The sequence below is a fragment of the Devosia aquimaris genome (assembly GCF_020169335.1).
Lineage (GTDB): Bacteria > Pseudomonadota > Alphaproteobacteria > Rhizobiales > Devosiaceae > Devosia > Devosia aquimaris.
Genome location: NZ_JAIEZN010000001.1, coordinates 1,958,520 through 2,013,296, shown reverse-complemented (window position 1 = coordinate 2,013,296; position 54,777 = coordinate 1,958,520). Strand labels below are relative to the sequence as shown.

At 64.6% G+C, this 54,777-nt stretch carries 56 protein-coding genes, 1 pseudogene and 1 other annotated feature (2 of these 58 running past the window's edge); of the genes and pseudogenes, 19 read left to right on the top strand and 38 right to left on the bottom strand.

What is annotated here, in order from left to right; all coding sequences use genetic code 11:
• The 4 genes from K1177_RS09705 to K1177_RS09690 form a co-directional block, all read right to left on the bottom strand.
• Positions 1 to 201: the 5' portion of a YgaP family membrane protein gene (locus tag K1177_RS09705; protein ID WP_224703102.1), read on the bottom strand. Its footprint begins 3 nt before the window's first position; 201 of the gene's 204 nt are visible here — the first part of the coding sequence; its start codon is at positions 199 to 201; its stop codon lies beyond the left edge, outside the window.
• Between the two features lie 166 nt (positions 202 to 367).
• Positions 368 to 679 carry a YdeI/OmpD-associated family protein gene (locus K1177_RS09700; protein ID WP_224703101.1) on the bottom strand — a complete coding sequence of 104 codons (312 nt, stop codon included), beginning with the start codon at positions 677 to 679 and terminating at the stop codon, positions 368 to 370.
• Positions 680 to 765: 86 nt separating this feature from the next.
• On the bottom strand, positions 766 to 2,652 hold the full coding sequence (gene uvrC, locus K1177_RS09695; protein ID WP_224703100.1) for an excinuclease ABC subunit UvrC: 1,887 nt from the start codon (positions 2,650 to 2,652) through the stop codon (positions 766 to 768).
• On the bottom strand, positions 2,649 to 3,431 hold the full coding sequence (locus tag K1177_RS09690; RefSeq protein WP_224703099.1) for an SDR family oxidoreductase: 783 nt from the start codon (positions 3,429 to 3,431) through the stop codon (positions 2,649 to 2,651). Before K1177_RS09690 ends, uvrC begins: the two co-directional genes overlap by 4 nt.
• A gap of 244 nt (positions 3,432 to 3,675) precedes the next feature.
• Here K1177_RS09690 and K1177_RS09685 point away from each other — a divergent pair, with 244 nt between their 5' ends.
• Entirely contained in the window at positions 3,676 to 4,599 is a 924-nt protein-coding gene (locus K1177_RS09685) for a DMT family transporter (RefSeq protein WP_224703098.1), read from the top strand.
• Here K1177_RS09685 and K1177_RS09680 read toward each other — a convergent pair whose 3' ends face one another.
• From K1177_RS09680 to K1177_RS09670, 3 genes are all read right to left on the bottom strand, one after another.
• Complete coding sequence (locus tag K1177_RS09680) at positions 4,600 to 4,995, bottom strand: DUF2177 family protein (RefSeq protein WP_224703097.1); 396 nt, start codon at positions 4,993 to 4,995, stop codon at positions 4,600 to 4,602.
• A gap of 132 nt (positions 4,996 to 5,127) precedes the next feature.
• Positions 5,128 to 5,580 carry an SH3 domain-containing protein gene (locus K1177_RS09675; protein WP_224703096.1) on the bottom strand — a complete coding sequence of 151 codons (453 nt, stop codon included), beginning with the start codon at positions 5,578 to 5,580 and terminating at the stop codon, positions 5,128 to 5,130.
• Between the two features lie 95 nt (positions 5,581 to 5,675).
• Positions 5,676 to 6,098 (bottom strand): MarR family winged helix-turn-helix transcriptional regulator, encoded by a 423-nt coding sequence (locus K1177_RS09670; RefSeq protein ID WP_224703095.1) that lies wholly within the window; start codon positions 6,096 to 6,098, stop codon positions 5,676 to 5,678.
• A gap of 144 nt (positions 6,099 to 6,242) precedes the next feature.
• On the opposite strand from K1177_RS09670, the gene K1177_RS09665 reads away from it, so the two are divergent.
• The 3 genes from K1177_RS09665 (at position 6,243) to hemH (ending at position 9,958) form a co-directional block, all read left to right on the top strand.
• On the top strand, positions 6,243 to 7,142 hold the full coding sequence (locus tag K1177_RS09665) for a LysR family transcriptional regulator (protein ID WP_224703094.1): 900 nt from the start codon (positions 6,243 to 6,245) through the stop codon (positions 7,140 to 7,142).
• Between the two features lie 56 nt (positions 7,143 to 7,198).
• Positions 7,199 to 8,836 carry a HoxN/HupN/NixA family nickel/cobalt transporter gene (locus K1177_RS09660; RefSeq protein ID WP_224703093.1) on the top strand — a complete coding sequence of 546 codons (1,638 nt, stop codon included), beginning with the start codon at positions 7,199 to 7,201 and terminating at the stop codon, positions 8,834 to 8,836.
• 96 nt (positions 8,837 to 8,932) lie between these two features.
• Positions 8,933 to 9,958 (top strand): ferrochelatase, encoded by a 1,026-nt coding sequence (gene hemH / locus K1177_RS09655; protein ID WP_224703092.1) that lies wholly within the window; start codon positions 8,933 to 8,935, stop codon positions 9,956 to 9,958.
• A 37-nt stretch (positions 9,959 to 9,995) separates the two neighbouring features.
• Here the strand turns inward: hemH and K1177_RS09650 are convergent, their stop codons facing one another.
• The 7 genes from K1177_RS09650 to K1177_RS09620 form a co-directional block, all read right to left on the bottom strand.
• Positions 9,996 to 10,724: a FadR/GntR family transcriptional regulator gene (locus tag K1177_RS09650; protein ID WP_224703091.1), complete on the bottom strand. Its 729-nt coding sequence runs from the start codon at positions 10,722 to 10,724 to the stop codon at positions 9,996 to 9,998.
• Between the two features lie 69 nt (positions 10,725 to 10,793).
• Positions 10,794 to 11,993, bottom strand: a complete 1,200-nt coding sequence (locus tag K1177_RS09645) for an aminotransferase class V-fold PLP-dependent enzyme (protein ID WP_224703090.1) — start codon at positions 11,991 to 11,993, stop codon at positions 10,794 to 10,796.
• Between the two features lies 1 nt (position 11,994).
• Positions 11,995 to 12,897: an ABC transporter permease gene (locus K1177_RS09640; protein ID WP_224703089.1), complete on the bottom strand. Its 903-nt coding sequence runs from the start codon at positions 12,895 to 12,897 to the stop codon at positions 11,995 to 11,997.
• The gene (locus tag K1177_RS09635) at positions 12,894 to 13,823 is read right to left on the bottom strand and encodes an ABC transporter permease (RefSeq protein WP_224703088.1); all 930 of its coding nucleotides are present in this window, start codon (positions 13,821 to 13,823) and stop codon (positions 12,894 to 12,896) included. Before K1177_RS09635 ends, K1177_RS09640 begins: the two co-directional genes overlap by 4 nt.
• A gap of 73 nt (positions 13,824 to 13,896) precedes the next feature.
• Complete coding sequence (locus K1177_RS09630) at positions 13,897 to 15,654, bottom strand: ABC transporter ATP-binding protein (protein WP_224703087.1); 1,758 nt, start codon at positions 15,652 to 15,654, stop codon at positions 13,897 to 13,899.
• Between the two features lie 70 nt (positions 15,655 to 15,724).
• Positions 15,725 to 17,329, bottom strand: coding sequence for a peptide ABC transporter substrate-binding protein (locus K1177_RS09625; RefSeq protein ID WP_224703086.1), 1,605 nt, complete (start codon positions 17,327 to 17,329; stop codon positions 15,725 to 15,727).
• 214 nt (positions 17,330 to 17,543) lie between these two features.
• Positions 17,544 to 19,925, bottom strand: a complete 2,382-nt coding sequence (locus K1177_RS09620; RefSeq protein WP_224703085.1) for a transketolase — start codon at positions 19,923 to 19,925, stop codon at positions 17,544 to 17,546.
• An 85-nt stretch (positions 19,926 to 20,010) separates the two neighbouring features.
• On the opposite strand from K1177_RS09620, the gene K1177_RS09615 reads away from it, so the two are divergent.
• A complete protein-coding gene (locus tag K1177_RS09615) occupies positions 20,011 to 20,514 on the top strand; it encodes an Lrp/AsnC family transcriptional regulator (protein WP_224703084.1) in 504 nt (167 codons plus the stop codon).
• Positions 20,515 to 20,517: 3 nt separating this feature from the next.
• On the opposite strand, the gene K1177_RS09610 is transcribed toward K1177_RS09615, so the two are convergent.
• The 4 genes from K1177_RS09610 to K1177_RS09595 all read right to left on the bottom strand — a co-directional run bounded on the left by K1177_RS09610 (position 20,518) and on the right by K1177_RS09595 (position 22,379).
• Positions 20,518 to 20,814, bottom strand: a complete 297-nt coding sequence (locus tag K1177_RS09610) for an SH3 domain-containing protein (RefSeq protein WP_224703083.1) — start codon at positions 20,812 to 20,814, stop codon at positions 20,518 to 20,520.
• An 89-nt stretch (positions 20,815 to 20,903) separates the two neighbouring features.
• Positions 20,904 to 21,410, bottom strand: coding sequence for a pyridoxamine 5'-phosphate oxidase family protein (locus K1177_RS09605; protein ID WP_224703082.1), 507 nt, complete (start codon positions 21,408 to 21,410; stop codon positions 20,904 to 20,906).
• A gap of 170 nt (positions 21,411 to 21,580) precedes the next feature.
• On the bottom strand, positions 21,581 to 22,003 hold the full coding sequence (locus K1177_RS09600; RefSeq protein ID WP_224703081.1) for an SH3 domain-containing protein: 423 nt from the start codon (positions 22,001 to 22,003) through the stop codon (positions 21,581 to 21,583).
• Between the two features lie 64 nt (positions 22,004 to 22,067).
• Entirely contained in the window at positions 22,068 to 22,379 is a 312-nt protein-coding gene (locus K1177_RS09595) for a hypothetical protein (RefSeq protein WP_224703080.1), read from the bottom strand.
• Between the two features lie 148 nt (positions 22,380 to 22,527).
• Between K1177_RS09595 and K1177_RS09590 the strand changes: the two genes are divergently transcribed.
• Positions 22,528 to 23,007 carry a hypothetical protein gene (locus K1177_RS09590; protein ID WP_224703079.1) on the top strand — a complete coding sequence of 160 codons (480 nt, stop codon included), beginning with the start codon at positions 22,528 to 22,530 and terminating at the stop codon, positions 23,005 to 23,007.
• A 497-nt stretch (positions 23,008 to 23,504) separates the two neighbouring features.
• Here K1177_RS09590 and K1177_RS09585 read toward each other — a convergent pair whose 3' ends face one another.
• On the bottom strand, positions 23,505 to 23,894 hold the full coding sequence (locus K1177_RS09585; RefSeq protein WP_224703078.1) for a hypothetical protein: 390 nt from the start codon (positions 23,892 to 23,894) through the stop codon (positions 23,505 to 23,507).
• A 402-nt stretch (positions 23,895 to 24,296) separates the two neighbouring features.
• Here K1177_RS09585 and K1177_RS09580 point away from each other — a divergent pair, with 402 nt between their 5' ends.
• From K1177_RS09580 to K1177_RS09560, 5 genes are all read left to right on the top strand, one after another.
• Complete coding sequence (locus K1177_RS09580; RefSeq protein WP_224703077.1) at positions 24,297 to 24,506, top strand: hypothetical protein; 210 nt, start codon at positions 24,297 to 24,299, stop codon at positions 24,504 to 24,506.
• 158 nt (positions 24,507 to 24,664) lie between these two features.
• Positions 24,665 to 25,243, top strand: coding sequence for an SH3 domain-containing protein (locus K1177_RS09575; RefSeq protein WP_224703076.1), 579 nt, complete (start codon positions 24,665 to 24,667; stop codon positions 25,241 to 25,243).
• 77 nt (positions 25,244 to 25,320) lie between these two features.
• The gene (locus tag K1177_RS09570; protein ID WP_224703075.1) at positions 25,321 to 25,974 is read left to right on the top strand and encodes a hypothetical protein; all 654 of its coding nucleotides are present in this window, start codon (positions 25,321 to 25,323) and stop codon (positions 25,972 to 25,974) included.
• A complete protein-coding gene (locus K1177_RS09565) occupies positions 25,949 to 26,680 on the top strand; it encodes a class I SAM-dependent methyltransferase (RefSeq protein WP_224703074.1) in 732 nt (243 codons plus the stop codon). The genes K1177_RS09570 and K1177_RS09565 overlap by 26 nt, the downstream gene beginning before the upstream one ends.
• A gap of 665 nt (positions 26,681 to 27,345) precedes the next feature.
• Positions 27,346 to 27,552: a hypothetical protein gene (locus K1177_RS09560; protein WP_224703073.1), complete on the top strand. Its 207-nt coding sequence runs from the start codon at positions 27,346 to 27,348 to the stop codon at positions 27,550 to 27,552.
• A gap of 371 nt (positions 27,553 to 27,923) precedes the next feature.
• On the opposite strand, the pseudogene uvrB reads toward K1177_RS09560, so the two are convergent.
• Positions 27,924 to 30,455, bottom strand: a pseudogene (gene uvrB, locus K1177_RS09555) (excinuclease ABC subunit UvrB); the annotation flags it as partial.
• Between the two features lie 333 nt (positions 30,456 to 30,788).
• Here uvrB and K1177_RS09550 point away from each other — a divergent pair.
• Complete coding sequence (locus K1177_RS09550) at positions 30,789 to 31,331, top strand: GFA family protein (protein WP_224703072.1); 543 nt, start codon at positions 30,789 to 30,791, stop codon at positions 31,329 to 31,331.
• A 126-nt stretch (positions 31,332 to 31,457) separates the two neighbouring features.
• Here the strand turns inward: K1177_RS09550 and K1177_RS09545 are convergent, their stop codons facing one another.
• Together K1177_RS09545 and K1177_RS09540 are read right to left on the bottom strand one after the other, a co-directional pair.
• Positions 31,458 to 32,021 (bottom strand): GNAT family N-acetyltransferase, encoded by a 564-nt coding sequence (locus K1177_RS09545; RefSeq protein ID WP_224703071.1) that lies wholly within the window; start codon positions 32,019 to 32,021, stop codon positions 31,458 to 31,460.
• A 52-nt stretch (positions 32,022 to 32,073) separates the two neighbouring features.
• Positions 32,074 to 32,448 (bottom strand): hypothetical protein, encoded by a 375-nt coding sequence (locus K1177_RS09540; protein ID WP_224703070.1) that lies wholly within the window; start codon positions 32,446 to 32,448, stop codon positions 32,074 to 32,076.
• A gap of 558 nt (positions 32,449 to 33,006) precedes the next feature.
• Between K1177_RS09540 and K1177_RS09535 the strand changes: the two genes are divergently transcribed.
• Positions 33,007 to 33,219 carry a cold-shock protein gene (locus tag K1177_RS09535; protein WP_137152574.1) on the top strand — a complete coding sequence of 71 codons (213 nt, stop codon included), beginning with the start codon at positions 33,007 to 33,009 and terminating at the stop codon, positions 33,217 to 33,219.
• Between the two features lie 533 nt (positions 33,220 to 33,752).
• Here K1177_RS09535 and K1177_RS09530 read toward each other — a convergent pair.
• The 3 genes from K1177_RS09530 to K1177_RS09520 form a co-directional block, all read right to left on the bottom strand.
• The gene (locus K1177_RS09530) at positions 33,753 to 34,406 is read right to left on the bottom strand and encodes an SH3 domain-containing protein (RefSeq protein WP_224703069.1); all 654 of its coding nucleotides are present in this window, start codon (positions 34,404 to 34,406) and stop codon (positions 33,753 to 33,755) included.
• A gap of 174 nt (positions 34,407 to 34,580) precedes the next feature.
• On the bottom strand, positions 34,581 to 34,976 hold the full coding sequence (locus K1177_RS09525) for an acyl-CoA thioesterase (protein WP_224703068.1): 396 nt from the start codon (positions 34,974 to 34,976) through the stop codon (positions 34,581 to 34,583).
• Positions 34,973 to 35,572 carry a thymidine kinase gene (locus tag K1177_RS09520; RefSeq protein ID WP_224703067.1) on the bottom strand — a complete coding sequence of 200 codons (600 nt, stop codon included), beginning with the start codon at positions 35,570 to 35,572 and terminating at the stop codon, positions 34,973 to 34,975. Before K1177_RS09520 ends, K1177_RS09525 begins: the two co-directional genes overlap by 4 nt.
• A 111-nt stretch (positions 35,573 to 35,683) precedes the next feature.
• On the opposite strand from K1177_RS09520, the gene K1177_RS09515 reads away from it, so the two are divergent.
• The 3 genes from K1177_RS09515 to K1177_RS09505 all read left to right on the top strand — a co-directional run bounded on the left by K1177_RS09515 (position 35,684) and on the right by K1177_RS09505 (position 37,186).
• Positions 35,684 to 36,133, top strand: a complete 450-nt coding sequence (locus tag K1177_RS09515; protein WP_224703066.1) for a GNAT family N-acetyltransferase — start codon at positions 35,684 to 35,686, stop codon at positions 36,131 to 36,133.
• Between the two features lie 271 nt (positions 36,134 to 36,404).
• Entirely contained in the window at positions 36,405 to 36,797 is a 393-nt protein-coding gene (locus K1177_RS09510; RefSeq protein ID WP_224703065.1) for a DUF2147 domain-containing protein, read from the top strand.
• On the top strand, positions 36,794 to 37,186 hold the full coding sequence (locus tag K1177_RS09505; protein WP_224703064.1) for a DUF2147 domain-containing protein: 393 nt from the start codon (positions 36,794 to 36,796) through the stop codon (positions 37,184 to 37,186). The genes K1177_RS09510 and K1177_RS09505 overlap by 4 nt, the downstream gene beginning before the upstream one ends.
• Positions 37,187 to 37,402: 216 nt before the next feature.
• Here the strand turns inward: K1177_RS09505 and K1177_RS09500 are convergent, their stop codons facing one another.
• The 3 genes from K1177_RS09500 to K1177_RS09490 form a co-directional block, all read right to left on the bottom strand.
• Positions 37,403 to 38,308 (bottom strand): DMT family transporter, encoded by a 906-nt coding sequence (locus K1177_RS09500; RefSeq protein ID WP_224703063.1) that lies wholly within the window; start codon positions 38,306 to 38,308, stop codon positions 37,403 to 37,405.
• 108 nt (positions 38,309 to 38,416) lie between these two features.
• Positions 38,417 to 39,649: an aminotransferase class V-fold PLP-dependent enzyme gene (locus K1177_RS09495; RefSeq protein ID WP_224703062.1), complete on the bottom strand. Its 1,233-nt coding sequence runs from the start codon at positions 39,647 to 39,649 to the stop codon at positions 38,417 to 38,419.
• A 177-nt stretch (positions 39,650 to 39,826) separates the two neighbouring features.
• On the bottom strand, positions 39,827 to 40,492 hold the full coding sequence (locus K1177_RS09490) for a Spy/CpxP family protein refolding chaperone (protein ID WP_224703061.1): 666 nt from the start codon (positions 40,490 to 40,492) through the stop codon (positions 39,827 to 39,829).
• Positions 40,493 to 40,656: 164 nt separating this feature from the next.
• On the opposite strand from K1177_RS09490, the gene K1177_RS09485 reads away from it, so the two are divergent.
• The gene (locus K1177_RS09485; RefSeq protein WP_224703727.1) at positions 40,657 to 40,998 is read left to right on the top strand and encodes a GNAT family N-acetyltransferase; all 342 of its coding nucleotides are present in this window, start codon (positions 40,657 to 40,659) and stop codon (positions 40,996 to 40,998) included.
• 137 nt (positions 40,999 to 41,135) lie between these two features.
• On the opposite strand, the gene K1177_RS09480 is transcribed toward K1177_RS09485, so the two are convergent.
• Positions 41,136 to 43,355: a heavy metal translocating P-type ATPase gene (locus tag K1177_RS09480; protein ID WP_224703060.1), complete on the bottom strand. Its 2,220-nt coding sequence runs from the start codon at positions 43,353 to 43,355 to the stop codon at positions 41,136 to 41,138.
• A gap of 71 nt (positions 43,356 to 43,426) precedes the next feature.
• On the opposite strand from K1177_RS09480, the gene K1177_RS09475 reads away from it, so the two are divergent.
• On the top strand, positions 43,427 to 43,843 hold the full coding sequence (locus tag K1177_RS09475) for a MerR family transcriptional regulator (RefSeq protein WP_224703059.1): 417 nt from the start codon (positions 43,427 to 43,429) through the stop codon (positions 43,841 to 43,843).
• Positions 43,844 to 43,897: 54 nt separating this feature from the next.
• Here the strand turns inward: K1177_RS09475 and K1177_RS09470 are convergent, their stop codons facing one another.
• From K1177_RS09470 to K1177_RS09455, 4 genes are all read right to left on the bottom strand, one after another.
• Complete coding sequence (locus K1177_RS09470) at positions 43,898 to 44,581, bottom strand: class I SAM-dependent methyltransferase (RefSeq protein ID WP_224703058.1); 684 nt, start codon at positions 44,579 to 44,581, stop codon at positions 43,898 to 43,900.
• Between the two features lie 82 nt (positions 44,582 to 44,663).
• Complete coding sequence (locus K1177_RS09465; protein ID WP_396119859.1) at positions 44,664 to 45,782, bottom strand: glycine betaine/L-proline ABC transporter ATP-binding protein; 1,119 nt, start codon at positions 45,780 to 45,782, stop codon at positions 44,664 to 44,666.
• Positions 45,783 to 46,652, bottom strand: coding sequence for an ABC transporter permease (locus tag K1177_RS09460; protein WP_224703057.1), 870 nt, complete (start codon positions 46,650 to 46,652; stop codon positions 45,783 to 45,785).
• 135 nt (positions 46,653 to 46,787) lie between these two features.
• Positions 46,788 to 47,819, bottom strand: coding sequence for a glycine betaine ABC transporter substrate-binding protein (locus K1177_RS09455; RefSeq protein WP_224703056.1), 1,032 nt, complete (start codon positions 47,817 to 47,819; stop codon positions 46,788 to 46,790).
• Between the two features lie 413 nt (positions 47,820 to 48,232).
• Positions 48,233 to 48,288 (top strand) — a sequence feature (sul1 is cis-regulatory element that is thought to sense ions involved in sulfur or methionine metabolism; They are found in Alphaproteobacteria).
• 70 nt (positions 48,289 to 48,358) lie between these two features.
• Here K1177_RS09455 and K1177_RS09450 point away from each other — a divergent pair.
• Positions 48,359 to 49,843 (top strand): SulP family inorganic anion transporter, encoded by a 1,485-nt coding sequence (locus K1177_RS09450; protein ID WP_224703055.1) that lies wholly within the window; start codon positions 48,359 to 48,361, stop codon positions 49,841 to 49,843.
• 181 nt (positions 49,844 to 50,024) lie between these two features.
• Here the strand turns inward: K1177_RS09450 and K1177_RS09445 are convergent, their stop codons facing one another.
• From K1177_RS09445 to ytfQ, 5 genes are all read right to left on the bottom strand, one after another.
• Positions 50,025 to 50,771 (bottom strand): FadR/GntR family transcriptional regulator, encoded by a 747-nt coding sequence (locus tag K1177_RS09445; protein WP_224703054.1) that lies wholly within the window; start codon positions 50,769 to 50,771, stop codon positions 50,025 to 50,027.
• A 1-nt stretch (position 50,772) separates the two neighbouring features.
• On the bottom strand, positions 50,773 to 51,750 hold the full coding sequence (gene yjfF / locus K1177_RS09440; protein WP_224703053.1) for a galactofuranose ABC transporter, permease protein YjfF: 978 nt from the start codon (positions 51,748 to 51,750) through the stop codon (positions 50,773 to 50,775).
• Positions 51,747 to 52,751, bottom strand: coding sequence for an ABC transporter permease (locus K1177_RS09435; RefSeq protein ID WP_224703052.1), 1,005 nt, complete (start codon positions 52,749 to 52,751; stop codon positions 51,747 to 51,749). The genes yjfF and K1177_RS09435 overlap by 4 nt, the downstream gene beginning before the upstream one ends.
• Positions 52,748 to 54,265, bottom strand: coding sequence for a sugar ABC transporter ATP-binding protein (locus K1177_RS09430; protein ID WP_224703051.1), 1,518 nt, complete (start codon positions 54,263 to 54,265; stop codon positions 52,748 to 52,750). Before K1177_RS09430 ends, K1177_RS09435 begins: the two co-directional genes overlap by 4 nt.
• A 167-nt stretch (positions 54,266 to 54,432) precedes the next feature.
• A protein-coding gene (gene ytfQ, locus K1177_RS09425; RefSeq protein ID WP_318153295.1) for a galactofuranose ABC transporter, galactofuranose-binding protein YtfQ crosses the window boundary here: on the bottom strand, positions 54,433 to 54,777 show its final stretch. The gene runs 606 nt beyond the window's last position; only the last 345 of its 951 coding nucleotides appear in the window; its start codon lies off the right edge, out of view — the gene reads right to left on this strand; its stop codon occupies positions 54,433 to 54,435.

Sequence of the window (54,777 nt, the reverse complement as noted above, 5' to 3'; positions counted from 1 at the left end):
ATCCTTTGTGCGGCGCCCGACCATGGCGCAAGCGGGGCACCAGCCCAGCAGGCCGGTCAGCGCGAGGCCAAATCCTGCGGCAGCGGTGATGTAGCCTACGACGGGGATAGGCGCGAAGGCAAAGCCCCACACCACCATGACGGCGCCGGCAACGATGCGGGACCACTGTTCCCACTGATAGATGTTCTTGCGATAAAGCATCGCTCTCTCCTGCTTCATGCGGCCCCAAAGTGGGGCTGCTGAATGTTAAGAGGCGCGGGCGACGCAAAACGGTTCGCGGGTCGCTAAAGAAATGTGGGGCTGTCGCGAGTGGCAAGCCGGGGCGAGGTCCATCTGGCGCAGGTCCCCATCGCTGCCCCATTGCCGGTCAGGCCTGTTTTGCCTTCTTGTCGATCAGGACTGCCTGTTGCCATGGGCTTGGTGCCTTGTCGGTGCGGTGAATGCAGCCCACCCAGCAACAGGGGCGTTTGTTGCCCTCGACCAGTTCTTCAACGGTTCGGCGGATGCGCCGCTGCCGCGTGGTGGCCTGCTTGGCATCCTCCACCCAGCAGATGAACTCATTGCGGCCGAGCGGCGTCAGGTTTTCCCAGAGGGCCAGGATCGCCGGATCTGCCGTAATGGCGGCTTGAAGGTCATCAGCCGCCTGATGGACGGTGCCATGGGAAAATGCGCTGGTCATGGTGCCTCTCAGGCGGTCGGCGTTGTCGCGTGCAATAGGGTGGCAGAATGTGACGGTGCCGTCCAATCCTGGCAGGCGGCGCGATCTCATCCCGCCCGGTTGAAGTGATCGTAGATCAGCTGGGCCATGGCGCTGGAAATGCCGGGCACAGCCTGCAGGTCGGTGAGGCTGGCGCGGCCGACGGCCTTGGCGGAGCCGAAGTGGTTGAGAAGGGCCCGCTTGCGCGTAGGGCCGATGCCCTCGATTTCGTCGAGCGGGTTCCTCACCTGCTCCTTCTTGCGCTTGGCGCGATGGGTGCCGATGGCAAAGCGATGCGCTTCGTCGCGCAGGCGCTGGACATAATAGAGCACCGGATCGCGATGGGGCAGCATGAAGGCCTCTCGGCCCTCCATGAAGAATTTCTCGCGGCCCGCGTCGCGCTCCTCGCCCTTGGCAATGCCGATGAAGGTGACCTGCTTGGGCAGGTTGAGCTCGGCAATGACGCCGCGCACCGCGCTCATCTGGCCGGCGCCGCCATCGATGAAGACGACATCGGGCCAGTCGGGCATGCCGGTATTCTCGTCCTCGGCGTCGTTTTCGCTCTCGTTGGCCAGGCGGGTGAAGCGACGGGTCAGCACCTCGCGCATCATGCCGAAGTCGTCGCCGGCGACGATGTCGGATTTGATGTTGAAGGTGCGGTAGTGCTTTTTTGAGAAGCCTTCTTCGCCGGCTACCACCATGGCGCCGACCATATTGGTGCCCGAGATGTGCGAGTTGTCGTAGGTCTCGACACGGCGGGGCACTTCGTCGAGGCCAAAGGTCTCGGCCAGGCCCTCGAGCAGGCTGCGATTGGTGGCGCCTTCGGCGAGCTGACGGCCCAGCGCTTCCCGGGCGTTGTTGAGGGCGTGATTGACCAGGTCGCGCTTCTCCCCGCGTTTGGGCACTTCGATGTTGACCTTGCGGCCGGCGCGCGTCGAAAGGGCCTCTTCCATCAGGGCTGGTTCGGCGAGGTCATGGCTGACCAGAACCAGCCGGGCCGGCGTGCGGTTCTCATAGAACTGGCCGATGAAGGCCTCGAGCACCTCGGCATCGCTGAGGCTGGCGTCGGCGCGCGGGCGATAGGGGTAATTGCCCCAGTTCTGGAAGGCGCGGAAGAAGAAGACCTGGACGCAGAACTGGCCGCCTTCGTGGTGGATGGCAAAGACATCGGCCTCTTCGACCGATTTGGCGGTGGCATCGCCCTGCGACTGAATGAGGGCCAGGGCGGAGAGGCGGTCGCGAATGAGCGCGGCGCGCTCGAAATCGAGGGCCTCGGCAGCCTGGTTCATGTCGGCCTGCAGGTGATCCTGCACGCTGCGCGACTTGCCGGAGAGGAACTGGCGTGCGTCCTCGACCAGTTCGGCATAGCCCTCAAGGCTGATCTCGCGGGTGCAGGGGGCGGCGCAGCGCTTGATCTGGTGCTGCAGGCACGGGCGGGTGCGGGCGGCATAGAAGCTGTCACTGCAATTGCGCAGCAGGAAAGCCTTCTGCAGGCTCGCTATGGTGCGGCCAACGGCGGTGGCTGAAGCAAATGGGCCGAAGTAATGGCCCGGGCGACGCCGGGTGCCGCGATGCTTGGTCAGCTCGGGCGCCTCATGATCGGTGGCGATCAGGATATAGGGGAAGCTCTTGTCGTCGCGCAGCAGCACGTTGAAGCGCGGCTTGAGCCGCTTGATCATATTGGCTTCAAGCAGCAGTGCTTCGGACTCGGTCTCGGTGCGCACGAATTCCATGCTGACCGTGGCTGCGATCATGCGCTGCAGGCGGATCTCAAGGCCGTCGGGGCGCGTGTAATTGGTGACGCGGGCCTTGAGGTTCCTTGCCTTGCCCACATACATGACGGCGCCTTCGGCATCGAGCATGCGATAGACGCCCGGGGCGGCCGGGAGGGTGCGCACAAAGGCGCGAATAACCTCGGGACCGCTGGGCGGGGGCGATGGTGTCTGGTCAGTCATGAGCGCGGGGTTGGACCACGACGGGCGGGATAGTCAAGATGCTGGCCGCCGTCGAGCGCGAGCATCTGGCCGGTCATGGCGCCGGTCGAGAGCAGCATGAGCACGCCACGGGCTATATCGTCGGGGTCGGCATGGCGTTCAAGAGGCAGGCTGCGGACCTGGGCATCAAAGGCGGCCTGGTCTTGCCGGGCATGCGGCAGCACCGGCCCGGGCCCTATGGCATTGACGCGAATGCGCGGCGCCAGCGATTGCGCCAGGGTGCGGGTGGCGGTCCACAGCACGGATTTGGACAGCGTGTAACTGAAATAGGCCGGGGAGAGATGGAGAACGCGCTCGTCGATGATGTTGACGATATTGCCGCGAGCGTCATCTGGCAGCTGGGCCGCGAAGTCGCGCGCCAGGAAAAGCGGCGCCTCGGCATGGATGGCGAAATGCTCGTCCCAGAGTGTCTCGTCGAGGTCGCGGGCACTGTCCGGATTGAATAGGGAAGCATTGTTGATGAGCGTTGTGAGCGGCCCGAAAGGCGCAGCGGCGCGGGCGATGAGCGTGCGGCGTTGGGCGCGATTGGCCAGATCGGCCTGCACGATGTCGGCTGAGCCGCCCGCCTCGACAATGCCGTCGCAGACGGCCCGGGCTCCCTGCTCGTCGGAGCGATAATGCACCAGCACGGCATGGCCGCTCGCCGCCAGATGGCGGGCGATGGCGGCGCCGATGCGATTGCCGGCGCCGGTGACCAGCGCGACAGAGTGGGAGGGCTGGGGATCGGAATGATTCGTCATGAACGGACTGTGCACCTGATGGGCGGACCTTAGGCCGCTTTGGCGGGAGGTTTCAATGTGTGGCGGCCGCATCGGCCTTGCCCGGGCGGAGAGAGACTGGCCCAGCCCTGCTGCCAGGGATCGTCAGCATGTGGTGGAGGCCGCTACGGGGCACATGGTCAAGCCGCGCGGATTGCGCTAGCGCTAGCAGGCCCGGACCTGATGACAGGTCGTGGCGCCAGTAGGGTGGGGTCTTCGTCCTGTCATGTCGCTTTCCGCCGTTTCCAGCCGTGCCGACAATGTGGCGCGCGCCATTGCCTTGACGCTGTTCACTATTGCCGTATTCGGCGTCCAGGACGCCATCTCCAAGACGCTGGTGCAGACCTATTCGCCGTTCCAGGTGACGATGATGCGGTATTGGGGCTTCGGACTGTTCGCACTGTGGCTGGTGCGGCGACAGGCGCCCCTGCGGCAGGCCCTGAAATCGCGGGTGCCGATGCTGCAGTTGACGCGTGGCGCGCTGCTGATCATCGAGATCTGGTTCTTTGCCATGGCGCTCAAGAGCGTGCCGCTGGGGGAACTGCAGGCCATTTCGCTGGTCTATCCACTGCTGGTGACGCTGTTTGCCATTCCTCTGCTTGGGGAGAAGGTCGGCGTGTTCCGCTTCGTCGCGGTTGGCGCGGGCTTTGCCGGGGCGCTGATCATCGTGCGACCGGGCGGGTTGCCGCTCGACTGGGGCGTGGGTTTCGCCATGGCGTCGGCGACGCTTTATGCGCTCTATATCGTGATCACCCGCAAGGTGACCGAATATGACAGTGCCGCCACCAGCATGGCCTATAGCGGCATCATCGGCGTGCTGCTGTCGAGCGCGGTGGGCGTGTTCTTCTGGCAGAACATGGGTTGGACCGAACTGCTGATGGTGACGGCGATGATGGTGACCACGTGCCTGGGGCATGGTGTGATGATCTTCGCATTGTCCATGGCGCCGGCCAGCACCGTGCAGCCGTTCAACTATTTCTCGCTGCCCTGGGCAATCTTTCTCAGCGCGGCGATCTTTGGCGAATGGATCGACCCGGTGTCGCTGCTGGGTGCGGGCGTGGTGGTGGCGGCCGGGCTGGTGGTGATGGCCCGCGAACGCATCAAGCGCGTGCGCGTGGTGGAGGACCCTCTGTTGCCCGGCCGCGAATGATCAGGCGAAGTGGCGCGCGATCCAGACACCGCCCGCGGCGCTGACGCCGGTTAGCACCGTGCCCCAGGCCATGTCGACCGCGGCCACCAAGGGGGTGAAGCCCTTGACGGTTGAGAGATTGGTCAGGTCGTACGTCCCGTACGCAACAAAGCCCAGGATCGCGCCGAAGATCAGCGCCTTGACCACGTCGCCCTCGGCAGGGGCGGCGACCAGGAGCACCACGCCCACCAGATAGGCCAGGTAGAACAGGCCCGCGATGACGAGGTTTGGATTGGGCAGCAGCAGATCGCCGATCTCGCGCTGGTAGAAGGTCTTGCCCATGGTGGACAGCCAGACGAAGTCGAGCGGAAAGAAGATCAGCGCGCAGGCGCCGTAGAGAATGAGATATTTGGTCATGGCGGCGGCTCCCGTGTGTGCGACTGGTGCTGCTACGCGTGGGAGCGGCCACAGGATCACAATGCAGACACCGGGCCAGGACGCAAGACGCCGCCCCTTTTGAGGGCGGCGCACAAGCTCGAGACGGCCGCTTTAGTTGCCGACGCAGAAGTAGCCGTTGGGGCCGTTCACGCAGACACTGCCACCGGGACGGGTGGGATAGGTGGGATAGACCGGGTAGGGCCGCGGGTTCCAGTGGGGACGGCTCGGGCCGGGATTCCAGTGCGGACGGCTGGGGCCATGGTTCCAGCTCGGACGATCCCAATCATCGTCCCAATCATTGTGGCCACTGCGGCCGAGGTAGTTGGCCGACACCCAGCCATCGGGGCCGCGCTTTTCGACATAGCACCAGCTGCCGCGGCACTGCTGAACATCGACGCGTTCGCCACGACGGAGCGTGTCGACGACGCCATAGCCGGTACCGGGGCCGGAGCGGACATTGACGTTGCTGGTGGCATAGGCGGTGGCGGCAAAGGCGGAGCCGGCCGTTGCCAGAAGGGCCAGGGCTGCCAGGCCGCCTGCGGCGAGAGTCTTACTCAAAGCCATTTTCGATCTCCTGTAGCTGTTTGGCATCGCTGCCAGTGACCGCAGAAGACACCCCGGCGCCTGAACCCAAGCTGAATGGGAAAAAGGGCCAGAATTCAGAAGCTGAGCAGGTCCACAAAGCGCTTGAGGCGTTCGCCCAGCTTCTTGCGCTGCTTGGGCTTGAGTTCGCCCATCAGGGCTTCCTCAAGCTGGGTCCAGTGATCGGCCAGGCCATTGCGGATGCGCACGCCGCGCTCACTGAGGGCAACACCGTCGGCCAGCTCGGGACCCACGGCCTGGCGGGTGACCAGGCCCCTGTCGATCAGGCGGGAGAGGCGGGTGGTCAAGGCGACCTCGGAGAGGCCCAGCTCGGCGGCCAGTTCCATCTCGGTGGTGCCGGAGCGGCCCAGCTCGAACAGGATGGCGTCATCGCCCGGCTCCAGACCACGCTCGGCCAGGGGCAGGAGCAAGGCGCGATGCGCCAGCTGTCCCGCTTCGATCAGCCGGTAAAGTGTGGAGCGGGATGAGGGTCTGGACATGGGCGGGAAAATAGTCCGAACTCCGGGTGCGCGTCGATCAGGCATCCAGTCTATCGTTAATCGTGGAACGGCCAAGGCCTGTTATTGTTCGGCGATCACAGATGAGTTATGCGTGCATTACATTGATCCAGCGAACAGGACGCCATGACGCAGGACCTCGCACGCATAAGGGCATTCGTCCAAGTCTTTGATTCTGGCGGGTTTTCTGCTGCGGCGCGACAGCATGGACGATCCAAGGCGCTGCTGAGCAAATATGTGACGGACCTGGAAGACTACCTCGGCGTCCGGCTGATGAACCGGACAACGCGCAAGCTGAGCCTGACCGAGGCGGGCGAGGGCTACTACCGCGAGGCCAGCGCGCTGCTGCAGCAGCTGGACGATCTGGACGCCACCATCACTGACCAGACGGCCGAGCCGCGTGGCCTGCTGCGCGTGTCGGCGCCGCGCAATTTTGGCGAGCGCACACTGGCGCCAGCGATCTTCCAATACCTGATCAAGCATCCCAAGGTGGTACTCGATCTGCGTCTGGAGGATCGCTATGTCGACCTCGTCGACGAGGGGATCGATGTGGCGCTGCGCATCTCGACCATGCAGGATTCCTCGCTGATCGCGCGCAAGATTGCCGACATGCATGTGATCGTGGGCGGGTCGCCGGCCCTGCTGGAGCGTACGGGCATGCCCAAGCATCCGGAAGATCTCCGGCACATGCCCTGCATCGTTGACGTGAACCTGCAGGGGCAATCGAACTGGCGTTTCATCGAGGATGGCAAGACCATTTCGGTGCCGGTGAGCGGGCCGGTGCGGGTCAATTCGCCGCTGGCGGCGCGCGAGGCGGCGGTGCTGGGTCTCGGATTTGTCGTAATGCCGTCGTATCTGGCCGACCCAGCGGTGGCCAGCGGCGAGCTGGTGCCCGTGCTGGCCGACTATCTGCCGACCGGGCAGACGCTGCAGGCGGTCTATCCGCACAGGCGTCATCTGGCCGGCAAGGTGCGGGCCTTGATCGACCATCTGGTTGACTGGTTTCAGAAGCATCCAGTCAGCTAACAGCGGGGTTTGGCGTGAATATTCGTGGTCTGGGCACGCGGCTTGCCGGCGCTGGAATGGCTTTGCTTGCCCTGACGCTGCCAACGCTGGCGCACCCTCATATCTTCATCGACGCCAAGGTCACGATCACCTTTGACGATAGCGGCGCGGTGGTGGGGCTCCACCATGACTGGACGTTTGACACGGCGTTCTCGTCCTGGGTGATCCAGGGGCTGGACACCAATGGCGACCGCGAGACGACGCCGGACGAGCTGCAGAGCCTGGCCGACGAGAATGCCGCCGGGCTGGCAGACTACAATTATTACACCTTTGCCGGAGACGTGAATGCGCCGCTGACCTTCGCGCCGGTGGGTGACCAGCGCATGGTCTATGCCGATGGGCACACCACGCTGAGCTATTCGCTGACGACCGAGCAGCCGCATCCGCTGGGCCAGCGCTTCGAGTTGGGCGTCTATGACCCGGAATACTATGTGGCGATCACTTTCGCCGATACGAGCGATGTGACGCTGGTCAATGCGCCGGCGGACTGTGGGGTGGTGCTGGAGCCGCCCAAGGAAATGTCGGAGGATGTGCAGAAGCGGCTCTATGCGCTGGGAGCCGAGGTGACCGAGCTGCCGCCCGACCTGGCGGCGGCGATGCGTGGTACACAGGGCATGATCGTGGTGACCTGCAACGGCGCCCCGGCTGCCGCGCCGGCGACGGCGCTGGACGCGGCAACAAACATGGCGCAGGCCAAGCCCAGCATGCCGTTCGGTGGTCCGCCGGTGGAGCCGGGTCTCAACCTGCCCCGGACAGGCTTTTTCGGCTGGCTGCAGACGCAGCAGCGCGAATTTTACGGCGCGATCACCAAGTCGCTCGATGCGCTGCGGACGGACTGGACGGCGTTCTGGGTGCTGGGCGGGTTGAGTTTTATCTATGGCATATTGCATGCCGCCGGGCCGGGGCATGGCAAGGTGGTGATTTCGTCCTATGTGCTGGCCAATGAGACGCAGCTGCGGCGCGGGGTGATGCTCAGCGTCATTTCGGCGATGATCCAGTCCGGCGTAGCGGTGGTGTTCGTGCTGATCGCGGCGGGGCTGTTGGGCATGACCAGCTATGCCATGGGCGACGCGGCCAACTGGATCGGCATCGTCTCCTATGGACTGGTAGCGCTGCTGGGCCTGTGGCTGATCGTGCGCAAGGTATTTGGCCTGGGGCACAGCCATGGTCCGGCGCCAAAGCCGGACATGGTGCAAACGGCGCGGGCGCATCTGCATGGCGACCACGATCATGACCATCATCACCACGATCATCACGCGCACGGCCATGACCACGATCACCATGACCATGACCATGACCATGACGGGCACACGCATATCGTGACCCCCGAAGCGACCAATGGCAGCTGGCGGGAACAGTTGGGCGTGGTTCTGGCGGTGGGGCTGCGGCCCTGTTCGGGGGCGCTTGTGGTGCTGGTATTCGCGCTGTCGCAGGGGCTGTTGGCGGCCGGTATTGCAGCGGTGTTCCTGATGGGTGCGGGTACGGCCATCACGGTGGCCATCCTGGCGACCTTGGCGGTGACGGCCAAGGGGCTGGCCCGGCGCATCGGCGGCATCGACAATCCGGTGACGGGCGCCATCATGTGGTGGCTGGAGCTGGGCGGGGCTATTGCCGTGCTGGTGTTCGGCGTGCTGCTGGTGATTGCCAGCCTGTGAGTGGATCACCGGGGCCAGCGCGACCCATAGCCGCCTTGATCGTTTGGTTTTAGCCGCTATGGTCGCGCCAGCAGCAATCCACACATACAGGCGCCCATGTCCGCTCACCTGCCTCCCAACCATCCGTCTGTCCTGCCCGAGAAGATCGGGGTGCTGCTGCTCAACCTGGGCACGCCGGACGCGACGGACTATTGGAGCGTGCGCCGCTATCTCAAGGAATTTCTGAGCGACCCGCGCGTGATCGAGACGCCGCGCTGGCTGTGGTGGCCGCTGCTGAACCTGGTAATCCTGTCGGTGCGGCCGCAAAAGAGCGGGCGCACCTATGCCTCTATCTGGGACAAGGAACACAATGCCAGCCCACTCCTGGTGATCACCCGCAAGCAGACTGCGGCGCTGGCCGAGCGCATGGCCGGGCATGACAATGTGATGGTCGATTTCGCCATGCGCTATGGCAATCCCTCGACACAGAGCGTGCTGGAGAAGATGCAGGCGGCCGGCTGCACCAAGATCCTCTTGGTCCCGCTCTATCCGCAGAATTCCGCGACCACGACCGCCACGGCCAATGACAAGGCCTTTGACGTGCTCAAGACCATGCGGCGGCAGCCTGCCGTGCGCACGGTGCCGGCCTATTTCGAGGACCCCAAATATATCGAGACGCTGGGCAACTCGATCCGCGATGGCGTTGCGGCGCTGGACTTCGAGCCCGATGTGGTGCTGACCAGCTATCACGGCATGCCGGTGACCTATCTCGAACGCGGCGACGTCTATCACTGCCAGTGCTACAAGACGACGCGGCTGGTGCGGGAATACCTCGGCTGGCCCAAGGAAAAGATGATGGTGACCTTCCAGAGCCGCTTCGGGCCGACCAAGTGGCTGGAGCCCTATACCGACAAGACGCTGGAAGCGCTGCCGGGGCAGGGCAAGAAGAAGGTGGCGATCCTGGCGCCGGCCTTTGCGGCGGACTGTATCGAGACGCTGGAAGAAATTGCCATGGAGGGCAAGGAGAGCTTCATGCACGCTGGGGGCGAGAAGTTCGCCTATATCCCGTGCCTGAACGACAGCCCGGCCGGCATGGACATGATCGAGGCGATGGTGCGGCGCGAGCTGAGCGGCTGGCTCTGATCTATCGCAAATCGTCTGATGCTGGCCTGCACATGGCCTAGCTCAGCATATTGCCGTCGATGATGGCCTGGACCTCGTCGACGACGATGTCGAGCAGCTGATTGATGACTTCCACCGAGCGGACGGGGTCGGCGGCGACGATGGCGTCGGCAAGGTCGCGGTGGATGGGGAACGAGTCGAGGCCGAAGTTGTCGGCGCCAAAGGGCGAACCGCGGCCGCGTTCGAGGGCGTGGTCGAGGTTGGCCAGGATCTGGCCATACATGGGGTTGCCCGAGGCGTCGTAGATGGCGGCGTGGAACTCGTGGTCGGCCTTGCGCCAGGGGCGGCCGGCATTGACCTCGATCAGCAGGATGTCGCAGAGGCTGGAAATCTGCCGGCGCTGCTTGGGCGTGGCATTGACGGTGGCCTTGCGCACGACGTCGTTTTCAAGCGTTCGACGGATTTCGAGCAGGCGGAGCAGGGCTTCGCCCTCAAGCCGCACCATGGTGGGGACGAGGCCGCGCGAGGTCTGCACGCGGGCCGAAAGATAGGTGCCATCGCCGCGGCGGCGGCGGATGATGCCCAGGCCTTCCCAACGATTGAGCGCCTCGCGGATGGTAGAACGGCCCACGCCCAGGGTCGCGGCCAGCGAGACTTCGGGCGGCAGGCGGTCCCCGATCTTGAGCCCGGACCGCTCCACCATATCGGCAAGGGCATCAAGAACCGCGACCCCGCGCGTGCGGGTTTCCAGCGGTTCCAGATAATCCAGCGCACTGTCCGGTCTCACGCGCCTGTTCCTCCTGGCGGCATTTGTCTGCCCCACACACCACAGTTCGCGTGATTTGTCAGCCTCTGGCTATGAGGCCTGGCGAACAGTCCCCGGCTTGAGGGCCAGAAGTTGCGTCAAAGCCTCAATCAGCAGATCCATCTGCGGCTTGGAGTTGTAACCCTGTACCGACAGGCGGACGATGCAGGTGTCCTGCCATTTGAACACGGGAATTTCGATGTTGTACTTGTCGATGAGGTCGATCTTGAGCTGATCGACATCGCATTCGGGCACGGGCATGGCCACCATCTGGGGTGCGCAGAATTCGGGCGCGCTGAGCGGAGAGAGACCGGTCAGTTCGCCGAGACGCCGGGCGGTGTCCTGCGCGAGAGCATGGCAATGGGCGGCCACCGCGTCCCAGTCATTGTCGCGACGGAAGGCCAGTGCGGCGGGAACCGTGAGCCAGGCCGAGGGGTCGCGCGTGCCCTGCACCTCGATTTCGTCGATGAAGGGCGAGTTGCCAAAGGCGCCCCTGGCGCCCGGCTCCTTGGACTGCGCTGTCCAGCCATGGCTGATGACCAGCGGGTTGAGCAGGGGCTGCACCTCGCGCCGTGCATGCAGGAACGCCGAACCCTTGGGGGCCATCATCCACTTGTGGCAATTGCCGGAATAGAAGTCGGCGCCAAGGGCCTCAAGGTCGAGCTTGATATGGCCCGGGGTGTGGGCGCCGTCGATGACGCTCCAGATGCCGCGCCGCCGGGCTTCGACGATGGACCGCTCGATGGGAAAGAGCAGGGCGGTGGGCGAGGTGATGTGGCTGAGGAACAGCACGCGCGTGCGCTCGGTCATACCGGCGATGATGGCGTCGGTGAACTGGGCTTCGGTCAGCAGCGGCATGGGGACCTTGACGACGACGATCTCGGCACCGGTGCGGCGGGCGACATAGGCCCAGGTCTTTTCGAGCGCCGAATATTCGTGGTCGGTGGTCAGGATCTGGTCGCCCGGCTTGAGATCGAGCGACTGGGCCACGATGTTGAGGCCGAGCGTGGCATTGGTGAGGCCCACCACGTCCTCGGGCGAGGCGCCCAGGTCTGCCGCCATGGCCTCGCGCGCAGTGCGCATGTGCTCGGTGAGCTTGCGGCCGAGGAACTCCACCGGCTGGCCCTCGAGTTCGAGCTGCCACTGCTGGTAGCTGGCAAAGACCGGGCGGGGACAGGCGCCGAACGAGCCGTGATTGAGGAAGACGACATCCTCGCGGAGGAGGAATTGCCGGGCAAGGTTTTCGGACACGTCAGCGGCCTTTCAGGGTCGGATCGAGGGCATCGCGCAGGCCATCGCCAAACAGCGTGGTGGCCAGCACGGTGATGGCAAGCGCGGCGGTGGGGAACACGGCCAGGTGCCAATAGAAGAACATGTAGTCGATACCCTCGTTGATCATCTGCCCCCAGGTGGGCGTGGGCGGCGGCACGCCGATGCCCAGGAAGCTCAGGCTGGCCTCGAGCATCATGGCCAGCGGAATGGCCAGCACGAAGCCGACGATGATGGGGCTGATGGAATTGGGGATCAGATGGCGGCGGATGACATACCAGGGCGAAGCGCCCAGGGCATGGGCAGCGCGCACGAATTCCTTCTCACGGAAGGCTTTGACCTGGGCGCGGACGAGCAGGCACACCTGGACCCAGCCAAATAGCGCGGCAATCAGGATGATGGTGAAGTAGCCGCCGCGGGTAACGGCACCGAGCAGCATGGCCGCCAGCAGGGGCGGCACCACCGAGAAGAGCTCGATGATGCGCATGATGACCCAATCGACCTTGCCGCCATAGTAGCCAGCCAGCGCGCCCAGGGGGATACCGATGACGACGCTGAACAGGGCAGCGGCAAAGCCGATGCTGAGCGAGATGCGGGCGCCATAGACGATGCGGGTGTAGAAATCGCGGCCCAGGCCATCGATGCCGAACCAATGCTGGGCCGATGGAAAGGCAAGGGACTCGGTGAGGAACATCTGTGCTTCAGGCGGCACGGGCGTAATGAACGGGGCAAAGATTGCCATCAGGATCAGCACGGCCAGCACCAGGCCCGCAGCGATGGCGGCCTTGTTGCCCGAAAAGCGCTGCCAGGCAAACCAGAGGGGACTGCGCTGGCGATAGGCCTGCGGCGCGGCCGGGCTGACGGGGGCGATGTCGGGCGTGGTCATTGGCCGCCTCCCACGCGGATCCGGGGATTGATCAAGGCATAGACAATGTCGCTGAGCAGATAGGCGATGCAGTACATGAAGGTGATCATCAGCATCAGCGCCATTTCGAGCGGGTAGTCGCGCGTCTCGATGGAGGAGACGAAATAGGCGCCCAGGCCCGGCACGCGGAACATAGCTTCGACAAAGATCGAGCCGGTGGCGGTGCCGATGAACATGGGCAGAAAGACCGTGACCAGCGGAATGGCCGAATTGCGCAGCACATGCTGGAAGACGATGCGGCGCTCGGTGAGACCCTTGGCGCGCAGCACGGTCACGAAGGGGCGGTTGAGCGTATCGAGCATGGCCGAGCGGGTGTAACGGGCATAGGTGGCCAGCGGGATCAGCGCATAGGCGGCGATGGGCAGAATCCAGCGCTCGGGCTTGCCCCAGCCGCTGGCGGGCAGCCAGTTGAGCCAGACGGCAAAGACCAGGATCAGCAGCATGGAGGTGACAAAGACCGGGATGGTCAGGCCGAGCGTCGCCAGGGTCGAGGCGAGATAGTCGATCCAGGAGTTGCGGTTGAGCGCAGCGGCCATGCCCAGAAGAATGCCGAGCGGGGCGCCGATGAGCACGCCCAGACCGCCCAGCACGAGGCTGGGCACCCAGGCGCGCGAGAGCAGTTGGGTGACGGTCTCGCCGGGGCTCTGATAGGGCACGCCGAAATCGAAATGCAGCACGCCCCACATGTAGCGGAAATACTGGACATAGAGCGGTTGATCGAGGCCGAGATTGGCCATCAGCTTGGCGCGCACGGCCTCGGAAACCGGCATGTCATTGGCATCGAACGGCCCGCCGGGGATCGAGTGCATCATGAAGAAGATGATGAGCGAGACGATGATGAAGGTGGCCGCAACCGAGACCAGGCGACGGAGGATGAAGCTCAGCATGGCGTGTCTCCTGCCGGCATCGGGGCCAATGCCGGCATCAAGGCCAAGTTCGGATGCTGCATGATGATCTCCCTCATGTCGTCACGATCGCTTCGACGCGGTGGTCCGGCGCGATGCTGATGAGCTGCGGGGTGGCATTGGGGGCAAGGCCGGTCTGGACGGTGGTGTAGCGCGGGGTGGCAGCCTCGAGCTCGTCGGCACTCAGGAAGCTGCGGGCTCGGCGGTTGGCCGGGTTGTCAGCCGGAATGGCGTCGAGCAGGGCGCGGGTATAGGGGTGCTGCGGCTCGGAAAAGATCGCCTGGGTGGCTGCCTGTTCGACGACGCGGCCGCGATACATGACCACCACGGTATCGGTGAGCGATTTGACCGTGGACAGGTCGTGGCTGATAAACAGCATGGAGAGGCCCATTTCGGCCTGGAGCTGCTTGAGCAGGCCAATGATCTGCGCCTTGACGGTGACGTCGAGGGCGGACGTAGGCTCGTCGGCGACCAGCACGGTTGGGCCCAGGATCAGGGCGCGGGCGATGGCGACGCGCTGGCGCTGGCCACCGGACAGCTCATGGGAATAGCGGCCGCCGAAATTGCGCGGCAGGCCGACGCGTTCGAGCCAGTCGAGGGCCTTTTCGGTCTGTTCGCGGGCCGTGCCAATGCCATGGATATGCAGCGGCTCGGCGATGATCTGGCTCAGCGTCATCATCGGATCGAGCGCGGAATAGCTGTCCTGGAAGACGATCTGCATGGAGCGGCGGAAGGACTTGAGCTCGGCCGGGCCCATGGTGGAAATGTCGGTGCCATTGACCAAGATCTGGCCACCGGTGGGTTCGGTCAGCCGCATGGCCATCATGCCGGTGGTGGTCTTGCCCGAGCCGGATTCGCCGACAAGGCCGACGATACGATTGCGCGGCACGACGATATCGACCGGACGCACGGCATGGAATTCGCTGTGGTTGGTGAACAGGCCCGCGCGGCGGCCGACGCGATAGACCTTGGACAGGCCGCGCAGCTCAAGCGCCGGGGTAGCGGTCATGTCTTCGTCGGCTGAGGGATCAAAGCCGGTCTTGAGGCTGGCCAGCAGCGTCCTGGTATAGTCGTGCTGCGGGGCATCAAAGATCTGCTGCACGGGTCCCTGTTCCATGACCTCGCCGCCATACATGACCAGCACGCGGTCGACCGTTTCGGCGATGACGCCCAGGTCATGGGTGATCATGATCAGGGCCATGCCGAACTCGGCCTGCACCTTCTTGATGAGCTGGAGAATCTGGGCCTGGATGGTCACGTCGAGCGCAGTGGTGGGCTCGTCGGCGATCAGCACCTTGGGGCGGCAGGACAGGGCCATGGCGATCATGGCGCGCTGCAGCATGCCGCCGGACAATTGATGGGGGTAGTAGCCCAGCACGTCGCGCGCGTTCTTGATCTCGACGCGCAGCAGGAGCTGCTCGGCTTCGGCCAGGGCATCGCGCTTGCTCAGCTGGCGATGGGCCTGAATGGTTTCGACGATCTGGTGGCCGATGGTGAAGACCGGATCGAAGGCCGTCATGGGATCCTGAAAGATCATGGCGGCGGCGCGGCCACGCAGGCGCACCAGGTCTTCCTTATTGGCCTTGAGCACATCAATGCCGTCCAGGCGGATGGCCTTGGCGGAGACGCGGGCAGTGGCGGGCAAGAGGCGCAGCAGGGCGCTGCAGCTGACCGATTTGCCGGAGCCGGACTCGCCGACGATGCCCAGGCTTTCGCCCTCGTTGACCGTGAAGCTGACGCCACGGACTGCGTCGACCCGGCCGCCATACTGGCTGAAACTGACCTTGAGGTCTTCGATCTCGACAAGTGGCATGAACTGGCCCTGTGGTGGGGTGGGCGCTCCCTGGCCTTGGGGTACCAGGGAGCGCTTGGCTCGAGCGGGATTACTGCTTCGTCAGGTGGGTGAAGAAGTAGTGTCCCAGGCGGTCGAGTGAGGTGAAGCCCAGCTTGTTGGGCGTGGAGGCATCGCCACCGAGCGTGTCAGAGATGACGGCAATGGTGATCGGATGCACCAGCGGCACGATCAGGCCCTGGTCGATCATGATCTGCTCGGCCTCGGCATAGAGCTTGTAGCGGGTGTCCCAATCGCTCTCGGAGTCGGCCTTGGCAACCAGGGCATCATACTCGGGGATATGGTAGCCATGGCGGCCGCCATTGTAGAAGATGCCGTAGAAGTTGGACGGATCGAGATAGTCGTATTCATAGGGCGCAATGAAGATGTTGTTCTTCTTGTTGCGCAGGCCATCCATCCAGTCTGCACCGGGCAGGACGCGGATGTTCATGGTGATGCCCAGGACATCCTTGAACTGGGCCTGGAGATACTGCGCCATGGCCGGAATGATGGCGCCGTTGTAGCCGCCTTCTTCACGATACCAGATCTCGATCTCCGGGAAGCCTTCGCCATTGGCGAAGCCAGCATCGGCCATGTACTGCTTGGCCTTCTCCGGATCGAAGACGGCTTCGGCAGCAATGTCGGGATTGTACCCAGGGTAGCCGGGCGGCAGGATGGAACCGGCCGGGATGGCAATGTCCTTGAGGACAGTTGAGGTCAGCTCGGCGCGATTGACGGCGTAGTAGAAGGCACGACGGACATTGACGTCGTTGAAGGGCGCCGAATCCAGATCATAGGAGATGTAGGAGGTGGCAAAGACCGCGTTCTTGCGGATGCCATCGGGATAGCGCTGGGTCGCGACCGGCACCTGGCCGGTGTTGAGGAAGGAATAGTCGGCATCGCCGGCCAGGAAGGCGGGCAGGCCGACTTCAGGCGCGCCCAGGCTGGGATCGACTTCGAGGCGGTCGATCTGGGCCTGCCAGGGACCGGTGTAGGTGTCCGACTTGGTCAGTACGACCGAGTTGTTGGACTTTTCCCAGCTTTCCAGATCGAAGGGACCGGAGGAGACGACGGTGTCGACATTGAGCGCCCAGTCATCGCCAAGCTTGTCGACCACATGCTTGGGCACGGGATACCAGAGGCTGGTGACGGACGGCAGATAGGGCTTGGGGGCGACGGTGGTGACCTCGATGGTGAGGTCGTCAACGGCCTTCAGACCCAGGGTCGAGACATCGGCGGTGCCTTCGGTGACTTCCTTCCAGCCCTTGATGCCGCCGGCAAAATCCCAGTACCAGGCGAAGTCATAGCCGCCGGTGGCAGCGCGCTGCAGGGCAAAGACATAGTCTTCGGCCGTCAGGGGCTCGCCATCGGACCAGACCAGGCCCGGACGCAGCTTGAACGTCCAGGTCAGGCCATCTTCGGACTGGGACCAGCTCTCAGCCGCCATGGGGGTGAGCTCGAACTCCTTGTCGAAGGTGGCGATCGGCACCTGCAGCAGTTCGGCAAAGGTGGCGCGGTCATAGACCGTCTTCATGTAGTCCATATAGGTGCCGGTGGTGGACTGGCCGGGCGCCACGATAGTGGTTTGTGCCAGCGCCGGCATGGTCAACGCTGTTGCGACTGCCAGCGTCCCGACGATCTTGTTGAATAGCTTCATGTTCGACTCCCTCCTTGCAGAGCCAGATATTGGACGTTCCCGCGTCTCACGGCCGCCAGCGGCGACCGGTCGTTCTTGCGCGGCGGTGGCGCCGCGATAGACAGCTGACTTCCCTCGAAATCTGCCCAATGACATATGTCTGACAAATACGTTCCGGGTTGGCAAGGCGCTCCATGGGATAAGTGCACAAATTGTGTGCCTGGGTTGCGAGAGGTTAGAAACTGGGCAGGGGCGGGTGGCGCCGACCCGGCATGAGGCTGCGCGCTGCCGCGGCGATCGCGGCGGCGTCGATGCCGAAATGGGCGTAGAGATCGTTGACGGTTCCGGTCTGGCCGAAGTGCTCGACACCCAGGGTGATGGTGCGGTGGCCGAGCACGCTGCCCAGCCAGCCGAGCGTGGCCGGATGGGCATCGATGGCGGTGACGAGGCCGGCGCCATTAGGCACGTCGGCCAGCAGGTTTTCGATATGGCTGCGAGCGGCGCTGTCGCCATGCAGGCGCGCGCGCTGCGCGCCGTGCCAGCCGGCGTTGAGCCGATCTGCCGAGGTGATGGCGAGAACGGCGACATTGCGCCGGTCGCCTCCGATGGCTGCGGCAGTGGCGATGGCTTCGCTGGCGAGGACACCCTGATAGGCGATGACCACTTCGCATTGCGGCGTGGGCGGATTGAGCCAATAGGCGCCGCGGATGATGCCGTCGGTGAGGGCTGCGTCGGGGGTGCGCGGCGGCTGCTCGATGCTGCGGGTGGATAGGCGCAGATAGACCGAGCCGCCGGTGACGTCGCGCGGCCAGTCGGCGAGGTCCGGACGGGCATCGCCGGAGCGCTGCATATAGTCGAAGGCCCAGTCCATAATGATGGAGAGTTCGTCGGCGAAGGCGGGTTCGAAGCTGGCAAGCCCATCCTGCGACATGCCGATCAGCGGGGAGGCGATGGACTGGTGCGCGCCGCCTTCGCCGGCCAGCGACACGCCCGAGGGCGTGGCGACCAAGAGGAACCGCGCGTCCTGGTAGCAGGCATAGTTGAGCGCATCGAGGCCGCGCGAGATGAAGGGATCATAGAGTGTGCCGATGGGCAGCAGGCGCTCGCCGAACAGGGAATGGCTGAGGCCGGCGGCGCCCAGGGCGAGGAAGAGGTTCATCTCGGCAATGCCGAGTTCGAGATGCTGCCCCTCGGGGGTGAAGCGCCATTTCTGCGCGCTGGGGATGGCTTCCTTCTGGAACACATCGACCATGTCGCGATTGGCATAGAGATTGCGGCGGTTGACCCAGGTGCCCAGATTGGTCGAGACGGTGACGTCGGGCGAGGTGGTGATAATGCGGCGGGCGAGATCGCTGTCGGTCTTGGCGATGGCATCGAGGATCTTGCCGAAGGCAGTCTGGGTCGAGGTGGCGCCGGTGCCGACGAACTGCGGGCCGATGGTGGCGACCGCGGGCGAGGTGAGGCGCCGGCTCTCGGTGGTATTGAAGGGGACGTCGGCCAGGAAGCGCTCGACCTCGGCGGGATTGTCCAGGCCCTCGAACTTGTCCCACTCGTGACCGGGGCGCACGTTCATCGAGTGGCGCAGGCTATCGATCTGCGCCGATGTCATCTGGCCAGCGTGATTGTCCTTGTGGCCGGCCAGCGGCGTGGCCCAGCCCTTGACGGTATAAGCGATGAAGACCGTCGGACGATCGCTGCCGGCGGCCTCGAACTGTTCGAGCAGGGACTGGGTGCAATGGCCACCCAGATTGGCCATGAGTTCGGCCAGCTCGGCATCGCTGCGGCGGGCAAGTAGCGCGCTGACATCGCCCTGATCGCCGATCTCGTCATTGAGGCGCTCGCGCCAGGCGGCGCCGCCGCGGAACATCAGCGCTGAATAGATGGCATTGGGCGCGGCATCGATCCAGGCCTTGAGGCGCTCGCCGCCCGGCTCGGCAAAGGCGGCGCGCTGCAGGGCGCCATATTTGAGGGTGACGATGTTCCAGTCGAAAGCGCGGAAGATAGCCTCGATGCGATCATAGAGGCCTTCGCGCACGACACCGTCCAGGCTCTGGCGATTGTAGTCGATGATCCACCAGGTGTTGCGCAGGCCGTGCTTCCAGCCTTCGAGCAGGCATTCGTAGATATTGCCCTCGTCGAGTTCGGCATCGCCGACGAGCGCAACCATGCGACCCTCGGGGCCGGATTTGTCGGCCCAGGGTTTTGCCCGCACGTAGTCCTGAATGAGGCTGGCAAAGGCGGTGAAGGCGACGCCCAAACCGACCGAGCCGGTGGAGATATCGACGTCGTCACTGTCCTTGGTGCGGCTGGGATAGGACTGGGCGCCGCCAAAGGCGCGGAAGTTCTCGAGCTTGTCGAGGCTCTGCTTGCCGAACAGATATTGGATGGCGTGGAAGACCGGGGCGGCATGCGGCTTGACCGCGACACGATCCTGCGGCCGCAGGACACCGAAATAGAGCGCGGCCATGATGGCCGCCATGGAGGCGGAGCTCGCCTGGTGACCACCGACCTTGACGCCATCGACATTGGGGCGGATGTGGTTGGCGTGGTGGATCATCCAGTTGGACAGCCAGAGCGCCTTGCGCGTCAGCGCCGCTATGGTGGTCGTGCGATCCATGAAGCCCTCCCTCAAGTTGTCTGACATTGCGCCTTGCCAAGCGGTGGTTCTTGCCTATTCTGTGCCAGAAACTGAATGATGGCGCATGAAATGCGCAGATTTGGGTGAGAAATTGGCAGAAACAGCTGCTTTGGCGCTGAGCCCGATTGACCGACGTATTCTAGCGGCGCTGCAGGCGGATGGACGGATGACCATCCAGGCCCTGGCGGACCGGGTGGGGCTATCAGCCTCGCCGTGCCTGCGCAGGATACGCCAGATGGAAGAGGCGGGGATAATCGCCGGCTACAGCGCGACGGTGGATCAGAAAGCGGTTGGCCTGCCGGTATCTGTGTTTGTGCAGATCAAGCTGGAGCGGCAGCGTGCGCAGGAGCTGGACGCATTTGGCGCGGCGATCGCGCGCTGGCCGGAGGTGATGGAATGCTACCTCATGACCGGGCAGTTCGATTTTCTGCTGCGCGTGGTCTGCGCTGACCTGGCGGCCTATGAGCAGTTTCTGCGCAGCCGGCTGACGCAGGTGGCGGGGGTGGCCTCGATTGAAAGCAGCTTTTCGCTGGGGCAGGTGAAATATTCGCGGGTGCTGCCGCTCTAGAGCCTACCAGCCCTGGAAGGTGGGCGGGGTGACTTCGAGCTTGGCCGCGGCGCCGACCAGATAGGACGCCAGCACCCAGCCGGTGTCGGTGACCTGGCACCAAACGCCATTGCGCGTGCAATAGTCCAGCGTGACCACAGTACCGTCCGGCAGGGTATCGATCTTGCGGTAATCGTAGCCCGGGCCAGCATAAACCGGAATATTGCCGCCTTTGACCCGCGCCGTGGACTCCGCCAAGGCCGGCGCAGCAGCAGCGGCGAGCAGTGCAAGGGCAAGGCTGAGGTTAGCTGGCTTGAACATGATCGAATCCGGTTGGCGCGCCGGGAGAGTGCCGCAGCCCGGAGGCTGCGACAAGGTTGATCGCGGTCGCAATGGTGAATGCGAAGGGACTAGAGATTGACCTTGGCATTGTCGCCCATGTCGGGCGCCTGGCCGGTGACCGCGGCGTAGGCCATCTTGGCGGTGGAGACCAGCACATTGGGGCTGTCCCACAGCTCGCCATCCTCAGGGGTGATGGTGAGCAGGCGAATGGCGGGATCGCTGGCATCGTCCCACCAGGCCTTGTCCCAATCGCTCCACAGATCGGCAATCCTGGCGCGATCATTGCTGAGCTTGGCGCGGCCGGAGATCACCGCATATTTGTGGCCGGCATTGTCCGCAAAGGCGAGCGAGACAAAGGGGAAGGCCTCGACCTGCTCGTTCTTGTGGCCGGATTCATCGACCAGGAAATAGATGGCGTGCTCGTCGCGGAAGACGCGGGCCGAGAGCGGACGGCTGCGCTGGCGCTCGCCATCCCAGGTGGTGAACATGGCGATGTCGATCTTCTTGGCCAGTTCCCAGATGCGGTCCTGGACTTCGGCGGGGGTGAGATCGGAAGAATGATGGGGCTTGACCATTTTGGTCTCCTTGAAAACGGATTGAAACGGCAAGGGCGGCGTGCGGGGCGGGCACGGGGGAAGGGCGCAATACTGCCCAGCCGCGCGCGCAAGACGGGCCGCCAGATGAATGACGGCATAGGACCATGCCGGAAGGGCGAGATTGGGGCGCCGGTGTGGTGGCGATGGGGCTATTGGCCGTCGTCGCCGGACAGATCGTCCCAGCTGGGCGTTGGCGCCTTGAGCGGATCAAAGAGATCGTCAGTGCCGAGCAGGGCCGCCGGATCGGCCGTGACATTGCCCAGCGCGGCGGCATCGACCCAGCCCAGGCCGCGCAGCAGGCAATAGGCCCCGGGCGGCGGTGGCGTCAGCGCAGCCGTGGCACTGGGGCTTGGTGCGCCTGCGCCAAGGGGCGTAGTGCCGACGTCGCTGGTGCACTGCTCGATGGTGACGGTGACGCCGGCGGGCAGGGTGCTGATGACAGCGGCGTCGGGGGCGGGGCGATCACGGATGGGCGCGTCGCCCAGGGCCGTGGCCGTGCGCGCGGCCAGCGCCGGGCCGGCGAGTGCGAGGCCGATCAGCAGCGGCAGGGCAAGGCGGGGAATCGGCGACATGGCGGCTCCGGACTGGCCTGAAGACTAGCACAGCGCGCGCCGGTGTGGTTTGGCGAGGCACGGCTCAATCTCGCACGCCGCGGCGAGCGATGATCTCGGCGATGCGGGTGGCATCGCCGGCGTTGAGATAGCGGCCGCGCTCAAGGATCTCGAGCACATATTCCTCATAGGTCAGCCCGATCATGGCGGCGCGGCGGGCGCGGATTCTTGCGATGTCCATGGGCGCATCGAAGGCGCGCTTCTTGGCGGCGGCCCATTCGAAATAGCGGCCAATGCCATTGCGACCCCAGGGTGGCACATGGACATCGGGATCATCGAGCGGCGGGCCGCCATTGTGATTCTGCGGCGCGGGCGCGTCGGCAACAGGCTTGGTCATGCCGGGCAGTGTGGCGCGGCGCTCCGGGGGCGTCCAACGAAGGCTTTTTATGGCTGCGATCGGGCGCGGTTATGGAGGCGGGCCGGGGTCCGCAGGATCCGACTTTGCTTTTGCCGCTGCCCGTCGCACAGTGGCGGTGGAGGCCGACGTGGACCGTGTGGTGCATCTCTATACCGATCGGGGACCGTTCAGCATCGTGCTGACGCTGGTCAAGCTCGGCATGGCGCTGGCCGGGCTCTACATCATTGCCCGCGAGGCCATGGCCGGACGGGCCACGCAAGTGCTGTGGACCGGCGTGGCCATGGCCGGCGGCGGCGGCTTTTTCGGCATCATTGACCTCACACAAATGCTGGACCGCCAGCCGCAGGTGACGCTGTCGGCCGAGGGGCTGCTCGACCACCGCCGCAGCCCCGCCCGGGTGATGCCGTGGAGCGCCATCACGGGGCTGGGTTATCGCGGTGGCGGCGACTCCACCGGCTGGTCGCTGGAACTGCAGCGCGCCGGCGACAGGCCCGTGCTGCTCGAGGGCACCTATCTGCGCATCCGCCCGCGCGAACTGGTGCGGTTGATCCAGGATTTTGCGCCGCATGTGGCGGTCGATCCGCGCTTCCGGCTGTGGATCGGCTAGCGGCGCCAGCGCATGACGTTGGGCGTCGCTTTGCCGACAACGCTGCGCGTTGCGGCGGGACAACGCTGCGCCGACGTCGCCGGCAATGCAGTGCATTGCGGCGCTGACAACGCTGCGCGTCGCTTTGCCGACAACGCTGCGCGTTGCGGCGGACACGATGTAAAGCGGCTTTCGCCCCGGGGGCTTGTGCCCCCTGCTTGATTGTTGAAGAGGCGAAAGCCGCTTCACACGAGCTGGTATTCCTGCGCACGCATCGAGCGGCCGCCCTTTCGGGTGCTATCGCGACCGTGTTGCCCGGGTGGCGGGTCCATCGGGTTCTGCCGATGGCCTGTTCGCCGCGATGCCTCCCTCGGGAGACATCTGCCCTGCGACACGGCGCGAGGCCGGTGGTCAGCATACACGCATCGGCCTGGGCGACCCCATGCAGCCAGTCCCCCCGCCCGATGCTTCGTCGGCACCGCGTGCATGGCGGGGACGGGCCCAGTATCCCCCCGGCCTCAGTCCCGGGGATAAGTTTCTCTTCTGTCATTGAGAGCCTCGAGACCCTCGATGGTGAGCCAGTCATCGCCCGTCTCGCCATCATGGTCGCGATGGGCGTCCCGGTACAGCGCAAGCTTGAGATCGGCATCGGCCAGCATGGCGGCGAGCTGGTGATGGGACACGGCCTGGCGCGGATCAAGGCGGGGCAGGGTGCGGGCGCCCGGCTCGCGCGAAATCAGGCGATAGATGTCGGCCAAGAGGGTTGCGGCGGCCGCAACCAGCGTGGGGCTGGCGACCGGGCCGGCGGTCTCGCGGCCCGCCGCACCCAGCCGCCGGCGCAAGCCGCGCAGCTGATCACAGAGCCGCCCATGCTCGATGACCTTGAGGAATGAAATGATCTCGACCATCGCGGCCTCCTTTCGCCCCCAGCATGCACGCCGCACGGGCGCGGGGGATAAGTGTTTTTGGAGGGGGGCGGGGGCGGTGGGTGCGGGTGTCGAGCGGTGCGTTGATGCAAATAGGACCGATTTGCAAGACGAGAGGCATCGGTTGGGGAGGGGGGAATTGGGGGCGGGGTGCGAGGGGCATCGGGTGGGAGGGGGGAGGGATTTGAGGGCGGGGTGCGAGGGGGATTGGGTGGGGGGCAGGGAGGGATTTTGGGGTGGCGGGGCGCGGGGCTTGGGGCGCTAAGGGAGGGTGCGGGGGAGCGGCGCGGGCAGCGCGCGTGTGCGGGGTGATCCCTACGCAGTCCTGCGGCTCCGACTCTGGCGCCGTTCTGCTTGGCTCATGGCTTTCAGCAGGAGGATGCGATGGCCGACAGCTACTATGTCAACAACACGGCGCAGCCCAATGGCGACCATGAGGTGCACAAGGCGGGCTGCTATTGGCTGAGCCAGGCGCGGGACACGACTTACCTGGGCGAGTTCAGCCACTGTCGGGACGCGATTGCGGCGGCCAAACGGCGGCACCGGCAGAGCAATGGCTGCGCGACGTGCGCCTATGAGTGTCATACGGGGTGAGGGGCTATCGTCGGCACAGGTCGGGACGCGCCGGGGCTGATTTGAGAGCCCGGAGATTGCGGCCGGGTTGAACTGCGTGGTGCCGGGGCTTGAGGGCGCGGCCCGGCAAAAATGCTTGTGCGACAGGGGTTTCTCGGCGATGTTTGCCTGGGGGAGCGATGCGCAAGCGATACTGGTTTGTTTTCGGCATCATGGCGCTGGCGGCGCTGGGCAATATCATCGGCGGGACCGATACGCCTGGGCGGGCCGCTGTCGATCCGGCGGCTGGGGCGGCCGTGGCGCCGGCCAATGTCGCGGCGGCGCCAGGGTTCGAGGCGAGCCTCTATGTCACCGCCAATAGCCTCAATCTGCGCGAGAGCCCGTCCACGTCGGCGCGGGTGCTCGGCAGTCTCTCCCGCAATAGCGTGGTGCGCGTGGGCGAACGGCGCGGCGGCTGGGTCAATGTGTCGATTGATGGCCTCGTGGGCTGGGTCAGCGCCGACTATCTGGGCGCCGATCCGGTGGTGTCCGCACCCGTGGCGCCGCAGCGTCCGGCCGCTGTCTATACCGCCCCGGCGCAAACCCAGTCGCGCCAGCCGGTGGCGCAGCGCGGCAATGCTGCGTCCTGTCCCAGCCGGCAATATTGCACGCGGATCGGGAGTTGCGAGGAGGCGCGCTGGTACCTGGCGAACTGTAGCTGGGGGGCGTTGCTGGACAGCGACAGCGATGGTGTGCCGTGTGAGGCGATTTGCCGGTGAGGAGGGCATGTAGTGGAGATAGATTTTCTCGCCTAACCAAGCAGAATATTAGGACGTAACTATATGGACGGAGAAAAATGAAACTTCTCAGAACGCAAATAGCAGAAATTCTATCGTATGTAGGATCAATTGCATCGATCGTTGCATTGCTAAATCCAAGCATTTTTCAAAACGATCAGGCCAAATATATTTTATCAAACCCATTTTCTCAGGCGCTGCTCGTAATAATACTGTTGGTTAGTGCTATTGTTACTGCTACAAACATAATATTTTCTGGATATGACAGAAAAATAATAAGGGCTGGAAAAAACAGGGACAAGAAAATAAATGATGAAATGAAAAAAATACTTAACGGAAGAGAAAACGTTACTGTATTGAGTCGTAATCTATCTTGGGCGGCTCAAGGAAGCGAGCTTTATAGTATTCTTGAAAAGAAGGCTGCATCCGGCGACTTGAATTTATTCATTCATTCCGCGAATCCTGCATCGGTAGAATTGCAGAAGAGAGGCGCGACCGTAACATACTATGGCGGGTACGGCTTCGTACCTGAGAGCAGGTTCACGGTGGTGTCACATCGCTCGGCGACACAGAAAATGGCCATTGGATACGCAGATGGGGATGATCACATAATCACGTGGTATCGACATGGGGCTGGCCCTGAGCTCCACTTGGCGAAGGATTTGTTGGAATTGCTGGAGAAGTCCTGTGGCGCCGTTGCCAAAAACCAATAGTGACATCGCTCGTGAGTGGGACGACATAGCAGTTGAGCGATTCAATCAGCTATTTTCGGGGGAAGACCGTACCTACAATGAAGTGCTATGCCCGCTCTTCGTGCATGAAACTAGTAAACGTGGAACTGACCTAAAAGTAGCAGACGTTGGTTGCGGACTTGGCTTCCTAACAAAGGCTCTGTCAGAGGTTTCGTCTGAAGTAGTAGGTGTCGACATAAGCCAAAAATCTTTGATTATGGCTCAGGAGAGAAATGGGGCCGAAAATATTCGATATATCTTCGGGGAAGTAGAGAGCGTAAATATTGCTCCTGTGGACTTGTGTGTTGCAAATATGTTTCTTATGGACTGCCTAAATATAGATTCCGTTGTTGATAGTATAAGTCGACTGATAAAAAGAGGTGGTTGGCTTTTGGTATCTATTCCAAACCCTTTTTTTATGCCTCGATATTGGGGTTATGAGCGAAATTCATGGTTTAGCTACAATAAAGAAATTGTTGTAGAGATGCCATTTAGGACATCGACGACTGGTGTTGGAATTTACAAGACAACACATGTTCATAGGCCGGTTTCTTTCTACATTAACGCTTTGTGCCGTCATGGTTTTGAGTTGGAAGAATACAGAGAGATAACGGGCGTTGTTATTCCGAAACGCAATATAGGAAAGTACCCGAGGCACCTATTCTTTGTATTTAAGCGATCTAATTGAGTGTGTGCCGGGATTTTTCCGACATAGAGCACGTCGCCGTGGTGGAGTGAGGCGCCACCCTGACTCCGATCAAGGGGGGCGCTCTGGTTGCTGGGCGCGAGGGTGCGGCGTCACGGGCGGAGCGGGTGTCGCTAGTCCACTTGGCCCGAGGGTGTACCCGCCACCCGAGCTGCCACTCTACCATAGGTCTCGTAGCTTTCTCTTCTCAAGTCGCTCCACCGGAGCGATTTGCCGCCAGGGCGGGCGGCTCGAAGAGTGCAGGACCCTCGGGTCAGGCCCGAGGGTGACGTGCGCTGGGTGCGGTAGCGCCCAGCCACGAAGGCGTGATGGGGCCTTCGAGATTTTTACAGTGAGCAGCAAGTTGGCTGGGGACGCATGACGTCGACTGGGCGGGTGCGGGGCCGATGCGCGCTGTGGGCGATCCCCAGGATGGGCGGCGGCCTGAGTTTTCTGTGCTAAATCCTTCCACGGTAGCGATTTTCTGGGTTGCGTGGGCGTGCATTGACGCCATGCGGTGGGAGGTATTGGCTGGGTGCATTCAGGCCGAAATGGCCTGAAGGACGGCGGCGCCGGGGCCTTGTGGCGCTTGTGCTATCGCCGTCGGGCTTGCCGATGGCTTCTTGCCCGCGGCGGGCGTGGGCTCAGGCTGACAGGAGTGCGTGATGATGCGGTGGGTGTTGCGGATCGGGGGCAGTGTCGCGGGGCTCCTGGGGTTGTTGTGGCTGGTGCAGGGGCTGGGGCTGGTGACGATCCCGCCGATCCTGTGCGTGGCCGAATGCGAGACGCTGGCCGGGCCGTCCACGGGCTGGGCGATTGCCGGGCTGGTGTTGCTGCTGGCAGGCGTGGCGGCGGTGATGGCGTCGCGGCGGTAGGGCCGGGGCCGTTTTCAACATCGCGTCATTCCAGAGCTTCGCCTCCCTCCCCCTTGAGGGGAGGGGTCTAGGGAGGGAGTCGTTGAGGTGACCACAAGGGGACCCCCACCCCATCTTCGCTAAGGCCTTTGGCCAAGCTTCGATACCCTCCCCTCAAGGGGGAGGGAGGGCAGACTACGAGGCTTCGCCCGATCGAGTATCTGCCACTCAGGCATAGCGCTCATGGCCTTCTCACCTCAAATCGGCCACTGGCGCGATTTGCCGCCGGAGGCGGCGGCTTGATGAGTGCAGAGCCCTCGGGTCAAGCCCGAGGGTGACGCGCGGTGGTTGAGGCGCGATGGGGAGAAGAGCCGCGGGCGTGGTGGGGGTTAGTCGACCTCGCCGGAGAGGGTGTCCAATTCCATTTCGCGAAGACGCTTGACCTCGTCGCGTAGCCGCGCGGCTTTCTCAAACTCAAGGTTTGTCGCCGCCTCACGCATCTGGGCTTCCATGTCCTTGATGACCGCGGCGAGGTTGGCGCCGACGTGGGTTGCTTCCTTGCCGTCCTTGGCTTTGCCGATGCTGACCGTGACGTGGTCGTGCTCGTAAACAGAGTCGACGATGTCGTGGATGTTGGAGCGCACCGAGGCGGGGGTGATGCCGTGTTCGGTGTTGTAGGCGATCTGCTTTTCGCGGCGGCGATTGGTTTCGGCCAGGGCGCGTTCCATGGAGCCGGTGATGCGATCGGCGTAGAGCACGACCTTGCCGTCGACGTTGCGGGCGGCGCGGCCGATGGTCTGGATCAGGCTGGTTTCTGAGCGCAGGAAGCCCTCCTTGTCGGCGTCGAGAATGGCGACGAAGCCGCATTCGGGAATGTCGAGGCCTTCACGCAAGAGGTTGATGCCGACGAGGACGTCGAAGGCGCCCAGGCGCAGGTCGCGGATGATTTCGATGCGCTCGATGGTGTCGACATCGGAGTGCATGTAGCGCACGCGAATGCCCTGCTCGTGCAGATATTCGGTGAGATCCTCGGCCATCTTCTTGGTGAGGACGGTGAGGAGGGTCCGGTAGCCGGCCTTGTTGACCTGGCGGATCTCGTCGACCACGTCATCGACCTGGTTCTTGGCCGGGCGGATTTCGACCGGCGGATCGATCAGGCCCGTGGGGCGAATGACCTGTTCGGCGAACACGCCGCCGGTCTGTTCCATCTCCCAGGAGCCGGGCGTGGCCGAGACATAGACCGACTGCGGCCGCATGGCGTTCCATTCCTCAAAGCGCAGCGGGCGATTGTCCATGCAGCTTGGCAGGCGGAAGCCATATTCGGCCAGGGTGGCCTTGCGGCGGAGGTCGCCGCGATACATGGCGCCAAGCTGGCCGATGGTGACGTGGGATTCGTCGACAAAGACCAGGGCATTGTCGGGGAGGTATTCGAACAGGGTCGGCGGCGGCTCGCCCGGCTTGCGGCCGGAGAAGTAACGCGAATAGTTCTCGATGCCGGCGCAGGAGCCGGTGGCTTCCATCATTTCGAGATCGAACAGCGTACGCTGTTCGAGGCGCTGGGCTTCCAGGAAGCGGCCGGCGCCATTGAGCTCCTGCAGGCGGGCGGTGAGCTCGCTGCGGATGGCCTTGACGGCCTGGTTCATGGTGGTGCGGGGCGTGACGTGGTGGGAATTGGCGAAGACGCGGATGAAGGTGAGATCGGCGGATTTTTTGCCCGTCAGCGGATCGAACTCGGTGATGGATTCGATCTCGTTGCCGAACAGGGTCACGCGCCAGGCGGCGGCTTCATAGTGGGCGGGGAAGATTTCCACCGTGTCGCCGCGCACGCGGAAGGTGCCGCGCACGAAGCCGGTGTCGCCGCGCTTGTATTGCAGGGCCACGAGCTTGGCGAGCAGCTCGCGCTGGTCGATCTTCTGGCCCTTCTGCACGTCGATGGTCATCGCCGTGTAGTCTTCCACCGAGCCGATACCGTAGATGCAGCTCACCGAGGCGACGATGATGACGTCATCGCGTTCCAGGATCGCGCGCGTCGCCGAGTGGCGCATGCGGTCGATCTGCTCGTTGATGGTGGATTCCTTCTCGATATAGGTGTCGGTGCGCGGGACATAGGCCTCGGGCTGGTAGTAGTCGTAGTAGGAGACGAAATACTCCACCGCATTGTCGGGGAAGAAGCTCTTGAACTCGCCATAGAGCTGGGCGGCCAGGGTCTTGTTGGGCGCCAGGATCAGCGCGGGGCGATTGGTGGCGGCGATGACCTGCGCGGCAGTGAAGGTCTTGCCCGAGCCGGTGACACCGAGCAGCACCTGATCGGTCTCGCCATTGTTGATGCCCTCGACCAGCTCGGCAATGGCGGTGGGCTGATCGCCGCGCGGCTCATAGGGCGTGACCATGCGGAAGGGCTGGCCGGCGAGGCGCTTGAGGTTGGACTGGGCCTTGTGCGGCACCCAGGGGGAGGAACCCTCCACCTCCTTGCGGCCATGCAGGATGATCTGTTCGAGCGCCTTGACCGTGGCGGTGACGCCGACGGTCTGGGCATTGGACAGGTCCTCGCCCTTGCGCGCCTTGTTCTTTTTCACCGAGGCGTCGAGCGCTTCGCGCAGGGCGGCCTGGGCCGCGGGATCAGCCGCCGCGGCGCGGGAAATGTCGCGGGCGGTGGGCGTGGATGGCACATGGCCGAAGCCGGCCTGGGCCGGTTCGCCCATGCCGTCGAAATCAATGCGGTCGACCGAATTGATCTTGGTCTTGCCGGTCCTGGCGGACATGCCGGTGGCGGTGTCGTTGGAGGATTTGGTGGTGCGGCGCTTTTCCAGCGCGGTCTTTTTCTTGGCGGCGTCTTTGAGCGCCTTTTCGGCGTCGAGACGCGCCTGTTCGGCATCGGCAGCGGCCTTCTGGTCGGCCCGGTCGAGCGCGCGCTTGTTCTTCATCCGCTCGGCATAGAGCGGCTTGGACGCAGCGATGTCCTCGGCCTTCTCGATCTCGCCGAGGAAGTCGTCGATGGAGAATTCGGCTTTGCCGGGGCGGGCAGATTTGTTGTCGGCCATGGAGAACACCGTGCGTGGGGGGCGGCTGCGGGGCTGCTGACATAGGGAGTCGCAACCCAATGCGCCAGAGGTAAGGCCAGTCTAGCCGTTCACGAACGGAGTGGGAACAGGGCGTGCTGACAGCGGGTGGCAGCAGCGGCACGCACAGGCTAGGCTTGCGACCAGCCGGGGGGCAATGCCCTGCGGCCACGGGCGCAGGCTGGAGGAGAGAGGCGCATGAGCCAGATGACAGAGCGCGGCTGCCGTTGCGGGCAGGTGCAGATGCGGTTGCACAAGGCGCCGCTGGTCGTTGCGGAATGCCATTGCACCTCGTGCCGGGCGGCGAGCGAACGGCTGCAGAGGCTGCCGGATGGCCAGGACGTGACGGCCGGCAATGGGGGCACGCCCTATGTGCTCTATCGCAAGGACCGAGTGGAGATCATTGCCGGGCGGGGGCAGCTGGCCAGCTTTGTGCTGGGGCCGGAGCGCACGACGCGGCGGGTGGTGGCAACATGCTGCAACACGCCGATGTTCCTCGAGTTCAACGGCGGGCACTGGCTGAGCCTTTATCGCAGCCTGTGGCCGGCGGAGGCGGCGCCGGCGCTGGACCTTCGGACCATGGTGGGGGACAGGGTGGAGACGACGCCGCTGAAGGGCGACGTGCCGGCTGGCGCGTTGGCCACCACGGGCTTTTTCGCCCGGCTGCTCGGCGCCTGGATCGCCATGGGGTTCAAGGTGCCCAAGATTGACCTGGGCGGGCGGCAGATCGCCGTCGAGTGAGCGGGGCAGCCTGCTGACAGGGGCTGTCCACACAGGCGAGGGGCATCGCTTTGCCGCGTGTGGCGGGGAGTTTTCCCGGCAGGCCGGAGACGCTGCGTTGTGATTTTGTCCTGGCGGATGGGGCGATCAGCCGGCTGTCGATCGGCTAGAGTCGATGGCGGCGCGGAGCGCCTGCGGACTGGGCCAGTGGTAGTAGATGCTGGCCAGGGCATGGCCATCGAAATCGATGGTCTTTTGCAGCACCACCGTGCCGCCGAGCCGGGCATAGAAGGCGCGATAGGGATTGTCGGCATAGGCCGAGAGCACCACGGCGCCGCTGGTGCGGGCGGCGAGCCAGTCGGCCGCAGCGGCCATCAGCGTGGTGCCGATGCCGCGCCCGAAGCGGGCAGGATCGACATAGAGCAGGTTGATATGGGCGGCGGCGCCCAGATCAGCCTTGTCCTCGCGCACGATGTGGACAAAGCCGGCGATGGCGCCGGGGGTGGATTCTGCGACGAGCAGGTGCTCGATCTCGGTGTCGAAATCATTGAACCAGGCGGCGATTTCGGCGCGGCGGCGCGTGGGATCGATGCGCGGGGCGAGCAGCGCCTGTGGCATGAAGCCGGCATAGGCGGCCTGCCAGCCGGCGGCGAGAATGTCGGCGACAGCGTCGGCGTCGGCGCGGATGTGGGGGCGGATCGTCGTGCTCATGGGCATGGGCAGCCGGAGAGGCCTTATGTCCTCCCCGGCCTACTGGTCTGGGTCAGGGGCGCGCCGGGGTGAAGACAATCCAGGCGAAGATAAGCACGCCCAGGAAGGTGACCAGCGAGCTGGCGGCGACGACGGGCTCGACGGCGGGATTGCCGGCGAGCAGCAGATAGAGCGAGACGCCCATGATGGCGACGCCCAGCACATAGATGCCATACTGGATCATGGGCAGGCGGCCGGCGGCCTTGGCCGGATTGAGCGCAAAATAGCCGCCGAACAGGGCGCTGGTGACCCAGCCGAGCAGGTTGATATGGGCGTGCGCGCCGATGACAGTGTGATTGCCCGAGATGGACATGTGCAGGCCCAGGGCAATCCCGGCGATCAGGAAGATGATGGCGGTGCGGAAATAGTATTCTGAAATCTTCGGCATGAAATGGTTCCCTCCAGCACGGCCCCGCCAAAGTCCCCCAATGGCCATGGGGCCGCGCGGCGGCGAGATTATTGCGGAACGGCAAGTTGCGCCAGTGGGGGGATTGGGGGCGGGGTCCTGGTTTTTTCTACCCGTTTGCCCTCGCCCAGATGCGTGGTGCCGCCCGCTTCCACTGCGGCGTGCGTCGCTCCCTTTCCGGCGCAGAGCCCGTCATGGCCCGGCTTGTCCGGACAATCCGGCTCTGGCGCCGGGGTCATGGATCACCCGGACAAGCCGGGTGATGACGGGGGAGAGATGGGGGCAAGATTCCGGGTGGGGCGTTGGGGTCAGCGCGGGGGGCCGCAAAGGCCCTTCCAGGACGGCATGGGGATTGTGCCTTGCATGTTGGGGCAATAGCTGCGACAAGGGGTAACGTTTTCAGCCTAAGTCGGCTGCCCTGATCCCGGTTCGCCGGTCGTGGCTACCCTCTCTCTCGTGCGAACGTGCTTTCCGGATGGCATACCGCTACCGGACAACCGCTCGTCCGCATGCGACACGAGCCACTATCAGGATAAACACATGTCCACCATCACCGGTACCGTCAAGTTCTTCAACGCCACCAAGGGCTTCGGCTTCATTTCGCCCGAAGACGGCGGCAAGGACGCTTTCGTGCACGTTTCGGCTGTGCAGCGTTCGGGCCTCCAGGGCCTGTATGAGAACGACAAGGTCACCTATGAGCTCGAGACCGGCCGCGACGGCAAGGTTTCGGCCACGAACCTGACCCTGCTCTAGTCTTTCACAGACTAAAGACTTTCGGGGGCCATCGCGTGAACAACGCGGTGGCCCCTGGCTTTTGTGCCGACGCAAGCGCCGCTCCCCTGGGGGCGGCGTTGGTGTTTGGGGGGAGCGGTGGTCTTTCCATCACGTTGGCGGAGGGTCGGGGTGGGGGTGTCGATCCTGCGATAGTCCACGCTGTGCCCTCCCATCGCATTGTCTCCGCGCGCCCCGTCATTGCCCGGCTTGTCCGGGCAATCCAGGTTCAGCGGCGGGCAGGTGGATCACCCGGACAAGCCGGGTGATGACGGCGGAGAGACAGGGGCAGGGGGGGAGACAGGGGAGGGGACGGGCAAATGTCCGGTTCTCTTTCCCCACCCGCCCCCTGAAGGGGGAGGGCGCATCGGGGTTTTTGGGACCTTGCCCCAGCCACAAGACGGATCCGTTCCCATTCAGGGGGAGGACAGGTGGGTGTCTGCGTCAGCTCAGAGCCAAACAAAAAGGCGCCCGCGGGAGCGGACGCCTGATGGAGTGCTTCGATCGCGGCGGGATTAGCGGACGCGGACCGAGGCGATGTAGTCGTCGAAATCGCCCAGCGAAGAGGCGCTGGTGGTGTAGGTGCGGCAGTCGCGATAGTTGGTTTCGGCGCAGACCTGGACTTCCAGACCATCGGGGTTGGAAATCGAGGAGATGCGGTCGGTCCAGCTGCGCAGGTCGCGGGTGCTGTCGCCGGCTTCCAGGCAGAAGCTGTCGCCGCGCTGGCGGGTGCGGTCAAAGAAGCAGACCTCGCCATAGCTGGGCTCGACGATGATCGGCGGACGCTGGGTGCCGGGCTGGTTGCCCACGCCGATGCTGACCGAGGGGCCATTGCCGCCGCCGATGTTGAAGCCGAAGGAAATGCTGGGCTGGCTGGGGTTCACAGGCGAACCACCGGCGCTGAGATAGTTGGCCGAGACCCAGCCGTCGGGGCCGGACTTGATGATATAGCACCAGGAGCCCTGGCACTGCTGCACATCGACCTGTTCGCCGCGGCGGACGGTGCCGATGACGCCATAATTGGTGCCCGGACCCGAGCGCAGGTTGACATTGCTGGTCACCACGCCGGGCGCCGCATTGGCGGCGGGCAGGAAGACAATGGCGGCCGTGGTGGCCACGGCAACGCCGGTGGCAATGTTGATCAGGGTCTTGCGCGTCTTGCGATTCATCGTGGAGTCTCCGCTTATGCGCAGCATCTCCAGCCGCGGGACCGGGTGCGTGCGGTGTTTATTATTCGACGAAGTAACGTCTCTGGGCCGGAAAAGTTCCCGCCCGCTTCCTGTTATGTCCCTGTTTGACCACAGGCTAGCTGAACGCTGGCTGAACGGAAAGGGCGTGGCCGATCACGCTTGAATGGGGCGCTTCTGACCATCGTCGGTGAGCGCGACATAGACAAAGCGGCCGTCGGTGACCTTGACCCGGTCGGAGATGCGGTTGCGGCGGGCCCAGGCCTCCATGGAGATGGTGATCGAGGTGGTGCCGACGCGCTCGACGGTGGTGTAGATGCACAGGATATCGCCGACCTTGACCGGGGCGATGAAGGTCATGGCTTCCACCGCGACGGTGACCACACGGCCGCGGCTGCGCTCGACGGCGGCGATGGCGCCGGCAATATCCATCTGGCTCATCACCCAGCCGCCGAAGATGTCGCCGGCCGGATTGGTATCGGCCGGCATGGCCAGCGTGCGGATGGTGAGGCTGCCCTTGGGCTCGGCACCGGGGTCGGCAGGGGTGGTCATGATGTGGGTCCTTTCGCGGGCCAGCGGCCAAAGGCCTCTTCCCAATGCTTGCGGCACAGCGAGACATAGTCGGCCTTTTCGGGCGCGATTGTATTGCCCGCGGTCTGCACCCGTCCATTGGCATCACGGCGCACCACCATGGTGGCCTTGGCACCGCAATGGCAGATGGTGCGGATCTCGCGCAGCACATCGGCAATGGCCAGCAGCTCGGCCGAGGCCTCGAAGGGACGGCCCAGGAAATCGGTGCGCAGGCCGTAGCACATGACGGGGATGCGGAGCCGGTCGGCGACGCGGGCGAGCTGCCAGACCTGCTCGCGCGTCAGGCACTGCACCTCATCGAGGAAGACGCAATCGACCTTGGCCTCGTCGGTATGGTCGCGGATGCGATGGAACAGGTCATCGCCCTCGTCATAGAGCTCGGCGGGCTCGGAAATGCCCAGGCGCGAGCTGATGATGCCGGGGCCGCCACCGGCATAGGCGGCGCAGGTATAGAGCAGGGGCCGCATGCCGCGCTCGCGATAGTTATAGGCCGCCTGCAGCAGCAGGGTGGACTTGCCGGCATTCATCGCCGCGTAGGAAAAATAGAGCTTGGCCATGGGTGGACGCGGATCTCGCGGGTTGCGGCAATGTGGCCTTAGGCAATAGACCGTGCCGGGGCCGGCATGAAGCGGGCAGGGCAAACATCAACAGTTCATTGCGAGGCCTCAATGACCGAGATCACCATCCGCCCGGCGCAGCTGACCGATGCCGAAGCCCTCAAGCACCTGCTGGACCGGTCGTGGCGGACGCATTGGGCGCCGCATGTGGATGCCGGCGCCGTGGCGCGATATCAGGCCGAGCAGCCGGTGGTCGGCTATGTGGACGGTTTTGTCAGCCAGCTTACGGTGGCCGAACGCGGTGGCGTGGTGGTGGGCATGTATCACCTGGACGGCGCCTGGCTGCATGCCATTCACGTCGACAGCTGGGCCATTGGCTCGGGGGTGGGCCGGGCGCTGATGGAGGCGGCCGAGGCGGCGGGGGCGCGGCAGCTGGAGGTGCGGGCGTTCAATGTGCGGGCGCGTGATTTCTACGCGGCAAGGGGCTGGGTTGAGATCGATGAGCATGACGACAGCGAGATGGGCATGCTGGTGCGCACCATTGTGATGGAACGGGACTGAGAGCGCGCCGGGCCAAAAAAAGAGGCCGCCACGAGGGCGGCCGAGATGCCGACTGAACGGCGGAAAAGCCGGGGTTGGCGGCCGGGCTCTTCCCAATGGCCGGGCGCTACGTTGGGGACGCCGTGCGCGGCATGTCCAGGGCGTGCGGGGGCCGGGACAAGGGCACCCTAGGGGTTGCATATGACGCGGACGTGACGGTGCGTTCAGGCACGGTTCAGGTCATGGGCGGCAGGTTGGGCACAGGTTTGATGCCGCACGCAGGAGACGAGAGTTGGTACGCAAGACGCTTGGGCTGGCCATGGGGCTGTTGATGCTGACGGGCAGCGCCGGGGCGGCATTGGCCGGGCCAGACGGCGTGTGGGAGCTGGACAGCCGCGACACGCGCCTGCAGCTGGCGCTGTGTGGCGACGGCACACAATTGTGTGGGGCGCTGGTGTGGCTGTCGGACGCCGACTACAACAAGCAGTACCAGCCGTATCTCAATGCCCCGGTGACCAACGGGCTCAAGGCGGCGGGCAGCAACCGCTGGAAGGGCCAGATGAAACTGTTCGGGCAGAATATCACCGGCACGATCACCCAGCGCAGCGAGACGCAGATGACGCTGCAGGCCTGCGCGTTCCTTGTGGTCTGCAAGAGCTACGAGATGTTCCGGTACACGCCATGACCCTGCGGCGCATCATGGGCAGCCTTGCGGCCATGCTGGTGCTGGCGGGGAGCGCGGCAGAAGCGTCGCCCGAAGGGCTGTGGGAAATCGAGATGCGGGACTCCCGCTACAAGGTGGAGTTGTGCGGCGACCAGGGTACGGCACTGTGCGGCACGCTGGTGTGGCTGGGCAATGGCGCGGACAGCCCGGAAAACCTGCCCTATCTCAATACGCTGCTGATCGACCATGCGGCGCCCACCGGGCCAAACCAGTGGAAGGGCGATTTGCATATCTATGGGCAGAAGGCGGCGGGGACGATCACGCAGGTGAGCGACGACCAGATCACGCTGCGGGGCTGTGCGTTCCTGGTGGTGTGCAAGACCTATCAGCTGTTCCGCATGGCGGAATAGACGCGGGCCCGGCGGTGCTGGGGCGGTTCCTGTTCAGTGGATGTGGCTTTATCGCGCCCTCCCCACCCGGGTCGCGCCTCGGCGCGCCCGAGTGCAAGCTCTTGAGGTGCAGGGTGGAGTGGTTCTGTGGACCACTGAGGGACCCCCTCCCTCGTTCCCTCCCCTCAAGGGGGAGGGAGGCGAAAGAGCCGCAAATCCAGAGAAGGGTGTACCTCTCTAGTTGGTGGTGCGGGGGACGTGGACGCGGCGGCGGCTCCAGAGCGGGGGCAGGGCCTCGACGGCGAGGATGGCCACGAAGATCAGCGTGGCGCCGGCGTAGCCGACCAGCGGCAGCCGTTCGCCCAGGATGATGGCGCCACCGATGGCGGCGAACAGGCTCTCGGCCGAGAGGATGATGGCGGCATTGGCGGGCGGCACATATTGCTGGCCGATGGCCTGGAAGGTGAAGGCCACGGCAGTGGAGAGCAGGCCCGTATAGGCCAGCTCCATCCAGCCGGACTGGACGGCCGAGAAGTCGGGCTGCTCGAACACGAAGGCCAGGCTGGTCGCGGCGGCGCCGGCAATCAGAAAACTCAGCGACGACACAAAGATGGGCAGGCCTGTGGCCTGGGCGGTGCGCCCGAGCAGGATCACATGCAGCGCCCAGAACACGGCGCTGCCGACAACGATCAGATCACCGGAATTGAAGCTCGCCAGCCCGCCGCCATTGAGGAAATAGATGCCCAAAAGGGCCAGCGGCACGCAGGCATAGATGATGGGATGGGGGCGGGTGCGGAAGAGCAGGAAGCCCAGGAAGGGCACGAAGAAGACGTAGAGCCCGGTGAGGAAGCCGGCATTGGTGACGCTGGTTGTGATCAGGCCGACCTGCTGCATCCAGGAGCCGAGGAAGAAGACCAGGCTCACCGCGCCGATCATGAGCCAATGCTGCGGGGTGAGTGGCGCGGGGCGGCGGCGACGCTCGAGCAGGGCGAGCGGCAGGACGGCCAGGCCCCCCAGGAGATAGCGCAGGCCGGAGAAGGTGAGCGGGCCCATGGAGTCCATGGCCGACTTCTGCGCGATAAAGGCCAGTCCCCACAGCATGGTGCAGGCCAGAAGCATCAGGGTGGCGAGGGGGCGGGACATGGGAAGGGACTCGGGGGTTGCAGGCGAAATTGCTTGTCGTGTCCCGCCCCTGTGTGAGGCGGGACGAGGGGAGTTTGCAGACGGTTGGCGCGGGCCGGAGCGGCCGGGCTATTTCAGCTCTGCATCCAGCGCGGCGATGAGCTGGGTGATTTCCTCGGGTGTGGTGTAGTGCACGAAGGAGAGGCGGAGGACGCCGTGGTTGGGGTCGATGCCAACGGCTTCGAGCAGGCGCTGGGCATAGAAGTGGCCACCGGCAGCCATGACGCCGTGATGGGCCAGGCGCGCGGCGACGACGGCACCGGGCTCGGAGAGGGCCAGCGCAATGGTGGGGGCCCGGACGGCCGGATCATCGGGGCCGATGAGGCGGACACTGTTGCGGCCGCGCAGGTAGTCAAGCAGCGGCATGGCCAGCGCCGTCTCCTGCGCGCGCATGGCGGCATTGGCGCGGCGGAAAGCATCGGGGCCGGTGATGGAGGCGGGGGCGAGGTCGGCGATGATCTCGAGATAGTCGACAATGCCCGAGGATGCGGCGATCTGGGCGTGGTCGGGGCCCGCCGGAGTCAGGCGGTAGCGCGGCTTGGAGTCATTGAAGTAGTGGCCCTGGTTGGGCAGGGCCAGCGCCAGCTCGGGGCGAATGGCCAGCACGCCCTGGTGGGGACCGTAGACCTTGTAGGCGGAGAAGAAATAGATGTCGGCGCCCAGGGCAGCGAGGTCGGGCAGGCCATGGGGGGCATAGCTGACGCCATCGATGGCGGTGACAGCGCCAACGGCATGGGCCCGGGCGGAAATGGCGGCGACGTCGTTAATCTCGCCAGCAATGTTGGAGCAGTGCGGCGCGGCCACGAGGCGCACCTTGGCGTCGAGCAGCTTATCCAGATCGGCCAGGGCAAGGCGCCCGGTCTGCGGATCAACGCCCCATTCGCGCACCTCGATGCCGAGGCGGGCAAGACGGCGCCAATTGCCGGAATTGGCCTCGTGATCCTGATTGGTGACGATGATGGCATCGCCCGGCTTGAGCCAGCCGCCGAAGGCCTGGGCCAGCACATAGGTGTTGGCGGAGGCCGAGGGACCGAAATGGATCCAGTCGGACGTGACATTGAGCGCCTGGGCCATGCGGTCAAAGCTGAGGGCCATGGCATCGCCGGCGGCCTTTGAGGCGGGATAGACGCCATAGGGCTGCACCTTGGTGGCGCGATAATAGTGGTCGAGCTTGTCGATGACCGGGCGGGCGGTATAGGCGCCGCCGGCATTCTCAAAAAAGGCCTGGCCCTGCAGCGTCGGCTCGGCAAAGGCAGGAAAGTGCGCGCGGATGCGGGCCGGATCGAGAGGCAGGGCAGTCATGAGTTGGGTCCTGGGCGGGTCCTGAAAAGGTCGCCGATTGGTAGAGCAAGGCAGGACAAAAGCAAACCCCGGCTGTTGAGAGCCGGGGTTTGCGCGGTATCGCTCACGTTACAAAGACACCGATACCGCTGAGGTCGGTCGCGCCGCAGCCGAAGAGTAGCGACGCGACCGATCAGGTTAACCGTTGGTGGGTGCAGGCGCATCCGCAGGGGCGCCCATCGGGCCCTGGCCCTGGCGCATGCCCTGGCCACCATGATGGTTGCCCTGGCCCATCTTGCCCTGCATGTTGCCCCGATCCGGACGGGCCGGCATCAGCTGGGCCTTCTGCTCATCGGTGAGGCTGTCAAAGAAAGCCTTGGCCGAGGGCTGCACCGACTTGAGCGCGTCCAGTTGGGCGGTCTCGATGGCGATGCGGGCGTCGAGGCGCTCGGTGATGGACGGGCGCTCTGCCGTCGTGCCATCGGCCGGCTTGGCGGGGCGAAGGCCTTCGACGGCCTTGGAGAAGGTGTCGGCAGCGGCCAGCGCATCGGTCTTGAAGGTGTCGAACAGGGCCTGCTGCTCGGCCGTCATCTCGATGGCGTGGCTGAGGCGCACCAGGGCGATCTCGACGCCTTCGGCGCCTCGCTGGAAATTGAGGAAGCCGGCACCGCCAGCCTGACGGGGGCCCTGATTGTGCTGGCGCATATCGCCCATCTTGCCCGGACCATTGCCGCGCGGGCCGCTGGCATCGGCCTGCTGCTGCGGTGCGGGGGTGGTATCCTGCGCGGTGGCGGGGACGATGGCGGAGAGGCCGACAGCTGCTGTCATCAGCGCCGCAATGGCGGTCGTCTTCAACGTCTTCATGGGTCATATCCTTTGCATGGGAACCGGAACGTCCGGCATGAACAGGACACTAGCGGAGCCAAACTCTTCACGACCTTGCGAGCGCATGAAGAGTTTGTCAGGTTGGTAAGGTGAGCCAGCCCGTCATCAATATCGCCGTCGACCCCTTTCCCGATGATGCCGGGATGCGCCGGCTATGGCAGGGCGCGTGGGGCGATGATGGTCCGGCGTCGTTCCAGCCGATCCTCCGGCGGAGCCTGGCGCATCTTGGCGCCTATGACGGTGGGCGGCTGGTGGGCTTTGTCAATGTCGCCTGGGATGGCGGCATCCATGCCTTTATTCTCGATACCTGTGTCGACCCGGACTACCAGCGGCAGGGGATTGCCCTGGCGCTGCTGGCGCAGGCAGCCGAGACGGCGCGGGCGCGCGGCGCGGCCTGGCTGCATGTCGATTTCGAGCCCCGGCTGGAGGGGCTCTATCGGCGGGCCGGATTTGGGCCCACCGCCGCTGGGCTGATGCGGCTCTAGAGTCTTGTTGGTCACGTCTCCGTACCGCAAGAGTGGTGTTTCCATTTGCGGGTCACTGACGGACCCCCTCCCTCGGTCCCTCCCCTCAAGGGGGAGGGAGGCACAGGAGCCGCAAATCCACTGAAGAGTGAAACGATCTAGCGCGGGCGCCAGGCGAGCAGACGCATGGCGTTCAGCGTGACCAGCACAGTGGCGCCGGTGTCGGCCAGGATCGCGGGCCAGAGCCCGGTGATGCCCAGGATGGTGGTGACGAGGAACACCGCCTTGAGCCCGAGGGCCACGGCAATGTTCTGCCAGATATTGCGCATGGTGGCGTGCGACAGGCCGATCATGCCGGCGATGTCGGCGACGCGGCCATGGAGGATCGCCGCATCGGCGGTTTCCAGCGCAACATCGGTGCCGCCGCCCATGGCGATGCCGATATCGGCAGCAGCCAGGGCCGGGGCGTCATTGATGCCGTCGCCGACCTTGGCGACGACCTGGCCCTGCGCCTGCAGTTCGCGGACGATGGCCTGCTTGTCGGCAGGGAGCAGCCCGGCGCGGACCTCAAGGGAGAGATCGGTGCCGATGGCCTCGGCGGTGCGGGCATTGTCGCCGGTGAGCATGACGGTGTGAATGCCGAGGGTGCGCAGGGCATCCAGACCAGCCAAGGCATCAGCACGGGGTTCGTCGCGCAGGGCGAGGGCGCCCAGCGGCTGGCCATCGCGCAAGAGGACCGAGACCGATTTGCCGGCGGCGGCGAAGGCCTCCAGCTGCGCCGCAAATTCGGGCGCAAGACCAGTCCGCGCGGCCGCAGCGGCCGGCGAGAGGAGCAGGATGGCCTTGCCGTCGACCTCTCCGGATACACCTTCCCCAGGCAGAGCCTCGGACTGGGTGGCGGGCGGGATGGTGATGCCGTCGGCCTGGGCGCGGGCGAGGATGGCGAGCGCCAAGGGATGGCTGGAGCCGGCTTCAAGTGCTGCGGCGAGACGCAGGACATCGGCCTCGGAGCCGGTGGTGGCAAGGATGTTGGTGACGGCGGGCTTGCCCTGGGTCAGCGTGCCGGTCTTGTCGAGGGCTACGGTGGTGATGTCGCGCAGGCGTTCGAGCACGGCGCCGCCCTTGAGCAGCAGGCCGCGGCGGGCGCCGGCGGAGAGCGCGGCGGCAATGGCGGCCGGGGTGGAGATGACCAAAGCGCAGGGGCAGCCGATAAGGAGGATGGCGAGACCCTTGTAGATCCACTCGCTCCAGGACTGGCCCAGGAGCAGCGGCGGCAGAATGGCGACAAGGGCGCCGACCACCAGTACGCCGGGCGTGTACCAGGCCGAGAAGCGGTCGATGAAACGCGCGGTGGGGGCCTTGCTCTCCTGGGCTTCCTCGACCAGGCGGACGATGCGCGCAATGGTGTTGTCGCTGGCGGTGGCAGTGACGCGGATGGTCAGGACGGCGCTGGCATTGATGGTGCCGGCATAGACGGCGTCGCCGACGCGGCGATGGACGGGCACGCTTTCGCCGGTGACCGGGGATTCGTCGATGGCGCCCTGGCCGGTCTCGATGGTGCCATCGGCGGGGATGCGGTCGCCGGGGCGGACCATGACGATGGCGTCAAGCGCCAGATCGGTAGCCGGAACCTGCCTGGTGGTGTCGCCGGTGACGAGCAGGGCGGTCTTGGGGACGAGGGCGGAGAGACCCTGAATGGAGGCGCGGGCGCGGCTGGCGGCGACACCTTCGAGCAGCTCGCCCACCAGAAACAGAAGGACGACGGTGGCGGCTTCCTCGGTGGCGCCGATGATGACGGCGCCGACGGCGGCAATGGTCATCAGGGTTTCAATGGAGAAGGGCGTGCCGGCCATGGCGCCGGCCATCGCGCGGCGACCGATGGGCACGAGGCCGACCCATAGCGCGACCAGGAAGGCCCAGTGCCCAACGACGGGGGCGACAAGCCCAACGCCATAGGCGGCGAGCAGGGCAAGACCGCAGGCCAGCGCCAGGCGGGCCTTGGGCGTCTGCCACCAGGGGCCGGTGCCCAGATCGAAGTGATTGTCGGGCTGGCCATGCTCGTGGTCGTGATCGCCGTGGTCGTGCGCGGCGTGGTCGTGACCGGTGTGATCGTGGCCGGCATGATCATGATCGGGGGCATGATGTGCGGTCGAACGGGCGGTATCGGCGGGGGCCAGCGTATAGCCGAGGGGGCGCAGGGCGGCCTCGACTGTGGTGAAGGCAACGTCGGTGTGGTCGACGCGCAGGGTGCCGGCAGTGGCGCTGGCGCTGGCATCGGTGACACCGGGGATACGGCGGACGGCCGTCTCGATCTTGCCGGCGCAGGCCGCGCAATCCATGCCGCCGACGCGATAACGGGTCTGGGTTTGCTGGCTCATGGGACTGTCCTTTTCGTTTCCATGCCTGCATGCTAACTTCTCTAGTGACTAGAGGAGCAAGAGGTATCGGCATGGCTTTTCCGATTGGCGAACTGGCGCGGCAGACAGCGGTGAAAGTGCCGACAATCCGCTATTACGAGCAGATCGGTCTGTTGCCCGAGGCGCCGCGCAGCGAGGGCAATCGGCGGCTCTATGGCAGCACGGAAGTGGAGCGACTCAACTTCATCCGGCATGCGCGCGACCTCGGATTCGAGATCGAGGATATCCGCGAATTGCTGGCCATGGCGGCGCAGCCGCAATCGTCCTGCCACCAGGTGGACAGCATCGCCAACAACCATCTGGCCGAGATCGAACGGCGGATTGCCAGCCTCACCGCGCTGAAGCGGGAGCTGACGCGGATGATCGAGGAATGCGGGCATGGCCGGGTGTGCGACTGCCGCATCATTGAGGCGCTGGCCGACCATAGCCAGTGCCTGGCGGAGCACTAACGGCGACCGCGCAGCCGTCCCAGTCCACGTGCCACTCGACCATAGGTCTTGTGATCAGGCGTAGGCCACCCAGCCGCGGAAGCTGAGACCGGCATAGAACAGGCTGATGCCAGAGAAGCCAGCCTCTTCAAGCAGGGCGACCTCGTCCTCGGGCGAGAGGATGTGCAGTCTGGTGGCGATGGCCTCGCGGGCTGCATCCAGATTGGTTCCCGGCTCTGCGCCGAAGGCAACGTGACGGGCGATCCAGAGGGAGCGCTCCGGCTCGGTCTGTGAAAAGCTGATATGGGCGACGACGAAGGGCGCGCCGGGGGCAAGGCGGCGCCGCAGCTGCTGCAGCGTGGCGAGGCGTTGCTCGCGCGGCACGAAATGCAGGGTGAGCAGGCAGACGGCGCCATCGAAGGGGCCTTCGGGGGCCGCGTCGATATAGCCCTGGTGGAGCGCGATGCGATCGATGTGCGGCGCGGCAATCTGCCCGGCAGCGGCCAGCATGTCTGCCGAGGGGTCGACGCCATCGAAGCGCCAATTGGCGTGTTCTTCAGCCAATGCCTTGAGTTCCAGCCCGCCACCGGCGCCGAGAACCAGAATATGCCCCTGGGCTGGCACGCGTTCGGCCAGCAGCATGGCCGTCATACGGTGCAGACCGGCAAGGCCGGGGACCTTGCGGGGGGCGCCTTCGGCATAGCTCTTGGCATGGGCACCCGCAAAGGCGGGGGCGGATGGCGGCGCTGGATGTTTCATGTAACGTTTGATGTTACACTTAAGGGGCATTGTCAAGCGACACGCCACGCGGGGCAGGCCGGCGGGCCTGCCCTCCAGGAAATCAGCCCAGGGTGGGCGGGGTCTCGGCGGGCTGGGGCGTGTAGCGGGCCAGGGCCTTGATGACCTGCTTGAGGGTAATGCGGCCGATCTGGTGGCCATCGGCATCGAGCACGCCGACCCATTGATGCTCGGCGAACATGGGCAGCACGTCTTCGCAGCGCGAATCCTTGGAGACACTGGCCTCGCAGGGATCGAACTCGCCCCGGTCCATGATGGAGCGAACGTGGATGGCGCGGGCCTTGTTCACCTCGCGCACGAATTCCTCGATATGCTCATTGGCCGGACGCAGCACGATGTCCTCGGGCTTGCCCTCCTGCTGGAGGGCGCCATCCTTGAGCACGGCGATGCGGTCGCCGATCTTGAGGGCCTCGTCGAAATCGTGGGTGATGAACAAGATGGTCTTGCCAAGGGACTTCTGCAGCTCGATGAGCTGATCCTGCATGCCGGAGCGGATCAGCGGATCGAGGGCGGAGAAGGCCTCGTCCATCAGGATGATGTCGGTATCCATGGCCAGGGCGCGGGCCAGGCCCACGCGCTGCTGCTGGCCGCCCGAGAGCTGGCGCGGCTGGCTCTGCTCATAGCCGGAAAGGCCGACGATCTCGATCCATTTGGCGGCTTCCCGCAGGCGGGTCTTGGTGTCCACGCCGCGCACTTCCAGGCCATAGGCGACATTGTCGATGACCGAGCGGTGCGGCATGAGGCCGAACTTCTGGAACACCATGGCCACCTGGGTGCGGCGATAGGTGCGCAGCTCGTCCAGGCTCATCTTGAGCACATCCTTGCCGTTGACGATGATCTCGCCGGCGGTGGGCTCGATGAGGCGGTTGACGTGGCGGATGAGGGTGGACTTGCCCGAGCCGGACAGGCCCATCACCACAAAGATCTGGCCCTTGGCGATGTCGAGCGAGACATTGTCCAGACCCACCACATGGTTGGTTTCGGCCTGGACCTCGGACTTGGAGCGTCCCGATTGCAGCAGGGACAGGGCGTTCTGAGGGTCGTCGCCAAAGATCTTGGTGACGCCGCGCATGGCGATGGCCAGGTCGCGATCGGGAGTGATGGCGGGTGCGGTCGCCGGGGCGGCCACGGTCTTGTTGGGAAGTGTGTCGGTGGCGTTCATTTAGCGAGCCTCCGCCAGGCCGATGCGGGCCTGTAGCTGTTTGCCGAAAGACTGGGTGACGCGGTCAAAGATGATGGCGAGGGCAACGATACCCAGGCCGGCAAAGAGACCGCGGCTGACCTCGAGGCGGCCAATGCCCTGGAGCACCTGGTAGCCCAGGCCGCCGGCGCCGATCATGGAGGCAATCACCACCATAGAGAGGGCCATCATGGTGGTCTGGTTCACACCAGCCAGGATGGTGGGCAGGGCCAGCGGGATCTGCACGCCGAGCAGGCGCTGGCGCGGATTGGTGCCGAAGGCGCGGCTGGCTTCCATGACGGCCGGATCGACCGAGCGCAGGCCCAGATCGGTGAGACGCACCAGCGGCGGGGAGGCATAGACGATGGTGGCGATGAGCGCGGGGATCTTGCCGGGGCCGAAGATCATCACGGTGGGGATGAGATAGACGAAGCTGGGCAGGGTCTGCATCAGATCGAGAATGGGGGTGATGGCCTTGCGCACATTGAGCGAGCGGCTCATCCAGACCCCGACGGGGATGGAAATGACGATGGCGGTCAGGGTGGCCGCGATCATCAGCGCCATGGTGGTCATGGCGTCGTTCCAGAGGTCCATCACGCCCAGGAAGAGCAGGGCGACAAAGACCACGGCAGGCAGCTTCCAGTTGCGGGTGGAGAGCCAGGCGATGCCGACCAGGATGGCGATGATGAGCCACCAGGGGGTGGCGATGAGCAGGTTCTCGATGGATTTGAGCAGCATCAGCAGCGGGTGGGCGGCGGCCTCGAAGGCGCCACCCCAGTTGCGCACCACCCAGTTGAGGCTGTCGTCGACGGCGCGGCGCAGCGGACGGGTATCAATGATTTCTGGGAACACGGTTTCTCTCTCACGTGTGGAGGGCTGACGCGGGATGCCGGAGGGCGCCAAACAAGGTTCGCGGCGCTCGGGCATCACGCGGAAAACGGCCGGGTGTGCACCCGGCCGTATCGGCTTGTCGTTGTGTCAGGGCGCTCAGCTCAGGCTGGCGCGCACCTTGTCGGCCACTTCGGGCGAGACCCAAGTCGTCCACACATCTTCCTTGGTCTTGAGGAAGTTGATGGCGGTGGCTTCCGCATCGGCCTGGTTTTCGTCGCCATAGACCAGCAGTTCACTGATCTCGGCATTGGTGAGGCCGACCTTGGAGAAGTAATCGGCCACGGTCGGGGCCTCTTCCTTCACCCAGGCGGCGGCGCCAACGATGGCGGGCGAGGACGGATAGGCGGTTACGCCAGGCTCGTCCGTGCAATCGGGGTTGGTGTTGCAGGCATAGACCTCGGGCTTGCTTTCGCCCATGTCCAGCGCAACGGCGTCATACTTGCCCAGGATGGCCGTGGGGCCCCAGTAGTAGAACAGGATGGGCTCTTCACGGGTGAAGGCGCGGGCAATGGAGGCATCCAGAGCGCCGCCCGAACCGGGGGAGAACAGGTTCCAGGCATCGCTCATGTCATAGGCCTTGAACAGGGCGCTGGTGGCCAGTTCACAACCCCAGCCCGGCGGGCAGGAATAGAGGCGGCCTTTGCTGGAGTCTTCGGGATCGGGGAAGACTTCGGGATGGGCAATGGCGGTTTCCGCCGAGACGATCTCGGGGTTGGCTTCCTGGGTGTAGCGGGGGATGAACCAGCCTTCGATGGTGCCGTCGCTGATGGCATCGCCAAGGTCAACAACGGTGCCTTCGGCAGCCGCATCGTCCCACTGCTCCTGCACGGTGCTGGTCCACAGTTCGGGAGCAACAGCCGGAGAGCCGCGCGTCACCATGGAACTGGTGGTGGGGACGGTATCGCCAGTGACCAGTGCGACCGAGCAGCCGAAGCCGGCGTCGAGGATCTTGGCGTGAATCTGGGCCAAGGCGGCCGCGGAGGGCCAGGTCATCTCGGCAATTTCTATGGTGCGATCGGTGCCGCAGCTCGCCGCATCGGCGGTGTCCTGGGCAAGGGTCGGCGTAGCTGTGGTTGCCATGAAGGCAACAGCCATCGCGGCGGCAAGGCCACCGGTTTTCAAGATCATGAGGATATTCTCCGTGTTTCGGATGTGTTGGAGGCTATCGGTCCAATAATGATCTGTCAAATTCGTGACTACTTGCGAGATTGATGTAGTAATAAAGAAAAAATGCGCAATCTTGCTTGCTGAGTGTTTCGTAAGAGATTGGCGTCGATGTCAAAGCTGGTCCTATTTTGTTGTCATGTAGGGCTTATGTGATTTATTGACAGAAAAAATAAATTATGCGGCCGTACAAATGTCCTGCAATCGCCCGATTTGCGGCGGTTTGCGCCGCATCCGTGGGATTGGGTGCGCGGCGGAACTAGACTTGCGCGGCGCCTGAGGGTGGGCCGACGGGTTCCCGCAGCCAAGTGCGGACCAGAGTTGCGCGACAGGGTCTTGCATCAGGCGGCAGGGACGTGCAGAAAGCGTCCAGTCAAATCGGACCCGGTGCAAATCCGGGTGGCTCTTCCGGCCGCCAATCCGCCGGACACTCCAGTAAACGCAAACATGGTCGACCGCGTGCCGAAGCGGCATTGCAGCGCCTTTACGCCTGGATATTCCCCATGACCTTTATCGAAACTTTTCGCCGCGACTGGCTGAGCAATGTGCGCGGCGATGTATTGGCCGGCATCGTCGTCGCCCTGGCGCTGATCCCGGAAGCCATTGGCTTTTCCATCATTGCCGGGGTTGACCCCAAGGTGGGGCTCTATGCCTCGTTCCTGATCGCCATGATCATTTCGGTGACGGGCGGCCGGCCGGCGATGATCTCGGCGGCGACGGCGGCCACGGCGGTGCTGATGGGGTCGCTGGTGCGCGAGCACGGGCTGGACTATCTGCTGGCGGCGACCATCCTGGCTGGCGTGATCCAGGTCGCCGCGGGCTATGCGCGCGTGGGCTACATCATGCGCTTTGTGTCGCGCTCGGTGATGACGGGCTTCGTCAATGCGCTGGCCATCCTGATCTTCATGGCGCAATTGCCCGAGCTGATCGGCGTGTCGTGGCAGACCTATGTGATGATAGCGGGCGGATTGGCCATCATCTACCTCTTCCCGCGGGTGACGCGGGTGATCCCCTCCCCGCTGGTGTGCATCATTGTGCTGAGCATCATCACCATCGTGCTGCAGGTGGATGTGCGGGCAGTGGGCGATCTGGGCGAACTGCCGACGACGCTGCCGAGCCTATTGATCCCCAATGTGCCGTTCACCCTGGAAACGCTGTGGATCATCCTGCCCTATTCGATCGGCGTGGCGGCGGTGGGCCTGCTGGAAAGCCTGCTGACGGCCTCGATCGTCGACCAGATGACCGATACCGACAGCGACAAGAACCGGGAATCGATCGGCCAGGGCATTGCCAATTTCATCACCGGTTTCTTCGGTGGCATGGCGGGCTGCGCCATGATCGGGCAGTCGGTGATCAATGTGCGCTCGGGCGGGCGAGGGCGTCTTTCGACCTTCACCGCCGGGGCGTTCCTGTTGTTCCTGCTGGTGGTGCTGGGCGACATTGTCGGGCTGATCCCGATGCCGGCGCTGGTGGCCATCATGATCATGGTGTCGGTCGGCACATTCAGCTGGAGCTCGCTCAACGATCTGCGCAAGCATCCGCGACGCTCGAGCCTGGTGATGCTGGCGACCGTGATCACGGTGGTGGGCACGCATAATCTGGCGCTGGGCGTGGGGGTGGGCGTGCTGCTGTCGGGCATCTTCTTTGCCTGGAAAGTGGCGCAGATCTTCCGCGTGACGTCCGTGCTGACCGCAGACGGACGCGAACGGGACTATGTGGTGGAGGGACAGCTGTTCTTTGCCTCGGCGGAGGATTTCCTCAAGGCCATGGACTTCAAGGAAAAGCTCGAGCGCGTGCGCATCGACGTCAGCAAGGCCCATATCTGGGACCTGACGGGTGTTAATGCGGTTGACATGGCCGTGCTCAAGTTCCGGCGCGAGGGCGTCGTGGTGGAGCTGGTGGGCATGAATGACGCGAGCGCCACGATCATGGACGATCTGTCGGTGCACGATCAGCCAGGCGCCATGGAGCGCATGCTGGGACACTAGGGCGTCGTAGGACCAGATTGATGCGGTTCTATCGCCCCCTCCCCCTTGAGGGGAGGGTCGGGGTGGGGGTGGTTTTGAAAGCCACTGACGGACCCCCTCCCTCGTTCCCTCCCCTCAAGGGGGAGGGAGGCGAAAGAACTGGAGATTCATTGGCCGGAAATTCAGTTCGGAGTGAAACGATCTAGCTCGGCAGGAGCGTGGCGGCGCGGGTGTTGTCGAGGTCGATGAGGCCGGCGATGGCCACTTCCGCGTCGTCGCCGCCACCGGCCTCGATCGCGCGCACAAGGGTGGTGGTGGTGTCAAAGCCGGCGCGGAGATAGGCCCTGGTGACGGTGTCGTCGGTGAGCGACTTGAGCGCCAGCGCCAGGGTGAGCTCGACAATGCCGGTGACCGAGCGGAGCAGGGCGCTGCCCGAGCTTTCGGCAATGGCGCGGTGGATTTCGAGCGCGGACAGGCCATGGGCTTCCAGATTGCCCTCTGACAGCTCCATCTGGTGCAGCCAGTATTTCATCAGGCGGACGTTCTCGGCGGTGCGGCGCTCGCTGGCGAGGCGCACGGCGCGGGTTTCGAGCGCTCGGCGGGTGTCGAACAGGCTCTCATAGAAGCGGGCATCGGGCTTGGCGTAGAAGTGCCAGGACAGCACCTGGGGATCAAAAAAGCTCCAGCGGCTGGTGGGCGAGACGCGGGTGCCCACCTTGGGCCGGGCTTCGACCATGCCCTTGGCCTCGAGCGTCTTGAGCGCCTCGCGCAGCACGGTGCGGGAGACGCCATAGGTTTCCATCATCACGGCATCGCTGGCCAGGATCGAGCCGACCGGAAACCGGCCAGTGACAATGCCATGGCCGATCTCGTTGATGACGAATGTGTGGAAGTTTCGTGCAGCAGGCCGCCCGGACAATGAGCGAATAAGGCTGCCAGCTTCGATCATGCTAGACTTTCTCGGGCGACTTCTCTCCGGGGGCGGAGGCGGCAAATATGACGCGCTGCAGCACGATGAACAAGAAAAGCAATACACCGATCACGATCTTGGTCCACCAGCTCGACAGCGTGCCGTCGAAGATGATGTAGGTCTGCACCAGGCCCAGCAGCATGACGCCGACAAAGGTGCCCAGCACAAAGCCGTAGCCCCCCGTCAGCAGCGTGCCGCCAATGACCACCGCGCTGATGGCATCGAGCTCGACACCCACCGCAGCCAGCGGGTAGCCAGCGGAGGTGTAGAGCGAAAACACTATGCCTGCCAAGGCTGCCAGTGTGCTGGAGAGCATATAGATCTGCACCGTGGTGCGGGCGACCGGAACGCCCATGAGCGAGGCCGAAACCGAATTTCCGCCCAGCGCATAGACATAGGAACCGAATTTGGTGCGGTGGGCCAGAAGGGCGCCGCCGAGGAACACCACGATCATCAGCATGCCGATGAAGCTGAGCCGACCGCCGCCGGGCAGGCGGATCATCAGATCGCCCAGGGTGGCGTAGAACTCGTGTTTGATGGGCACCGAATCCTGGGTGATGATGGAGGCGCCGCCGCGGGCCAGGAACATGCCGGCCAGGGTGACGATGAAGGACGGCACCTGCAGATAATGGATGGTGAAGCCCATGGCGGCACCAAACAGCGCAGCCACGCCCAGGGCGATGGCAAAGGCCACCAGCGGATGGATGCCCAGCCAGGTGGTGAGCACGGCGATCAGCACGCCGGTGAAGCCGATCACGGCGCCGACCGACAGATCAATGCCGCCCGAAATGATGACAAAGGTCATGCCGACAGCGGCAATGCCGAGGAAGGCATTGTCAGTGAGGAAATTACCCAGAACGCGGGTGGACAGCATGTTGGGGAACTGCAGGACCGCCAGGGCATAGGCGATGATGAAGATGACGGCGGTGGCCGCCAGGGGGCGCAGACTGCGTTTCATGACGATGCCGACTTGTTGGAGGCCGCCGGGCGGCGCTTGAACGGCAGGGCCGCATAGGGAGACTGGAGCAGCAGGATCAGGATGATCATGCCGGCCTTGACCACCAGGTTGAACTCGGGCGGGAAGCCGGAGACCAGGATGCCGGTGTTCATGGCCTGGATGATGAGCGCGCCCAGCACGGCCATGGGGATGGAGAAGCGCCCGCCGAGAAGGGACGTGCCGCCGATGACGACGGCCAGGATCGCGTCCAGCTCGAGCCAGAGGCCGGCATTGTTGGCATCGGCGCCGCGAATGTCCGCGGCCACGACGACGCCGGCGATGGCGGCACAGAGGCCGGAGAGGGCATAGACCAGCATGAGCAGCATGCGGCTGTGAATGCCGGCGAGCGAGGCGGCGGCGCGGTTGACGCCGATGGCCTGGATGAACAGGCCAATGGCGGTGCGCCGCACCAGAAGGGTGACCAGCACCATGAGCACCACGGCGATGACGGCAGCCATGGGGAAGCCCAGGAACGAGCCGGTGCCGACAAAGATCAGGCTAGGATCGTTGAAGGTGACAATGGAGCCTTCGGTGATGAGCTGGGCAATGCCGCGACCGGCGACCATGAGCACCAGCGTGGCGACGATGGGCTGGATGTCGAGCACGGCGACGAGAAAGCCATTCCAGAGACCACAGGCGAGGCCGACGGCAAGAGCGGCGATCACAGCGATGGGGGCGGGATAGCCCGCAACCACCATGGTGGCGGCGACGGCGCCGCAGACGGCCATGATGGCGCCCACCGAGAGATCCACGCCCTTGGTGGCGATGACCCCGGTCATGCCGATGGCGAGGATGGCCACCGGGGCGCCGCGATTGAGCACGTCGATGAAGCTGCCGAAGAAGCGCCCATCCTGCCAGGTGACGTTAAAGAAGCTGGGGAAGAGCAGCCAGTTGATGGCCAGCACGCCCACAAGGGCGAGCAGTTGCGGATTGGCCAGGCGTTCCAGGCGCAGGCGTCTCATGGGGTGGCCTCGTCGGGGTTGTTGGCGATGGCCTGAACGATCACGCCGGGATTGATATTCTTGCCGCGCAATTCGGCGACCATTTCGCGATCGCGCATGACCACGATGCGGGAGCTATAGGCCACCACTTCGTCCAGCTCGGAGGAAATGACGACCATGGCCATGCCATCGTCGCGCAGGCGATTGATGGTGCGGACGATTTCGGCATGGGCGCCGACATCGATGCCGCGGGTGGGTTCGTCGAGGATGAGGAAGGCCGGATCGGTGGCCAACCAGCGCGAGAGGATGACCTTCTGCTGGTTGCCGCCGGAGAGGAGCTTTACCGGCATGTCGAGCGAGGCGGCGCGGATATCCATGGATTCCCCGAAGCGGCCGGCAATTTCGAGCTGCTCGTCGCGGTTGAGGGCCTTGAACCAGCCCAGCTTGCCTTGCAGGGCAATGATGATGTTTTCCCGGACGGAGAGGTCGCCCAATATGCCCTCGGCCTTGCGGTCCTCGGGGCAGAAGCCGAAGCCCAGGGAGATGGCGTCGGTGGTGTTGCGGACGCTGGCGGGCTTGTCGTTGACGCGCAGGCTCCCTTGGTCGGCGGGATCGGCGCCGAACATGATGCGGGCCATTTCGGTGCGGCCGGAGCCGAGCAAGCCAGCGACGCCGATGACCTCGCCCTTGTGGATGGTCAGATCGAAGGGCGCGACGCCATTCTTGCGGCCATAGCCGGAGAACTGCAGCAGCACATCGGTGGTGGGATTTTCCGGCTCGAGATCGGTAGCGCCGGAGAAGGCAATGTCCTTGCCCAGCATGAGGCGCACCACATCGGTGCGGCTGAGGGCGTCGAGGACCTGGGTTTCGACCAGCTTGCCATTGCGCAGCACGGTGACGCGGTCGGCAATGGCAAAGACCTGATCGAGGAAATGGGTGATGAAGATGATGGCAAGCCCGGCGCGCTTGAGATCGCCAATGACCTCGAACAGGCGCTCGACCTCGTTGCGGTCGAGGCTGGCGGTGGGTTCGTCTAGGATCAGCACCTTGCCGGACAGCTGCACGGCGCGGGCGATGGCGACGATCTGCTGCACGGCGACCGAATGGCTGCCCAGTTCGCTGCCGGGATCGAGATCAAGGCCATAGCGGGTGAGGAGGACGCGGGCGTCGCGCTCCATCTTGCGGTGGTCGACCAGGCCAAAACGGGTGGGCTGGTGGCCGAGATAGAGATTTTCGGCGACCGAGCGATTGGGCAGGAGGTTGACCTCCTGATAGACGGTGCCGATGCCATGGGTCTGGGCGTGGAGGGGATTGTCGAGGGTGACCGGCTGGCCATCGACCAGAACCTGGCCGCCATCGGGCTGGTAGGCGCCGGTGAGAATCTTGATGAGCGTCGACTTGCCGGCGCCGTTCTCGCCCAGAAGGGCATGCACTTCACCGCGTCGCAGGCCGAAATCGACCGAATCCAGCGCCGTCTGGCTGCCGAAAATCTTGATGACGCCGCGCGCCTCAAGCACGTATTGGCCATCGGCCATATCGTATTCCCCCCTGTCGAACACCGGTCCCGCCGCGACACTTGCCCGCTTCTGCGACGGGATCAAGAAAGGGGGCTGGTCGGCCCCGATGCCGAGGCCAACCTCACCCCCTCCCAGCCTCCCCCGTCAAGGGGGAGGTGCCGTTCGGTGGTCGTTATGGTCCGAGATTAGTAGCCCAGACCCTTGCGGGTGTCGTACTCGCCCTGCGGATTGTCAGCAGGGGTATAGAGCTTGGACTCGGTGATGATGAACTTGGCGGGCTCGGTGCCGTCGGCGAGATAGGCCGAGAGGGCGTCGAAGGCCGGGCCGGCCATGTTGGGGGTCAGTTCGACCGTGGCATTGGCTTCGCCATTGACCATGGCGGCGAAGATGTCCGGCACGGCGTCGATGGAGACCACCTTGATGTCGGTGCCCGGCTTGAGGCCAGCGTCCTTGATGGCCTGGATGGCGCCAACGGCCATGTCATCGTTGTGGGCATAGACGGCGCAGATGTCCTTGCCACCGTTTTCGGC

Excerpts from the sequence above, each read along its gene's own strand:
- K1177_RS09675 (WP_224703096.1), bottom strand. The coding sequence starts at position 5,580 with ATGGCTTTGAGTAAGACTCTCGCCGCAGGCGGCCTGGCAGCCCTGGCC.
- K1177_RS09500 (WP_224703063.1), bottom strand. The coding sequence starts at position 38,308 with ATGTCCCGCCCCCTCGCCACCCTGATGCTTCTGGCCTGCACCATGCTG.
- K1177_RS09585 (WP_224703078.1), bottom strand. The coding sequence starts at position 23,894 with ATGGTCGAGATCATTTCATTCCTCAAGGTCATCGAGCATGGGCGGCTC.
- K1177_RS09515 (WP_224703066.1), top strand. The coding sequence starts at position 35,684 with ATGACCGAGATCACCATCCGCCCGGCGCAGCTGACCGATGCCGAAGCC.
- uvrC (WP_224703100.1), bottom strand. The coding sequence starts at position 2,652 with ATGACTGACCAGACACCATCGCCCCCGCCCAGCGGTCCCGAGGTTATT.
- K1177_RS09495 (WP_224703062.1), bottom strand. The coding sequence starts at position 39,649 with ATGACTGCCCTGCCTCTCGATCCGGCCCGCATCCGCGCGCACTTTCCT.
- K1177_RS09535 (WP_137152574.1), top strand. The coding sequence starts at position 33,007 with ATGTCCACCATCACCGGTACCGTCAAGTTCTTCAACGCCACCAAGGGC.
- K1177_RS09455 (WP_224703056.1), bottom strand. The coding sequence starts at position 47,819 with ATGATCTTGAAAACCGGTGGCCTTGCCGCCGCGATGGCTGTTGCCTTC.
- K1177_RS09505 (WP_224703064.1), top strand. The coding sequence starts at position 36,794 with ATGACCCTGCGGCGCATCATGGGCAGCCTTGCGGCCATGCTGGTGCTG.
- K1177_RS09620 (WP_224703085.1), bottom strand. The coding sequence starts at position 19,925 with ATGGATCGCACGACCACCATAGCGGCGCTGACGCGCAAGGCGCTCTGG.
- K1177_RS09475 (WP_224703059.1), top strand. The coding sequence starts at position 43,427 with ATGGCTTTTCCGATTGGCGAACTGGCGCGGCAGACAGCGGTGAAAGTG.
- K1177_RS09525 (WP_224703068.1), bottom strand. The coding sequence starts at position 34,976 with ATGACCACCCCTGCCGACCCCGGTGCCGAGCCCAAGGGCAGCCTCACC.
- K1177_RS09560 (WP_224703073.1), top strand. The coding sequence starts at position 27,346 with ATGCGGTGGGTGTTGCGGATCGGGGGCAGTGTCGCGGGGCTCCTGGGG.
- K1177_RS09690 (WP_224703099.1), bottom strand. The coding sequence starts at position 3,431 with ATGACGAATCATTCCGATCCCCAGCCCTCCCACTCTGTCGCGCTGGTC.
- K1177_RS09575 (WP_224703076.1), top strand. The coding sequence starts at position 24,665 with ATGCGCAAGCGATACTGGTTTGTTTTCGGCATCATGGCGCTGGCGGCG.
- K1177_RS09530 (WP_224703069.1), bottom strand. The coding sequence starts at position 34,406 with ATGAATCGCAAGACGCGCAAGACCCTGATCAACATTGCCACCGGCGTT.
- K1177_RS09630 (WP_224703087.1), bottom strand. The coding sequence starts at position 15,654 with ATGCCACTTGTCGAGATCGAAGACCTCAAGGTCAGTTTCAGCCAGTAT.
- K1177_RS09450 (WP_224703055.1), top strand. The coding sequence starts at position 48,359 with ATGACCTTTATCGAAACTTTTCGCCGCGACTGGCTGAGCAATGTGCGC.
- K1177_RS09700 (WP_224703101.1), bottom strand. The coding sequence starts at position 679 with ATGACCAGCGCATTTTCCCATGGCACCGTCCATCAGGCGGCTGATGAC.
- K1177_RS09470 (WP_224703058.1), bottom strand. The coding sequence starts at position 44,581 with ATGAAACATCCAGCGCCGCCATCCGCCCCCGCCTTTGCGGGTGCCCAT.
- K1177_RS09610 (WP_224703083.1), bottom strand. The coding sequence starts at position 20,814 with ATGTTCAAGCCAGCTAACCTCAGCCTTGCCCTTGCACTGCTCGCCGCT.
- K1177_RS09680 (WP_224703097.1), bottom strand. The coding sequence starts at position 4,995 with ATGACCAAATATCTCATTCTCTACGGCGCCTGCGCGCTGATCTTCTTT.
- K1177_RS09685 (WP_224703098.1), top strand. The coding sequence starts at position 3,676 with ATGTCGCTTTCCGCCGTTTCCAGCCGTGCCGACAATGTGGCGCGCGCC.
- K1177_RS09580 (WP_224703077.1), top strand. The coding sequence starts at position 24,297 with ATGGCCGACAGCTACTATGTCAACAACACGGCGCAGCCCAATGGCGAC.
- K1177_RS09570 (WP_224703075.1), top strand. The coding sequence starts at position 25,321 with ATGAAACTTCTCAGAACGCAAATAGCAGAAATTCTATCGTATGTAGGA.
- K1177_RS09480 (WP_224703060.1), bottom strand. The coding sequence starts at position 43,355 with ATGAGCCAGCAAACCCAGACCCGTTATCGCGTCGGCGGCATGGATTGC.
- K1177_RS09540 (WP_224703070.1), bottom strand. The coding sequence starts at position 32,448 with ATGCCGAAGATTTCAGAATACTATTTCCGCACCGCCATCATCTTCCTG.
- K1177_RS09635 (WP_224703088.1), bottom strand. The coding sequence starts at position 13,823 with ATGCTGAGCTTCATCCTCCGTCGCCTGGTCTCGGTTGCGGCCACCTTC.
- K1177_RS09605 (WP_224703082.1), bottom strand. The coding sequence starts at position 21,410 with ATGGTCAAGCCCCATCATTCTTCCGATCTCACCCCCGCCGAAGTCCAG.
- K1177_RS09600 (WP_224703081.1), bottom strand. The coding sequence starts at position 22,003 with ATGTCGCCGATTCCCCGCCTTGCCCTGCCGCTGCTGATCGGCCTCGCA.
- hemH (WP_224703092.1), top strand. The coding sequence starts at position 8,933 with ATGTCCGCTCACCTGCCTCCCAACCATCCGTCTGTCCTGCCCGAGAAG.
- yjfF (WP_224703053.1), bottom strand. The coding sequence starts at position 51,750 with ATGAAACGCAGTCTGCGCCCCCTGGCGGCCACCGCCGTCATCTTCATC.
- K1177_RS09485 (WP_224703727.1), top strand. The coding sequence starts at position 40,657 with ATGCGCCGGCTATGGCAGGGCGCGTGGGGCGATGATGGTCCGGCGTCG.
- K1177_RS09660 (WP_224703093.1), top strand. The coding sequence starts at position 7,199 with ATGGCTTTGCTTGCCCTGACGCTGCCAACGCTGGCGCACCCTCATATC.
- K1177_RS09430 (WP_224703051.1), bottom strand. The coding sequence starts at position 54,265 with ATGGCCGATGGCCAATACGTGCTTGAGGCGCGCGGCGTCATCAAGATT.
- K1177_RS09615 (WP_224703084.1), top strand. The coding sequence starts at position 20,011 with ATGAAATGCGCAGATTTGGGTGAGAAATTGGCAGAAACAGCTGCTTTG.
- K1177_RS09625 (WP_224703086.1), bottom strand. The coding sequence starts at position 17,329 with ATGAAGCTATTCAACAAGATCGTCGGGACGCTGGCAGTCGCAACAGCG.
- K1177_RS09435 (WP_224703052.1), bottom strand. The coding sequence starts at position 52,751 with ATGAGACGCCTGCGCCTGGAACGCCTGGCCAATCCGCAACTGCTCGCC.
- K1177_RS09665 (WP_224703094.1), top strand. The coding sequence starts at position 6,243 with ATGACGCAGGACCTCGCACGCATAAGGGCATTCGTCCAAGTCTTTGAT.
- K1177_RS09550 (WP_224703072.1), top strand. The coding sequence starts at position 30,789 with ATGAGCCAGATGACAGAGCGCGGCTGCCGTTGCGGGCAGGTGCAGATG.
- K1177_RS09595 (WP_224703080.1), bottom strand. The coding sequence starts at position 22,379 with ATGACCAAGCCTGTTGCCGACGCGCCCGCGCCGCAGAATCACAATGGC.
- K1177_RS09640 (WP_224703089.1), bottom strand. The coding sequence starts at position 12,897 with ATGACCACGCCCGACATCGCCCCCGTCAGCCCGGCCGCGCCGCAGGCC.
- K1177_RS09445 (WP_224703054.1), bottom strand. The coding sequence starts at position 50,771 with ATGATCGAAGCTGGCAGCCTTATTCGCTCATTGTCCGGGCGGCCTGCT.
- K1177_RS09520 (WP_224703067.1), bottom strand. The coding sequence starts at position 35,572 with ATGGCCAAGCTCTATTTTTCCTACGCGGCGATGAATGCCGGCAAGTCC.
- K1177_RS09465 (WP_396119859.1), bottom strand. The coding sequence starts at position 45,782 with ATGAACGCCACCGACACACTTCCCAACAAGACCGTGGCCGCCCCGGCG.
- K1177_RS09545 (WP_224703071.1), bottom strand. The coding sequence starts at position 32,021 with ATGAGCACGACGATCCGCCCCCACATCCGCGCCGACGCCGACGCTGTC.
- K1177_RS09670 (WP_224703095.1), bottom strand. The coding sequence starts at position 6,098 with ATGTCCAGACCCTCATCCCGCTCCACACTTTACCGGCTGATCGAAGCG.
- K1177_RS09490 (WP_224703061.1), bottom strand. The coding sequence starts at position 40,492 with ATGAAGACGTTGAAGACGACCGCCATTGCGGCGCTGATGACAGCAGCT.